Below are 57671 nucleotides of genomic sequence, written 5' to 3' on the forward strand. Positions count from 1 at the left end.
TCGCCAGCCCGCAGACCAACGTCGCTCCGGTGACGCAAGTCGATGCCTCGACGCACACGAACGTCGATCTGACGAACATCACGAAGTCGCTCACGTCCGTTGGCAGCGTGCTCGAAGGCGTGAAGCTGTGAAGCATCGCCCTCGAAGGGGAGAAGGAACCGCGCCGGTTCCTTCTCCCCTTTTTCCTCTTCTCTCTGCCGCAAATCCCCTCTCCTTTCGCTGTTCTTTTCCCCGCTGCGGTTCGGCGGAGCGTCCGCGTCATCTCTTAAACATTTTGGATGCCGAATTATTTTTCTGATTTCGTCGCGCTTTCGCACGATGAAGCGGTGTGCCACTTCGTCTTCCCCGCTTCGGACTGATCGCGCATGTTCGCCGTCAACCGACAACTCCCGGTTTTCTGTCTTCCTCCGGCCAACTACCGTTACGGAAACGGAAGGCTGAACAGGCTCCATAAATTGCACGTCGAAATTATATTTCGCGTGAAAATCAACGCACTAGATTAACCGAACAGACCTTCCACCCTTGCCTGGCACGCCCCTCGCATATGTAGCTGCGAGCGCAACGAATGATGCTCAACCAACCACCACACCAGATATTCCCAGGAGCTACATCATGTTGAAGATCGACAACCTCGCAGTCAGCAAAGAACTCGGCCGTGCAGAAATGGGCGCTATCGTCGGCGGCGCGAGCATCTTCCAGAACAACGGCATCAACTCCAACTACAACGGCGGCTTCTCGTTCGCCAGCCCGCAGACCAACGTCGCTCCGGTGACGCAGGTCGATGCCTCGCAACACACCGACGTCGACGTGAAGAACATCACCAAGTCGCTCGCTACGGTCGGCAGCCTGCTCGGCGGCGTGGCGCTCTGATACCTCACTCACTCATTCAAGTCTCAGGAGAATCATCATGTTGAAGATCGAAAACCTCGCAGTCAGCAAAGAACTCGGCCGTGCAGAAATGGGCGCCATCGTCGGCGGCGCGAGTATCTTCCAGAACAACGGCATCAACTCCAACTCGGTGTCCGGCTTCTCGTTCGCCAGCCCGCAAATCAACGTCGCACCGGTGACTCAGGTCGACGCATCGCAATACACGAAGGTCGATCTGACGAACGTCACGAAATCGATCGACGCTATCGGCAGTCTCCTGCATGGCGTGAAGGTCTGAAGCAGCACCGTCGACAGGAGAAGGAACAATTGCGCTTCCTTCTCCTCTCACGAATCACTTGTCTCGGGTCCAATCAATAACAAGCTGCTTGAAAGTCGATGTAAGAAGTGATATCGCTTTGCGGATATTCATTGTGTGACACTCCGCAGAGGTGATTCGATGCGCACTGCAACGCTAATAGCGGGATTCTGTCTGCTGGCGTCCGCCGCCGCTCCTCTCGATGCACTGGCTCAAGCGCCCAAAGGCGCGACGGCCGCGACCATACAAGCGAACGACAAACTTCGTAGTTACCTCGATTTCAGCGACCGGCGTGATTTCGATGATTCACGACGCGGCTTCATTGCGGATCTCCCTAGCCCCGTAATAAAGGGACCAGCGGGTAACGTTGTTATCGATCTTTCGCAGTATGATTTTCTGAAATCAACGGCCGAGACACCCGCGACCGTCAATCCCAGTCTCTGGCGTCAGTCGCAAATCCTTGCGTCGCATGGCCTGTTCAAGGTTGTCGACGGCATTTATCAAGTCCGCAATATCGACCTCGCGAATATCACCTTCATACGCGGAAAAACGGGCTGGGTCGTCGTCGACGTGCTGACTTCAGCTGAAACCGCAAAAGCCGCCTATGACCTGATCAACGACAAAGTCGAGCGGCTTCCGATCACGGGTGTCATCTTCACTCATAGTCACGTCGATCACTTTGCGGGCATTCGCGGTATCGTCGACGAAAAGGATGTGCGCTCCGGAAAGATTCCCGTGGTGGCGCCGGACGGCTTCATGGAAGAAGCCGTCAGTGAGAACGTGTTTGCCGGCAACGTCATGAGCCGGCGCGCATCGTACATGTACGGCAACCTTTTGCCGAAAGACCCGCGCGGCAATGTCGGCGGTGGTCTCGGCCTGACTACGGGCGCCGGGACGATCACCTTGTTCGAACCGAGCAATCTGATCAGGAAGACCGGCGATAAAATGTCGATCGACGGTGTCGATATCGTGTTTCAGATGGCCCCCGGCACCGAAGCGCCAGCGGAGATGATGTTTTATTTCCCTCAGTTCAAGGCAATCGATCTGGCCGAAGACGGCAATCACACCTTGCATAACATCCTGACGCTACGCGGCGCGAAAGTGCGAAGCGCGCAGAAATGGGCGTATTACCTCGATCAGACCATCGATCTCTGGGGCAGCGATGCGCAGGTCTCGTTCGGCAGTCACCATTGGCCACAGTGGGGTAATGATCGCGTGGTCGAGCATCTGAAAAAGCAGCGCGATCTCTACAAGTACATCAATGACCAGACGCTGCGCATGGCGAATCAAGGCCTCACCATGCACGAAGTCGCGGAGCAGTTCGTGTTGCCCGATTCGCTTGCAAAGGAATTCTATAACCGGGGCTATTACGGCAACCTGAAACACAACGTGCGCGCGACCTATCAGCTTTATCTCGGATGGTGGGACGGCAACCCGGCCGACTTCGATCCTTTGCCGCCAACTGACGAAGCAAAGAAATACGTCGAATTGATCGGGGCCGACAAGATACTCGCCAATGCGCGCGACGCATTCGCCAAGGGCGATTACCGTTGGGCGGCGACGATCACCAACAAGCTCGTATTCGCTCAGCCGAATAATCAGGCAGCGAGGCAGCTCGAAGCAGACGCGCTCGAACAACTCGGCTATCAGGCCGAATCAGGCCCGGCGCGCAACTTCTATTTGAGCGGCGCGCAGGAACTGCGCGGCGGCGTGAAAAAAATGGCGACGCCAAATACCTCGTCTCCCGACATCATTCGAGGCATGACCACTGAAATGTTCCTCGACTTCCTCGCGATCCACCTCAACGGACCGCGCGCCGGCGACAAACATTACGCCTTCAACGTCAATTTTCCGGACATCAAGGAAAACTATTCTCTGACCGTCGAAGACGGTGTGATGAATTATGGCAAGGGCAAGACGCTTCAGAATGCCGATGCGACGATCACGCTCGATCGAACGACGCTGGATGATATCGCCCTGGGCAAGCTGAAGCTCGGTAATCTCGCCGATAGCGGCCAGGTGAAGATCGACGGCGATCGTCAGAAGTTCAACGACATGCTGGCGCTGTTCGACAAGTTCGATTTCTGGTTCACGATCAGCGAACCCTGATCGATTGAGCGATTGATCGATTGCGCGCCGATTTCGCGCCGCGGTTATCATCGGCTTCGTCTCCCTTCCGAGCGTGACGCCATGAGCACTCTTCCTTACCGCAGCGCCCTCATCATCGGTGCCGGACCCGGCATCAGCGGCGCGCTCACGCGGCGTTTGCGCGCCGAAAACATTCCGGTCGTCATCGCCGCGCGCAACGTCGACAAGCTGTCGGCGCTGGTCGATGAAACCGGCGCCATCGCGCTGCCCGTCGATGCGTCGGATGCCGGCGAGATAGAAGCGCTCTTCGCCGAAACCGATGCCCGCATCGGCGCGCCCGAGATCGTGATCTACAACGCGAGCGGACGCGTGCGCGGCCCCATCGCCGAACTCGATGCGGCGGAAGTCGGCAAGGCGCTCGCCGTGACCGCGCTCGGCGCGTTCTACGCGGTCCAGCAGGCGGCCAGACGCATGATTCCCGCAGCGAAGGGCGCGATCCTGTTGACGGGCGCGACCGCGGGTGTGAAAGGCTTCGCGCTGTCCGCGCCGTTCGCGATGGGCAAGTTCGCTCTGCGCGGCCTCGCGCAGAGCGCCGCGCGCGAACTGATGCCGAAGGGTATTCATGTCGCGCACTTCGTCATCGACGGCGGCGTGCGCGCCGCGCATCGCGCCGATCCGGCGGACGCGCCCGACAGCACGCTCGACCCCGATGCGATCGCGCAGAGTTATATCGATGTGCTGCGTCAGCATCGCAGCGCGTGGACATCGGAAATCGAACTGCGGCCGTGGGTGGAGAAGTTCTGAGGCGTCACATCGCCTCAGCGCCGCCCGACCGTATCTCCTTCACGCCGCGCCCGAGCCGCCGACGCAACAGGGTGCGCAGCGTCGCGCCGTCGACATAACCCACTTCGGCGGCGATGGCTTCGATATCGAGCCGGCTCGTGCGCAGCAGATGCACGGCCCGCTCGACGCGCAGATCCTGGAAATACGACAGCGGCGACTTGCCGAGCACGGCCTCGATGCGGCGTTGCAGCGTGCGCGTGCTGGTGGCGAGCGCATGCGCGGCGGCATCGAGCGAAAAGCCCTGTGCCAGCCGCGCGCGCGCCCAGCGCTCGAAGCGCTCGACCATCGGGTCCGCGCGCGCCAGATGATCCGGAATCATGTACGGCGCCTGCGAAGGCCGCGCATCGACCAGCAGATAGCGCGCGACCGTCGCCGCGAGCGCGGGACTCGTCTGATTCATCAGCCAGAGCGCGAGATCGAGATGGCCCATCGCGGCGCCCGCCGTCGCGAACTCGCCCGACGGCACCAGCATGCGCGCGCTGTCCAGACGCACCGCCGGATAGCGCTGCCGAAACAACGGCGCGAGCCACCAGCTCGTGGTCGCCTCGTGATCGTCCAGCAGACCGGATTCCGCCAGCACGAAGGTGCCGATGCACGCCGCCGCGATCTTCACGCCGTCCGCGTGATGGTGCGCGAGCAGCTCCATCGCGTCGATCACATCGCGGCGCGCGAGCGCCGGCAGCAATTGCGCGGGCATCTTGGTGCCGGGCGCCGGCACGATCAGCCAGTCGGGGCGCGTCATCGCGCTCGCAGGTTTGACCGGGACGCGCATGCCGAGCGCGGTGCGCACGTCGCGCCGCATGCCGATCAGTTCGATCTCGAAGCGCGGACTGGTGTCGGGCTCCGACATCGCGGCCAGTTCGTTCGCGGTGGTGAACGCGTCGAGCACGGCGCAGAGCGCGGTGTCGAATACGCCGTCGAGGGCGAGAACCGTGAGTCGCATGGCGTAAATGATTCTAAAAATGTCATTTCCGACAATAGCCCCGACCGCGCCTTCTGTCTACAGTGACTCACATTCCCCGATCCAAGGAACCGTCAATGACTTCGCCACAACACGCCCTCGACCGTCCGATCTGGACCGCGCTCACCACGAAGCAGCGCCATCTCGGCCAGGGCGACACGCTCGCGCGGCGCTTTCATCCCGATGTCGCGCCGTTCGCGGCGATCGCGGCGGAAACGCCGGAGGCCTGGCGCGCGCTGCACACGCTGTTGCAGCCGCACGAGCAGGTCGCCATTCTGTCGTCGGATGCGCTCGAGAGCATCGATGCATTGCAGGCAAAGCGCGTCGGCACGATTCATCAGATGATCGCGACGCAGCCCTTCACGCACAGCACGGACGACAGCGACGTGATCCGTCTCGGCACGGCCGATGTGGACGACATGCTCGCGCTCGTGCAAAGAACGCGGCCCGGCCCGTTCGGCAAGCGCACTCACGAGATGGGCCGGTACATCGGGATTCGCGAGCACGGGCAGCTCATCGCGATGGCGGGCGAACGCATGTGTATCGACGGTTATGTGGAAATCAGCGCCGTATGCGTGAATGAACGCAGTCGCGGACGCGGGCTCTCCGGCAGGCTCATGAACATCCTGCGCAGGGAAATCGGGCTACGCGGCGCGACGCCGTTCCTGCACGTGTTCAGTCACAACGAAAGCGCGATCGGCGTGTACGAGCGGCTCGGCTTCGAACTGCGCCACGCGTTCGCGCTCACGCAGGTCATGCATGCCGATCCAGCCACGCCCGCCAGCCGCCATATCGCGTGATATCGACAGCGCCTTCGAGCGCATACGCCTCGCACACGAAGCCGGTTTCCCAGCGTCCATCCGCGAGCTCGACCTTGCCGAGCCCGAGCGGCGCGGAAATGCCCGCGAGGAACGAGCCGACCTCCGCGCCCGGCATCTCCCACACTTCGACCGCGATCTCTGCGCCGTTCGCTTCATCGCGCATCATGCCGGGCCGCGCGATCGCACCGCCCGCGAGCGCGTACAGCCGATAACGCGGCGCGCTCGCCGTCGCTTCGACGAGGCGCGCGCCACGCGCGGTCAACTGCCCGTTCAGCGGCAAACCCGCGAGATGCGCGCCGCACACGACGAGCTTCATGCGGTCGCCGCGCGCGGCGTGCGCGGGCGCATCGGTGTTCTGCGACGCACCGCCGACGAGCGGCACGGCGAGTCTGCGATGCAGCGCATCGGCGACGCTCAGAAGGTATTGATCGGTGAAGGCGCGGCCGAACAGCGTCACGCCCCACGGCAGGCCGTTGCGCATGAATCCCGCGGGCGTCGCGGCGGCGGCGTAATCGAGCAGGTTCATGAAATTCGTGTAATGCCCGAGCAATGAGTTCGCGCCGATCGGATCGCGCTCCAGTTCGGCGAGCGTGACCGGGCGCGGGATCGATGGCGTCAGCACGCAATCGAGATCCGCGAGACCCGCGTCGCAACGCTGCTTCAACGCCTGCAATCTGTACTGCGCGCGGAACGCATCGACGGCTGTCGTGCCGGGCGCTTTCGCGAGCACATCGCGGATCACGGGCAGCACGGCATCCGGCTGCGCTTCCAGCAGCGCGCCCGCGACGCTATACCGTTCGGCGACCCACGGCCCTTCGTAGAGCAAATGCGCCGCTTCGATGAACGGCGCGAAGTCGATGTCGACCGCCTCGCCGCCGATCGCTTCGAGCGCCGCGCGCGCACCGGCAAAGAGCGCGGGGCTTTCAGCGCAACCGGCGAATTCGAGCTGGCGCGGCACGCCGAAACGAAAGCGCGCGACCTTGCCGAACGCCGCACCATCGTTCCATTGCGGATTCGCGCGGCTGTAGGCGTCGGCGGGATCGTGGCCTGCCGTGAGCGCGAGCAGCGTGCTCGCCTCGCTCGCGGTCGCCGTGAAATACGTCACGCAATCGAGCGTGCGGCACGCGGGCACGACGCCCGCCGTCGAGAGCAGGCCCTTCGTCCCCTTCATGCCGAAGAGATTGTTCAACGCGGCGGGCACGCGGCCCGAGCCGGCCGTATCGGTGCCGAGCGCGAAGCTCGCGACACCGAGCGCGACAGCCAGCGACGATCCCGCGCTCGACCCGCCCGACGGATAGTCGGCCAGCACACTGTTGCGGCACTTGCCGTAAGGCGAGCGCGTGCCGTTCAGGCCGGTCGCGAACTGGTCCAGATTCGTCTTGCCGATGGGCACCGCGCCGAGCGCGATCAGGCGCGCGACGAGCGTCGCCGACTCGTTCGGCGTGTAGGCGAACGCGGGACACGCGGCGGTCGTCGGCACGCCCGCGAGATCGATGTTGTCCTTGATCGCGAACGGCACGCCGTAGAGCGGCAGCGAATCGATATCGCGTGCGTCGAGCGCGGCGAGCCAAGGTTCGATTTCGTCATCGCTCAGCAGATGAATGAAAAGCCGATAGTCGGGGTTGAGCATCGCGGCACGCGCGCGCAACGTGCCGATCAGCGCGCGCGGCGTCGCGCGGCCTTCGCGATACGCGGCGCGCAAGGCGGAAAGACGCAGGTCGAATGAATCCATGTCCGATGATTCCTTGTTGGTATGAAGTGCGTCACGCGCGCTGTTCGATCACGGCGACGCGCTGTCCCGCGCGCACCGACGCGCCCGGCGCGACATGAATCTCGCCGACAGTGCCCGCGCACGGCGCGATGACGGATATCTCCATCTTCATCGATTCGATGACGACGAGCACGTCGCCCGCTTCGACGCTCGCGCCACGTTCGACGCGCACCTGCCACAGATTGCCCGCGATCTCGCTGTCGACGGCGATCTGGCCATCGGCGAGCGGCGCGATGTCGGCTTCGGCGGCAACGGGCGCGTCGAGTGCGGTTTCATCGCTGCCCGCTTCGTGCCAGCGCTGGCGCTCCGCTTCGAACGCCTCTTGCTGATGCGCGCGAAACTGCGCGATGTCATTCGATTCGCGATCGAGAAACGCCTGATAGTCCGCGAGAGACAACTCCGTCTCCTCGATCTTCAACGGATAGCGTCCGAGCGGAAACGTCTCGCGGATGCGCAGCAGTTCATCGGCGGAGACTTCGTAGAAGCGGATCTGATCGAAGAAGCGCAACAGATACGGACGGCCCGCGAAATCCGCGACTTCGCGATAGCGGTTCCACATCTGCAACGTGCGTCCGACGAACTGATATCCTCCCGGCCCTTCCATGCCGTACACGCACAGATACGCGCCGCCGATGCCGACCGAGTTCTCCGCCGTCCACGTGCGCGCCGGGTTGTACTTCGTCGTCACCAGGCGATGGCGTGGATCGAGCGGCGTCGCGACCGGCGCGCCGAGATAGACATCGCCGAGGCCCATCACGAGATAGCTCGCATCGAAAACGACGCGCTTCACGTCATCGATCGAATCGAACCCGTTGATGCGGCGAATGAACTCCAGATTGCTCGGGCACCACGGCGCGTCCTTGCGCACGGTGGTCATGTATTTGTCGATGGCGAGCCGGCACGCGGGATCGTCCCACGACAGCGGCAGATGCACGACGCGCGAAGGCACGCGCAAATCCTTTTGCAGCAGCACGCTGCCCCAGGTCTTCGCGACATGGCCGAGCAAGCTATCGAGCGGCAATCGTTCCGGCTGATAGTGAATCTGCAGCGAACGGATGCCGGGCGTCAGATCGACGACGCCGGGCAACTGCAACGCTTCGAGCGATTGCATCAGCGCGTGTCCGCGAAAGCGCAGCACGAGATCGAGTTCGGGCGGTCCGATTTCGAGCAGCAGATGCGTGTCGCCCGAAAGACGCGCGACGAGCCGTTCGTCGCCTTCGCCGATGTTCAATACGATCGGCGATTGCAACGGCGCCACGCATGCAGCGGTCGCGCTCGCTGGCCACGCCACCGCCGACGCACGCGCGCTGGCGATATCGACGGGCACGAAGCGCACCTTGTCGCCCGCCTTCAACTGGCCGATGCGCCACAGGTCCGCTTCGATCACCGTGACGGGACAGACGAAACCGCCAAGGCTCGGCCCGTCCGGTCCGAGAATGACGGGCATGTCGCCGGTGAAATCGATCGCGCCGACGGCATACGGATTATCGTGAATGTTCGACGGATGCAGGCCCGCTTCGCCGCCATCGGCGCGCGCCCATTCCGGCTTCGGACCGATGAGGCGCACGCCCGTGCGGCTCGAATTGAAATGGACTTCCCAGTCGGTCTCGAAGAAGCGTTCGATATAGCTTTCGCTGAAGTATTCAGGTGCGCCGTGCGGGCCGTAGATCACCCGCAGCACGCGCACATCGTCCAGACGCTGCGCGAGCGAATCGGGCAAGCGCGCGCCCGCTTCGCGATCCGACAGCGCGTGAAGATGCAGCACATCGCCCGCACGCAATGCGCGGCCGCCGTGGCCGCCGAACTGGCCGAGCGTGAACGTGCTGCGGCTGCCGAGATAGCGCGCGACATCCAGCCCGTCGCGCACGCAAAGATACGCGCGCGCGCCCGCGCCGCGAATCGCGCCGAGCGCGAGCGTCGAGCCTGCAGCGACGAAGAGCGTCGCGTTCATCGGTTGCGCGATGTCGTCGAGCATGACGGACAGCGTCGCGCCGGTCACCGCGATCACGGCGTCGGTGTTGAAGCGCAGCGTCGGACCGCTCATGGTGATTTCGAGCGCGGCGGCATCGCAGGCGTTGTTGAGCAGGCGATTGCCGAGGCGCAGCGCGCGATCGTCCATCGGGCCCGAAGGCGGCACGCCCACGGCCCAGTAACCCTGGCGGCCCGGATAGTCCTGCACGGTCGTCTGCGTGCCGCCGCTCAGCACTTCGACTGTCGATGCGCGATAACGCAAGCCTTCGAGACAGCGCGTCCACGGATGGCCGCTTGCGAACGGCGTGTCCGCGAGTATCTGCCGCAGATAGCCGCAATTCGTTTCGACGCCGTAGATGCGCGTCGCGTCCAGCGCGGCGTCGAGCGCATGGCGCGCCGCATCGCGCGTCGGTTGCCACGCGATCAGCTTCGCGAGCATCGGATCGAACCACGGCGGCACTTCGCAGCCGGCGTCGATCCATGTATCGATGCGCAGCGCGCGGCCATCGGCGCCGGGAAACGACACGTCCGTCAGCAGCCCCGGGCAGGGCTTGAAATCGCGGCCCGGATCTTCTGCGTAAAGACGCGCCTGAATCGCGTGGCCTTGCGGCTTCAGATCGCGAGAAAGCAGATCGAGCGAGGGCAATGTGTCCGCTGCGAGTTCGATCATCCAGCGCACCAGATCCACGCCCCAGACCTGCTCCGTCACGCCGTGCTCGACCTGCAAACGCGTGTTCACTTCGAGGAAATAGAAGCGCGCGGCGTCGCTGTCGTAGACGAACTCGACCGTGCCCGCCGAGCGATACGACACCGCCTGCGCAAGGCGGATCGCGGCGTCGCAGAGCGCGGCCTCCATGCCTTCGGGCAGATTCGGCGCGGGCGTTTCTTCGAGCACTTTCTGGTTGCGCCGCTGCACGGAACAGTCGCGCACGCCGAGCGCGATGGCCACGCCCTTGCCATCGCCGAACATCTGCACTTCGAGATGGCGCGCGCGCTCGATGTACTTCTCGATGAACACGCCCGCATCGCTGAAATTGTTCTGCCCGAGACGCCTGACGATATCGAACTGCGCGGCGAGTTCATCGGCGGAGCGGCACACGCGCATGCCGATGCCGCCGCCGCCCGCCGTGCTTTTCAGCATCACCGGATAACCGATGTGCTGCGCCGCGTTCAGCGCGGCGTCGATGTCGTCGAGCAGGCCCGTGCCTTCGAGCATCGGCACGCCCTGTTCGGCGGCGATCGTGCGCGCCGTGTGCTTCAGGCCGAAGGCGCGCAATTGCGCGGGCGTCGGTCCGATGAACGCAATGCCGGCCGCGTCGCACGCTTCGGCGAACGCGGCATTCTCCGACAGAAAGCCGTAGCCCGGATGAATCGCCTGCACGCCTTGTTCGCGCGCGATGGCGAGAATCTTCGCGATGTCGAGATACGTGACGCTCGCGGCGCCGTCGCCGAGACTGCACGCGGTATCGGCGAGACTGACGTGGCGGCTCGCGCGATCCGCTTCGCTATAGACGGCGACGCCTTGAACGTCGACCGCGCGCAGCGTGCGCAGAATGCGGCAGGCGATCGCGCCGCGATTCGCGATAAGAACTTTGTCGAACATGAGTGGATGTTCAATGCGTGGGCGGGCCGTCCCGCCACGTGAGCATGCATGCCGGGGTCGTCCCCGGCAGGTCGGCGTTCAGTGTTTTAAACGACGATCCATTGAAAGCAGACGTTGCGCGCGTGCTTTCATCAGCGTGTAGAGCCAGCGGCGGAAAGTGTTCAGTTCCATATCGTCAGCTCCGCCGGAGTCGGGTTATACGCATTGCACGGATTGTTCAGTTGCGGACAGTTCGAGATCAGCACGATCACGTCCATCTCCGCGCGCAACTCCACGTATTTGCCCGCGCCGGAAATGCCGTCCTCGAACGTGAGACCGCCTTCGGACGTCACCGGCACGTTCATGAAGAAGTTGATGTTCGCGGCGATGTCGCGCTTGGAAAGCCGCCCGTCGTGCGCACAGGCGCGCAAATAGTTGTCCCTGCAACTGTGCATATAGCGCTTCTCCAGCGCGTAGCGGACCGTGTTGCTTTCCTGCGCGCACGCGCCGCCGAGCGTGTCGTGCCGCCCGCACGTATCCGCGACGATCGTCAGCAGCGGATTGCCGAGATTCGAATAGAGCACGGTGCCCGTCGTCAGATAGAGGCTTTGCTGGCGGCGCAGCGTGCGTTGCGCGTCGTAGCGCTCGCGCGGATCGGCTGCGCTATAGAAGAGCGTGTCGATAGCCTGATTGCCTTCGACGTCGCGAATGCGCAGCGTGTGGCCCGCCTTCAGCTCCTTGAGCCACGGTTCGCCTGCGGGCAAGGTCTCGCGAAAGATCGCGTCGGCTACGTCGCGCGAGCTGGCCGTGAGTGTGGATGTCGTCATGCGCGTCCCTCGCTCAGAGATAGAATCGTTCGGTGTTGATGAAGCCGCGCGTGTTTTCATCGCACGAGGTGCGGCAAATTTCCGCGACTGTCGCGCTCGCGTGGCTCAATGCGAGCTTCACCGGCTTCGGCGCGTATTCGGGATTCGGGTCGAGCGGATGCTGGATCGCGGTGAGCACGACAAGCGTGTTCATCGGCGCACACAGTTCGATGAAGTCGCCCGCTTGCGAATTGCCCTGAACGAAGTTCAACGCGCCCGCTTCCGTCACATCGACGCGGCTGAACAGATTCAGCGTCATCATCAAATCCGCGATGCCGAGTCCCCACTTGCCGAGTTCGACGAGCAGGTTATCCGTGCCGTTGCGATAGAACGCGTTGCGCAATTCCTGATAGCGACCCTCGCCGTACTTCTCGAACACTTCCGCCGCATTCGATACTCCGGCGAGGCTGTCATGCCATCCGCACGTATCCGCGACGATCGCGGCGAGCACGCGGCCCATGTCGGAATAGAGGCAATGTCCGCGCGTCAGCTTCGCGGTGTGCTGACACTTGAGCGTGTCGGGAAGGTTCAGGCGTTCGCTCTTTTCAGCGGCATTGAAAAGCAGCATGGCGACATTCGCGCCGCCGCGCACATCGGTGATGCGCAGCAACTGGCCGCGCTTCACGATCAGCGACGCATGGCCGCCGCCGGGAATCGTTTCTTCGAGCAGGGTTTCGTTCATGTGTGAGGGTCCTTTCAAACGGGCACGGCGAGCAATGGCGGAATCTCCGTCGCCGTATGCGATTCGCGCGCGCCGTTGCGTTCGAGGGGAATGTCGTAAGTGATGCGCGCGCCGTACGCCTGCGGCGCTTGCGGGTCGATACGTACCTTGTCGAACACGAGCACGCGGCTGCCGAGCGTGAAGCCTTCCTTCAGGTCGTGCGTGACCATGAAGACCGTCAGCTTCGCTTCACGCCAGAGGCCGGTCAGCAGTTCGTGCATGTCGCGGCGGATGCCCGGATCGAGCGCGCCGAAAGGTTCGTCCAGCAACAGCACGCGCGGCTTCATCACGAGCGCCTGCGCGAGTGCGAGGCGCTGCTGCATGCCGCCCGAGAGTTGATGCGGATACTTGTCGAGCGAATCGGCGAGGCCGACGCGCGCGAGCATCGCGACGGCTTCATCGCGTGCAAGCCGCCTGCGCGCGCCGAACAACCGTCCCGTAAAACGCGCATGCGGCAGTTCGAGCCCGAGCATCACGTTGCGCAGCACGGTCAGATGCGGGAACACCGAATAACGCTGGAACACGACGCCGCGATGCGCGTCGGGCTCGCCCGGCAACGGCTCGCCGTCGAGCAGGATCTCGCCGCGCGTCGGGCGTTCCTGACCGAGCAGCATGCGCAGAAAGGTCGACTTGCCGCAGCCCGATGCGCCGACCATCGAACAGAACTCGCCTTGCGCGATGCGTAGATTGAGCCGCTCCAGCACGACCTGATCGTCGTACTGCTTCCACAGGTTGCGGATCTCGATCATGCGCGGCCTCCGCGACCTTCCTGATACCAGGGGAACGCCCATTGCGTGAGACGGCGCAGCGCTTCGTCGATCAGCCACGCGAGCAGCGTGATCCACGCGACGTACGGCAGGATCACATCCATCGCGAGATAGCGGCGCACGAGAAAGATGCGATAGCCGAGACCGTCCGTCGAGGCGATCGCTTCCGCCGCGATCAGGAACAGCCACGCGGAACACAACGCGAGCCGCAGCGCGATCAGAAGACGCGGCAGCAATTGCGGCACGATCACGCGCAGAATCAGCGTCCAGCTCGATGCGCCGAGCGTTTGCGCCTTGACCCACAGTTCCTCGGGAATCTCACGCGTGCGCTGTTGCAGATCGCGGATCATCATCGGCGTGATGCCGATCACGATCAGCACGACCTTCGACAGTTCATCGAGACCGAACACGATGAAGAGAATCGGCAGAACGGCGAGCGGCGGGATCATCGATATGACCGTGATGAACGGCGACAGCGTCGCCCCCGCGAGCGGAATCGCGCCCGTCACGATGCCGAACACGAGCGCGATGGCCGCGCTCGCGGCGAGCCCGATGCCGAGCCGCTTCATGCTCGATAACGTGTCGCTCAGCATCAGGTATTCGCCGGTGCGCTTGTCTTCGGTGAACGCGTATTCGTCGAGCGCGCTCTTCATCTGCGCGGCGGACGGCAACAGCTTGTCGTCGGGGTTCGCCTGCAGGCGCAGCGACGAGCCGGTGAAGTACACCGCGACGAGCACGATGAACGGTAGCAGCAACAGCATCAGACTGCCGGTGCGGCCGGGATGACGGTTGATGAGCCGCATGGCGTTCACAGCTTGCCTTGCGCGGCCATGCGCACGTACGTCGGATCGAAGCGCAGCTTCAGATTGCTCTTGCTGCCGACGATCACGTTGTTGTCGAACGCCATGCCGACCGCGCCCGCGTTCGGCGCGCCCTTGCCGAGCAGGCCGTGATCGAACGAGAACTGCGCGACGCGCGTCATGATCTTCGGCATGTCCGGGCTCGTCGCGAAGTCGAGCGCCTGTTGCGGCGTGTAGAAGAGCGCGGTGGTCGAGAGCTGCGACTTGTAGCCGGAGAGGTCGGTGCCCGATGCCTTCGCCATCGAACTGAGCGCGGCTGCGCTTTCGGTGGAATTGCCGTGCATCGTCTGCATGATCTCGAACCATGCGCCGGTCAGTGCCTTGCCGAGCGCTGGGTTGTCGTGCAGCGTCTTCGTGTTGACGACCATCATGTCCATGATCTCGCCCGGAATGCGGCTCGAATCGAACACCTGCGTGACGTTGGGCTTCGCCTTCAGGTCGGCGAGCATCGGGTTCCAGGTGACGGCGTTGTGCACGGCGGGCGTCGCGAACGCGCCTGAAATATCGGCATCCGAAGTATTGACGGTCTTGATGTCGCGTTCGCTCATGCCCGCCGATTCGAGCGCGCGCGCCAGCAGATAGTGCGAAACCGAAAGCTCGACGAGATTGACGGACTGGCCCTTCAGATCGGCGACCTTCTTGCCCGCGCCCTTGACGAGCACGCCGTCGTTGCCGTTCGAGTAATCGCTGACGATCAACGCCGTGCTGTCCACGCCGCCTGTCGCCGGAATGGTGAGCGCGTCCATGTTGGTCATCGCGCAGCCGTCGAACTTGCCGGCGGTGTATTGATTGATCGATTCGATGTAGTCGTTGAGCTGCACGACATCGACATTGATGCCGTACTTCTTCGCCCATTTGGACATGATGCCCTGCGTCTTCGCGTAGCCCCACGGCATCCAGCCGGCGTAGATGGTCCAGCAGACCTTGAAGTCCTTGCGGGCCTGGGCGTACGAGGGTGCGGAAAAGCACAGGGAGAGAGCGACGGCGGCTGCGGCGAGAAAGCGGACGCGCATGAGGTTGACCTCGCAGTAAGCGGTTATCGACGGCAGGAGCGGCGCGACGCATCGCGTTCTCTCCCGGGCTTTTGTCCCGCCGTGTAACCTCGCTTGAGGTCGACAACTCTCGGACCAGCATCGCGCATCGGACATCGATGCGGACCGGAACCCTAGTCGTCCATTTCCAGATTGTGACTGCCACTCCTGAAAACGCTTAATGCGATAAGCGTGCCAAGCCTGTAATTACGCGGGTTCGCCGGCGTGGACGCGGATTCGTGCACAGATACGAAGCGCGCCGCGCGATGCGCCTACGCACGGCCGCACCAAACGGGTGCCCGCATTCCAGCGGAATGTCGCAATTCTTCTATCCGCGCGCGCCGGCTTTCGATGGAATACGGGACAGTCACGCGTTCCCGCAGCAATCCGCTTTCCTCTCACTTGGGTAACCATCATGTTCAGTCGCGCAGCCAGCACCGTTGAAAACGTCGATCCGGAACTCTGGGCCGCCATCACCGATGAAAACCGCCGTCAGGAAGATCACATCGAGCTGATCGCGTCGGAGAACTACACCAGCCCGGCGGTCATGGCCGCGCAAGGCTCGCAGCTCACCAACAAGTACGCAGAAGGCTATCCGGGCAAGCGTTACTACGGCGGTTGCGAATACGTCGATGTGGTCGAGCAACTCGCCATCGACCGCGTGAAGCAACTGTTCGGCGCCGAAGCCGCGAACGTGCAGCCGAATTCCGGCTCGCAGGCGAACCAGGGCGTGTTCTTCGCGATGCTCAAGCCCGGCGACACCATCATGGGCCTGAGCCTCGCGCACGGCGGTCACCTCACGCACGGCTCGCCGGTCAACATGTCGGGCAAGTGGTTCAACGTGGTGAGCTATGGCCTGACCGAAGCCGAGGATATCGATTACGACGCGGCCGAGCAGCTCGCGAACGAGCACAAGCCGAAGCTGATCGTCGCGGGCGCGTCGGCGTTTGCGTTGCGCATCGATTTCGAGCGGCTCGCGAAGATCGCGAAGAACGTCGGCGCGTATCTGATGGTCGACATGGCGCACTATGCGGGTCTCATCGCGGCGGGCGTGTATCCGAATCCGGTGCCGCATGCGGACTTCGTCACCACGACGACGCACAAGAGCCTGCGCGGCCCGCGCGGCGGCGTGATCCTGATGAAGGCGGAGTATGAGAAGCAGATCAATTCCGCGATCTTCCCCGGGATTCAGGGCGGCCCGCTGATGCATGTGATCGCGGCAAAGGCCGTTGCGTTCAAGGAAGCGTTGTCGCCGGAGTTCAAGACGTATCAGCAGCAAGTCGTCGATAACGCGCGCGTGCTTGCTGAAACGCTTGTGAAGCGCGGCTTGCGGATCGTGTCGGGTCATACCGAAAGCCATGTGATGCTCGTCGATCTGCGTGCGAAGAAGATCACCGGCAAGGCTGCTGAAGCCGCGCTCGGCGCCGCGCATATCACGGTCAACAAGAATGCGATTCCCAATGATCCGGAAAAGCCGTTCGTCACGAGTGGCATCCGTCTTGGCTCGCCCGCGATGACGACGCGCGGCTTCGGCGTGAAGGAAGCGGAGATCGTCGGTAATCTGATCGCCGATGTGCTGGAAAGCCCGGAAGATGCGGGGAATCTGGAACGTGTTCGCGAACAGGTCGCCGAGCTGACGAAGCGTTTTCCTGTGTACGGTTGAGGTTTCGCCGGATCCCGTTAGCGTGTAGGTTTGTTAGCGTTGCCCCTGTGCGGGGCAACGCTAATCGACCAACGCGAACACGGGATCCGGCGACAAGCTTGAAATCAACTCTCGCACCACCCAACTACATCCGCCTCATCGGCTGCAACGAAGCCGACCACGCGCCCGCCATTCGAGACCATGTCGACATGAGCGCCTCATGAACCGTCGTCCCGAGAACGTGACGGCTTTCATCGCCATCGCAGAGACGCTGTTCAGGTCGGAGAAGTTGCCGGAAGCCGGCCGCATCGTTGCGGCGCGCGTCTTCGAGCGGCTGCAAACGCCCTCCGACGACGGCGCGCGGCATCACACACGCTATCCCGCCTGCGACTGGCTCGACGCGGCGCTCGCCCCTTTCATCGACGAAGACACCGGTTTTGGCGCGGCCGCGCGCGCACTCAAGGCGCTCGAACCGGACCTCGGCTGGTCGCGCCGTTCATCGGGCGAAAACGGCAGCGAGAACTATATCGACGCCCACGTTCACGGCATGATCTGCGGTCCGGGCGGCGCCGAGAGCCGCTACGACGTGCAACTGGGCTTCTCGCTGATGTTGCCGCACGTTCGATACCCCGACCACAGCCATCCGCCCGAGGAGGCCTACGTGCTGTTCACGCCGGGCGAGTTCCGGCAGAACGGCGGCGCGTGGTTCGATCCGGGCATCGGCGGCGGCATTCATAACGTGCGAAACAATCCGCACGCGATGCGTTCCGGCGCGGTCCCTTTTCTGGCGATGTGGACACTGCTGACAAAAACGGACGACTAGCCCGGCTGACGAAGCGATCTTTCGATGCGTATGCCGTGCCGCTTCATCTTCGCGTAGAGCGCGGGTTTCGACACTTGCAGCAGCTTCGCGCAGTTCGTCACGTTGAAGTTGCACGCCTGCAAGGCGGACTCGATCGCGACGCGCTCCGCTTCCTTCAGTGACATCGGCTCGCGATGCTGTCCCGCTGACGCGTCGTTCGCCTGCGCGACGCTCGCGCCGCCGAGCAACGACGATATATCCGCGATACGCTCGCCTTCGTTGAAGTTGACGATCTTCTCGACGAGATTCTCGATCTCGCGCACGTTGCCGGGCCAGTCGTGCGCTTCGAGCTGCCGCAGCGCCTGCTCCGCGATTTCGGGCGTCGGCTTGTGCATGCGCGTGCAGTAGCGATCGAGAAAGAATGCGGCCATCGCGCGGATATCCTCGCGACGTTCGCGCAGAGGCGGGATCGTGATTTCGATCACGTTGCAGCGGTAGTACAGGTCCTCGCGGAAGGTCTTCGCGAGCACCATCGACGCGAGATCGCGATTGCTCGCGCAGACGATGCGCACGTCGACGGGAATGCCGCGTGTGTCGCCGATGCGCGTGACCTCGCGCTCCTGCAGCACGCGCAGGAGCTTCGCCTGAACGTCGATGGGCAGCTCCGAGATTTCATCGAGAAACACCGTGCCGCCATCGGCGGATTCGAACTTGCCGGGCCGGCCGTCGCGCGCCGCGCCCGTGAAACTGCCGGGCGCATGGCCGAAGAGTTCGCTTTCGATCAGCGCATGCGGCAGCGCCGCGCAGTTGATCGCGATGAACGGCTGCGCGGCACGCGCGCCGGCGTTATGAATCGCCTGCGCGAAGACTTCCTTGCCGACGCCGCTTTCGCCCGACAACAACACGTTCGACGCGCCGCGCGCCGCCTTCTTCGCGGCATCGACCGCGCGCTTCATGCCCGCGCTCGAACCGATCACGTTATCGAAGGTGAAGCGCGCGTGATTGCCCGCGTAGCGCCCGGCCAGCTTGCGCACGCGCCGCATCTCGCGGAACGTGTTGACGACCGACACGACTTCGCCGCAGCGGTTCTTGATCGGAATGGCGGTATCGAGCAGATGCAGATGCCGCGCGGGCGAATCGATGATCAGTTCGCGATCGACATATCCCACGCCCGTGGTAAAGATCGGCCCGACGATCGGCTCGAAGTCGATCACCTCGTTGAGCTTCCTGCCGATGCTCGCCTTCGGATCGATGCCGAGGATGCGTCCCGCGACCGAATTGACGTGCCGCAGCACCTGGCCCTGCCCGATCACCATCAGCCCGTCGCCGATATGGTCGATGATCGCGCGCTGCTCTTCGACAAGCGTGTCGTAGGCGGCGAGATCGAAGGCGCTTTGCAGGAGGACGTCGAGTGTCGCGCCGAGCAGCGCGATCCATGCGGCAGGCGTGGAATCGACGGGTAAAGGCGTTCGCAGCGCGACGAGGAAGACGCGGCGTCCGTGCGCATCGATGCGCAGCGCGAACGCTTGCTGAAGCGCTGCGGCCGGGCCGTGCAGCGCAAGCATCGCGCAGCGTCCGTCCGATGCCGCCGTGGCGGCTTCCGCGAGCTCGGCGAGTTGCCCGGAGGGGCACCGCGCGAAAAACGCGTCGAGCGGGCCATCGACGGTTTGTGCGACGCCGTCGAGCACATGGCCGCTGCGATCCAGCGTGAAGATGCACGCGTTCGCTTCACGCGCCGCGAGACGGCGCGCATCGCGCCAGCGGGAGGACGCGAGCGCGCTCTCCAGCGTGGCGGTGTCGGGATCGAGCGCGACGGTGGCCATGGCTTCCTGCGGACGGTCGGGCGATGGGGTTGAATATAGCAGGACAAAATCCCGTCGCCCGGCGTCGCACGGCATGGCGGCGAATCAGTCCTTCTGCGCAATCGCCGTAAGCGCGCCCCCATTCAGCCGATACACCGTCACGGGCGCGTCGATCCAGTCGCCATTCGAATCGAACTTCACGGGACCGAGAATGCTCGTGAACGACTGATCGCGCAACGCCTTCACGAACACTTCAGGCTTCGCCGATCCCGCTTTCTGCATCGCATCGGCAACGACGAGCGTGGCCGCATAAAACGCCGGCGCGTACGTATCGACATCTGCGCTGAACGCGCTCTTGAACCTCGCGCGGAACGTCTTGCCGTCGGGCAGCGTGTCGAGCGGCGCGCCGCCCTGCGCGCAGAACATGCGCTTGTCCGCGACGCCCGCCGAGAGCTTGTCGAACTCGGGCGAACAGATGCCGTCACCGCCGACGAGCGTCGCGTTCACGCCGAGCTCGCCCATCTGCCGCGCGAGCGTCGCGGCCTGCGCATAGTAGCCGCCATAGAACACGACCTGCGGATTGCGCGACTTGATCTGCGTGAGAATCGCCTTGAAGTCGGTCGACTTGTCGGTGCTGAATTCCCGCGCGACGATCTGCAAGCCCTCCTTCTGCGCGGTCTTGATGAACACATCGGCGACGCCCGTGCCGTATGCGGTGCGATCGTCGATCACGGCGGCGCGCTGCGCGCCGAGCACCTTCGACGCATAGACCGCCATGCGGCCGCCCATCACGTTGTCGTTGGTGGCGAGGCGAAACACGTACGGATAGCCGAGATGCGTGAGATCCGGATTCGACGATGCGCCCGTCATCATCACCACGTGCGCGTCGTTGTAGATGCGCGCCGCCGGAATGCTCACGCCCGAGTTGTAATGGCCGATGACCGCCGCGACGCCATCGTCGACGAGCTTCTGCGCAACGTTCACGCCGACTTTCGGGTCGCCCTGATCGTCCATCGAAATCAACTGGAACTTCACGGGCTTGCCGGCGATCGTGAAGCCTTTCGCGTTCAGCTCGTCGATGGCGAGGCGCACGCCGCGCTCGTCGTCCTTGCCGCTTTGCGCGGCGCTGCCCGTGAGTGGCCCCGCCACGCCGATCTTCACCACTTCCTGCGCGTTCGCCACGTTGCACAGCATCGCGGCGCATGCGACGAACGCCGTCGCCATCTTCATCGGTTTCATATCGTTTCCCCAGTCGCTGTGAATGACAGACTATCCAGAAGGTCCCGTACCGGCGACAACGTGTCGAACTCGAAATCCGGGCGCGGCTGCCACGTGCCGAGCGTATCGCCACCGCGATTGATCCACGCCACCGCCATGCCGAGCGGCTTCGCGCCGTCGATATCGGCCCAGCTCGCGAGCGAGCAATGCAGCACGTCCCGCGCGGGCTGCGCGAGGCGGTCGAGCGCGAGCGAGAAGATCGCCTGCGACGGCTTGTACGCCTGCGCCATCTCCGCCGTCGTGACGTGCTCGAAGTAGCGCGTGAGCCGCGTGCGCCGCCACAAGTCGCTGTCCATGTTGGTGATCGGCATCAGCGGATAGCGCGACGCGGCCCAGTCGAGGAACGGCACGGCGTCGGCGTGCGCGGGCGACGCTTCGACGAGATGCGTGAGGAACACATCGGTGAGCGCATCCATCGCGTGGCCACGGCGCGCACCGGGCCAGCGCGCATCGAGCACGGCTGTGAGCGCCTCTCGCGCGACATCGCGATACCGCGCGTACGCCTGCCCGCGATAAAGCCGCACATTGCGGATGTCCCAGTCGAGATAGATGTCGAAGGCGGAATCGCCGGTTTCGATGGACAGTCGACGCAGCACTTCCGCGATGCCGGTCGTGCCGCCGCGATCGACATCGACGAGCGTGCCGAAATAATCGAAGGTCAGGGCTTTCGGATTCATCGCGCGTGCTCCTTGCGGGTGGCGAAGGCCTTCACGCGTTCGGCGGCCTCGGGGTCCGCGAAGGCATCGATGGTCGCGGCGAATTCGAGGTCGAGGCTGCGTGACAGCGTGTTCGAGAGTTCCATCGTGACGAGCCGCTTCAGACGCGCGATCGACGATTGCGAACGGTGCGCGATGCGCGCTGCGAGCGTCATCGCCGTGTCGAGCATCGCTTCGCGCGGCACGACGCGATTCACGAGTCCCATCGACAGAAGCGATTGCGCGCTTTGCCGCTCGCCGAGCAGCCATAGTTCCATCGCGCGTTGATGGCCGAGCGCCTGCGGCAGCAGCTGCGTGACGCCGCCGGTGACGAACTGCCCCCACTCCATCTCCGGAAAGAACGCGACGAGATCGTCCGATGCGACGACGATGTCGCAATTGAGCATCCACTCGAAGCCGCCGCCGACAGCGAAGCCATGCACCGCGCCGACGACCGGCTTCGCGTTGAACATCAGATCGCGCGTGATGCGCTGAATGCGTTCGATATGACTGCGGATGCTGTCATCGCTCGCGCTCTGCTCGCCGAATTCCTTCAGATCGTCGCCCGCGCAGAACGCGCGGCCCGCGCCGGTCAGCACGATCACGCGGCACGCGGCGTCATCGTTCGCGCGTTGCAGCGCGTCGTGCAGGTCGTCGAGCAGCGGCCCGCTGATCGCGTTCATGCGCTCGGGGCGATCCAGCGTCACGATGCAGACGGGTCCATCCATGCTTGTCTTCACGTAGCTCATGCGGGCTCCTTGTCGATCCAGCGTGTCTTGCCTTCGGTGCGCGGAAAGTGCTCGAACGGGACCATCGTCACCGCCGCGCTCGCGCCGATGCGTTCGCGCACGGCAGCCTCGATGCGCGCCGCCGCGTCGTCCCATCGATCGGCGGGCAAGCCGTGCGCGGCCTCGACCGTCATCGCGATGCGGTCGTACGGACCCGGGCCTTTCAGCACGATGCGGAACATGCCCGACGCCCATTGCGGCAACGCCTCGACCGCGAGCCGCACCGCGCCCGGAAACACGTTGACGCCGCGCACGTTGAACATGTCGTCGGTGCGGCCCGTCACGCGAAAGCGCCACGCGCTGCGGCCGTCGGGCCCGGGATCGGTCGCGGTCACGGTGACGACATCGCGGGTGCGATAGCGCACGAGCGGCTGGCATTGCTTGCGCAAGTGCGTGCAGACGAGTTCGCCGGTCGTGCCCGCTTCGACCGGTAGACGTGCAAGCGTCTGCGGATCGATGATCTCGGCGAACACGACGTCGCCCGCGTGATACAGAAGATCGTTGGTCCAGCCGGTCTGTCCGCCGAGAATGCTCAGCACTTCCGAGAGACCGAAGTTCGCGTTGCGCACCTTGAAGCCCCACTTCTCTTCCATCGCGGCGCGCAACTCGGGATTGTCGAGACCCGCTTCGCCGCCGAACAGACCGAGCTTCAGTCCGAGATCGCGCGGCGCGGGGCCGCCGGTCTCGCGCAACACCTGCTCGATCAGCGCGGGATACGACGGCGTGCAGGAAATCGCGTTGATGCCGAGGTTCAGGATCGAATCGATGAGCAGCCGCGTGTTGCCGACGCCAAACGGCACGACCGTCGCGCCGGTCGCTTCGAGGATCGTGTGATCGGTGAAGCCGCCGGTCCACATGCAGTAGTTGAGGCAATGCACGACGCGATCGTCCGGGCGCAGGCCCGCCGCCCACATCGAGCGCGCGCCGACGCGGGCGATATCCGCCGCGTCGCGCGTGCTGTTGGCGAGGATCAGCGGCCGGCCCGTCGTGCCCGATGTGCGATGCAGCCGCGCGATGCCGCCTTCCGCGCACGCGACGTAATCGCCATACGGCGATGCGCCTTCCTGGCTCACGCGCAGTTCGTCCTTCTCGGTGAATGGCATGTCCTGCAGCGTGTCGAGCGTGATGTCGTCGCGGCCGATCCAGTGCGCGAGCCGGGTCCGGTAGAACGCGGACATTGCCCGCAGATACGGCCAGTGCGAGGCCCAGAGCGCGTCCTGATGACGGCGCACGTCGGCGGGCGAGAGCGTTTCGAACGCTTCGTCGAAGTAGACGCCGTGCGTCGGGGAATGTTCAGCCATGTGCTTTTCTCTCGTCGTGGGAATGCGTCATTCGGCGCGGCGGCGTTTCGCGGCGCGCGCTTCGATCACGGAGCGCTCGACGATCGCGCGCGCGTGGCTCGCCGTGCCGACCCGCCCGCCCGCGTCGGAGGCGACAATGTCGAACCAGTACAGCGCGCCTTCGAGGTCGCGGAAGGTCGCGGTCGCGGATACATCGGCGCCGAGCGGCGTCGGCGCGAGATGATTGAGATGCGTCGTCACGCCGACGGACAGTTGCCCGTCGCCGACGGCATCGCGCAACGCTTCGGCGCACGCGCGCTCGATCAGCGAAAGCAATGCGGGCGTGGACAGCACGTCGGGATAGCGCTCGCCCGCTCCTTGCGCGTGGGCGGACGCGAGATCGGCGGATGTGACGGTGTGGGTGAGCGTCGCGGCTCGGCCTCGTTCGATCATGTGCGGCTCCGGGTTGTCTGGAGCGTGATCAATGCAAGGGCCGGGCCATATGCGTCAAAGCCCCGTCTGGCGGGGCTTTGCGGGATTTATCGAGGTCGCGAATCTGTGAATCGGAAAGATTCTTGTCGTTAAGATTCGAAACGGTCGTCGGGTTGTTTTACGGTGATTGCCTCACTTCCCCGGCGTCAGCACCACCCGGAACCGCGCCTTCCCGCTCATCATCCGCTCGTACGCCTCGGCCGCGCGCGACAGCGGAAATTCCTCGATCATCGGCTTCACGCCCGACAGCGCGCTGAACGCCAGCGTTTCCTGCGAATCCGCCGCCGTGCCGGACGGCCAGCCCTGCACGGAGTTGCGGCCCATGATGAATTGCGTGATCGGCACCTCGACCGGTTCCTCCGAGATCCCGACCATGATCAGCTTGCCGTTGAGCCCGAGACCGCCGATCGTCGCGCTCATTGCACGGCCGCTCGTCGCGGTCGCGAGAATCACGCGCGCGCCGCCGAGCGCCTGCAGCGCTTCGGCCACGTTCTGCGATTCGCTGTCGATGTAGTGATGCGCGCCGAGCTGCTTCGCAAGCGGCGCCTTGTCCTGACCGCGCGCGATGGCCGCCGTGACGAATCCCATCTTGCGCGCGAACTGCACGCCCAGATGGCCGAGGCCGCCGATACCGAGAATCGCGACCACATCGCCCGCGCGCGCGCCACTGTTGCGCAGCGCATTGAAAGTGGTGATGCCCGCGCAAAGGAGCGGCGCGGCATCGACGTCGGAGAGATCGTCGGGCATGCGCGCGAGCGCTTCCTGCGGCGCGACCATGTAGTCCGCGTAGCCGCCGTCGTAGCTGATGCCCGGCACGAGCGCGCGCTGGCAAAGCACGAAGTCGCCGTGTCGGCAATGCTCGCAATGGCCGCAATGCCCGCCATGCCAGCCCACGCCGATGCGCTGCCCTTTCTCCCAGCCCTCGACGCCCGCGCCGAGCTTTTCGATCACGCCCGCGATCTCGTGCCCCGGCACGCGCGGGAACTGAAGGCCGGGCCACAGTCCTTCGACGGTGAGCGAGTCGCTATGGCAGATCCCGCAGGCCTGCACTTTGATCAAAACGTGTCCCTCGGACGGCTCCGGCACATCGCGCTCGACGACTTCCAGCGGACCGTTCGCTTTCGCTACCTGCACTGCCTGCATCGTTGGCATCGCTTGCTCCTTTCGATGGGAGAGAAACGCGCGGCGCGCCCAACGCACCGCATACGGATGACACGGCCCGGCAAATCGCACTCCCGACCGTATCGTCGAGAAACGTCGGAGATTGCGATTGTGACAGGTCTCGGCGCGATGCACTGGCCGCGTGGCTGGACGACCGGCAGCACTCAGAAACAAAATGGAACATCGAACACCGTCCGCGCCGGTTACCATCTTCGCGGTGGTGCAAAATTCGAGCATTGCGCCGCAAACCGGAATCGAGAGCGACCTTCAAGGGTGTCATGTCAAAGAACGAAGACGCAGCCGCAAACGAGCAGGTAATCGATCGCACCAACCAGGCCACCCGCGATCCCCACGAGACACAGGACGAGACGAGCGCGGAGCACGAAGCGCCCACCGTCGCGCGCACCGGGCCGCTGACCGAAGCGAAGCTGTTCGGCCGGCAGACGCCGCCCGCGGCCGGCGCGCCGGCCGATGCGCCGCCGCACGTGCACGGCGGCGCGGGCAGCAGTTACCGCGCGCTCGCCGGTCTGCTGTGCAGCTACGCGTTGTTGATCGTCGGCAACGGTCTCTTTCAGACGCTGATCCCGCTACGCATCCTGCAATCCGGCTATCCGACGATCGTGATCGGCCTGATCCAGTCGTGCTACTAGGCCGGGTTCATTCTCGGGGCCGTGTTCAATCGCAGGCTCATCGACCGGATCGGGCAGCATCGGACCTTCGTCGCGTTCTCGGCCGCGGCTTCGATACTCGCGCTGGCCTTCGGCGCGGCGCAGTCGCCCTGGACGCTCGGCGCCGTGCGTCTTCTGACCGGCTTCGCCTTCATGGGCCTCTATACGTCGATCGAAAGCTGGCTCAACGGCACGGTCGAGAACGAAAAGCGCGGACAGGTCTTCGGTTCCTATGCGGCCATCAACTATCTCGCGGTCGGCACCGGGCAGTTTCTGCTGAATGTCGGCGCGGGCTCGGGCGGGCAGCAATTTTCCATCGCCGCGGCGCTGTTCGCCGCCGCCGTGATGCCCGTGACCCTGCTCGAAGGCTGGCCCGTGAAGGTCGCGGACGAAACGCTGCATCGCGTGCCCGCGCGCACCTGGCGTGAAAGTGTGCGCGAGATGAGGGCTTCCGCGCCGCTGGCGGTGCCGGGCTGCATCCTCGCGGGCTTCATCTACAGCAGCTTCTACGCGATGATGCCGGTCTATCTCGAACGCGCGGGCTTCTCGACGAGCGAACTCGCGACCTTCATGGGTGTCGCGCTGATCGGCGCGCTGGTGCCGCAATGGCCGATGGGCCGGCTCTCCGACAGGGTCGACCGGCGGCGTCTCGTCTATTTCGCGGCGTCGACATCGGCGGCGCTGAGCCTCGTGCTCTTCTGCTTCGACGTGCGCGTGATCACCTGGGTCGCGACGCTCGTCTACGTGGCTGTCACGTTCACGCAATACGGACTGATCGTGTCGCACGTGCAGGATCGCACCGAGGCGCATCATCGGGTCGCCATCTCGGCGCTGCTGCTCGCGCTGTTCTCGTTCGGCGGCATGGCGGGCCCGGCGCTGGCCTCGGCGATGATGACCATCGTCGGGCCGAGCGGGCTGTTTCTCTTCAACGCGCTGTCGTGCGCGATGCTCGCGTTGAGCGCGCGGCGCGCGCTCGGCATTCACTTGCGATCGTCCGCTTCGTCAGGCTGACTCACGCGGACCGCAGCGGGCGGAAGCTCTCGCGAATCTCGACCGAGAAGGCTTGCGGCTGTTCCCACGCCGCGAAGTGCCCGCCCTTCGGCAGACGGTTGTAGTGGATCAGCTTCGGATATGCCTTCTCCGTCCAGCTTTTCGGCGCGGCGTAAATTTCATCGGGAAACACGCTCACCGCGACCGGAATCGCCAGGTGCTTCGGCGCGAAGAAGTTGAGCTTGTTCTCCCAGTACAGCCGCGCCGATGAAATCCCCGTGTTCGTGAACCAGTAGAGCGAGATGTTATCGAGGATATCGTCACGCGTGAGGCCTTCGCTTTGCCCATCGAACACCCGCGCGATGAGCGCCTGGCTCGCGGCGTCGTGATCGATCATCCACGCGGCGAGGCCGATCGGCGAATCCTCGATGCCGTACAGCGTCTGCGGGCGGTTAGCCATTTCCTGCGCGTAGCCGAGGCCGTGCCTGTAGAAGGTGTCGAGCTGATCGAACGCGCGTTGTTCGTCCGCCGAAAGACCCGCTGGCGCAGGCTCGCCCAGCTTGAGCGCGTTCGCGATATCGTCCGGCACGGTCGCGGGCATGTTGGTGTGGATGCCGACGAGTTCCGGCGGCGCGATGAGCGCCATCTGCTCGGTCACGGCATTGCCCCAGTCGCCGCCTTGCGCCGCATATCGCGTGTAACCGAGGCGCTTCATCAGCGCGATCCATGCACGCGCGATGCGTTGCGGGTCCCAGCCGGTGGCCGTCGGCTTGCCGGAGAAACCGTAGCCGGGCAGCGACGGAATCACGACATCGAAGGCGTCGGATGCATTCCCGCCGTATGCCGTCGGATCGGTCAGCGGACCGATGATCTTCAGTTGCTCGATGATCGATCCCGGCCAGCCATGCGTGACGATGACGGGCAACGCATTCGCGTGCTTCGAGCGAACGTGGATGAAGTGAATATCGAGCCCGTCGATCTCGGTGACGAAATTCGGCACCGCGTTCAGTTTCGCTTCGACCTTGCGCCAGTCGTAGCCGGTGGCCCAGTGGCGCGCGAGCCTTTGCATCGTCGCGAGTTGCACGCCTTGCGATGCATCGGCGACGGGTTCGCGCTCGGGCCATTTCGTCGCCTTCACGCGTCTGCGCAAATCGGCGATCTGCGCGTCCGGCACATGGACGCGCAGCGGGCGAATGGCGGTTTTATCGCCGCCTTTGATTTGCACGATTTCAGCCGTGTCCGGCGCCGGCTCGGCGAAGGCCAAACGGCTGAATGCGCCGGCAGCCAGCGTCGCGGCCGCGACACCGATGAAATGACGACGCGACGGCGTCTTGAGAGAGATATCGTTCGACATACAAGCCTCCTGAATACATGAGCGAGGAGGAGCGATGCGTGCCGCAGCGAATCTCTATCCCTGTAGCCGGGTTGCGGGCCGCCGTTCGGCAAGCCCTGGATCGTCACCGCCTCGATGCGCCGCGAAGGGTTTTCGCAGCAGGTGACGCGATTATGTGCATATGCACACTATGCGTAAATGCAGGCGCGGGTACAACACTATTGTCGGGCAGGAAAGAGTCCGGCCCGACCGTGTCTCATGCGTTCATCGCGCGGCGCCCGATGTTACCTGCGCGTTGTTCTGCCTGCGCCGATAAACCGTGTCCCGCGACGCGAGCCAGTAATACACCGGCGACGTCAGCAGCAACCCGACGACCCACGACAGATCCGCGCCATCGAGATACTTCGGCACGGGGCCGGCATACATCGGCGTATTCATGAACGGAATCTGCACGGCGATGCCGATCGCATAGGCAATCAACGCCTGCGGATTGAAGCGCCCGTAGATGCCGCCATCCACCTGAAAGATCGACCGGATGTCGTACTTGCCTTTGTGGATCACGTAGAAGTCGATGAGGTTGATCGCCGTCCACGGCACCAGCACGACGAGCAACGCCAGCACGAGATCGACGAGATTCGCGACGAAGTTCGTCGACGCGCCAATCGCGCCATAGCAGCACGCGATTAGAATCACGACCGACAGCACCGCGCGCGCCTTCGCCGTCGGAATCCAGCGATACGCGAAGGTCTGCAGCGAGGTGATCACGGCGAGCACCGCGCCATACAGATTCAACGCGTTGTGGCTGATGACGCTCAACAGGAACAGCACGAGCATCGGCAACCCGAGCGGTCCGGTGGCGAGCTTCACGGCGTCCATCGCATCGGCGCCGGGCGGCACCGCCAGCACCGCGACCGCGCCGAACACGAACGCGAGCGTCGAGCCGATCGTGCAGCCGAGATACGTCGCCCAGAACGTCGACGCAACGCGCACGCTCGCCGGCAGGTAGCGCGAATAGTCGGAGACGTAGGGCGCGAAAGCGATCTGCCACAGCGCGGAGAGCGAAACCGTCGCGAGCCAGCCGGCGAAGTTGAAGCCGCCGCGCGTGATGAAATCAGCCGTCGAGATATGCGTGAGGATGTACCCGAAGCCGACGAAAATGCCGATGCCGAGCACCCACGTCCCGATACGGTTCAGGATATGAATGAACTTGTAGCCGATGATGCCGATCAAGCCCGATCCCAGCGCGCCAATGACGATGCCGACCGGCACCGAAACCGACGCTTCGATCCCATGCAGGGACTTCCCCGCGAGCACGATATTCGACGCGAAGAAGCCCACGTACATCACGCCCGCGATCACGGTGACGAGCAGCGCGCCCCACGAACCAAACTGTGCGCGGCTCTGGATCATCTGCGGGATGCCCATTTGCGGCCCCTGCGCGGAATGCAGCGCCATCAACACGCCGCCGACCGCCTGGCCGACGATGATCGCGATGACGCCCCACAGCAGATTCAGATGAAAGATCTGCACGCCGAGCGCGCCCGTCACAATGGGCAAAGGCGCGATGTTTCCACCGAACCATAGCGTGAAGAGGTCGCGCACTTTGCCGTGACGATCCTCGGGCGGCACATAGCCGATCGTGTGCTTCTCGATCAATGGAGCAGCGTTGCGTTGCGCGGTAGTCAAAGTCGTCTCCTGTTTGTGCGCGGCAAAGCGATGCCCTGACGCGCAGGGCGTCGGGATCGCCAGCGGCGCTTGTGAAGTCAGGCTAGGGTCGAGAGATGCTCGGCGAGGCGCATCAGCATCGCGTCGCAGTCGCGGAGTTGTTCGAGGGTCACGAACTCGTCGGGTTTGTGGCCCTGATCCATGCTGCCGGGGCCGCATACGACAGTCGGAATGCCCGCCTGATCGAAGAGCCCGCCTTCCGTGCCGAACGCCACCGTGCCGAAATCGGACGAACCGCTCAACAACGCGAGCAGGCGCGCCGCTTCGCTATCGGGCGGCGTCGCGAGTCCGGGATACATCGAAAGCGGTTCGAGCCGGATATCGGTATCGGATTGAATGGCGCGCATCTTCGGGAGCAGTTCGGCCTGTGCGTAGGAATGCAGATCATCTGCTACGGTGCTGGCGTCGAAGCCCGGAAGCGCGCGCACTTCGAAATCGAATTCGCATTCCGCCGGCACGATGTTCAGCGCGCGGCCGCCCCGGATGACGCCTGTTTGCACGGTCGAATACGGCGGATCGAAACGCTCGTCGTGCTGATCGGGTCGCGCCAGCTTCTCGCCGATCTCTTCGAGCCGATTGATCAAACGCGCCGCGTACTGAATCGCATTGACGCCATACGGCGCGTAGGCGGAATGGCAAGGCGCGCCCTTCACCTGACAACGCATCGCGAGTTTGCCCTTGTGGCCGAGCACGGGTTGCAACGACGTCGGCTCGCCGATCAGGCACAACACGGGCTTATGCGCGCGCTTCTCGAGTTCAGCCAGCATCGGTCGCACGCCGAGGCATCCGACTTCTTCGTCGTAGGAGAAAGCGAGATGCACCGGCAAGCGCAGTTCGCGCTTCAGCAACATCGGCACGGCGGCCAGCACGGAGGCAAGAAAGCCCTTCATGTCGGCCGTGCCGCGGCCATACAGCCGCCCATCCTTTTCGGTAAGACGGAATGCATCGACGGTCCACGGCTGGCCATCGACGGGCACGACATCCGTATGCCCCGACAACACGATGCCGCCGCGATCGCGCGGTCCGATCGTCGCGAACAGATTCGCCTTCGTGCGCTCCGCGTTGTAGAACAGTTCGCATTCGACGTCCAGTTGCGCGAGGTAATCGCGAATGAATTCGATCAGCGCCAGGTTCGAATCGCGGCTGACCGTCGCGAAACCGATCAGCCGTTCGAGCAGCGCGCGGCTCGTCATCTCACTCATCGCCCGGCACTCCGTAGCTCGGCGCGGCAGTCGGATTCAGCGCGCGCGTCACGTAGTCCTGCATCTGCGGTTTGTACGCGTGCCAGAGACCGTCGAGTCTGCCGATAGGATCGTCGTCCGCCCAGTCGACGCGCAGATCGACGAGCGGCCAGCTCATCTCGCCCGCGATCTTCAACGCCGCCGAATGCACGGGGCCCGCTTCGCCGCCCGCTGCAATCGCGGCATGCATCGCAGCGAGAAGCCGATCCGCGAGATGACCGGTCGCGTTCTCGAACGCGGGAATCATCGCCTCGATCACGTGGGCGCCCGCGAGCATGTTGCCCGCCGCGACGCATTGCTTGCCCGCGACCGCGTGATAGGTTCCGAGCGCCTGGTTGCCGCTGAAGAACGCGGTGCGGCCTTGCGCATCGACCACCGTCACCTGCCGGTATTCGCTCCATTCGTTCGCGGCCAGCGCGCGCTCCAGCGCGGCAGCGGAATCGATCGCGCTTTCGAGCTGGTCGAGAATCTGCGGACCGAGCGCAGGCAGCGTGACGTTCTGCGTCGCGACCGCACCGACGCCCGCACGCACCCACGGACAACGCGCGCCCACCGCGATGCTCGACGAGCTGATCGCGATGCCGAGCTGCCCCGTCTGCTCACAACGTCCGACGATGGAAAAAGTCATGTGCCCTCCTTTTGCGTCTTCAGGCCTGAGGCGACGTCCAGCCATCGGGAATCACGGCGATCACGTCGATCTCCATCAGCCATTCCGGCTGACCGAGCGCGACGACGGTGAGTCCCCGTCGAAATGGGAAACACGCCTTTCAGCCATTTGCCGACTTCGCGATACACCGGCTCGCGATAACGCACATCGGTGAGATAGGTCGTTGTCTTGACGATATGCGATAGATCGCTGCCGGCCTCTTCGAGCAATTGCTTCACGTTCTTCATCGCCTGCTCGGCCTGCGCGCGCGGATCGCCGAGCCCGATGAGATTGCCATCGAAATCCGTGCCGATCTGACCGCGCACATAGACGGTATTGCCCGCGCGCACGGCCTGGCAAAGATCGTTGTCGAGGGTCTGATTCGGGTACGTATCCTTCGTGTTGAACATGCGGATACGGGTATGCGTTGGTTGGCTCATCGATAGCACCTTGATACGGAATGTGTTTGAAATCAGTTGACGCTTTCGACGCGCTTTTCTTCCACCTGGCTTTGCGGCGTGTCGTAGTACGCGAGATATTTGCGCTGCGTGACGATGTGATCGGCGATATGCTTCGCGTCGTGCCACACGCCCCAGATGAACGCCGAGCCACGGCGCGACAGCCACGGCAGGCCGAGAAAATAGATGCCCGGTTCCTTCGCGACGCCGCGTTGATGTTTCGGCTTGCCTTTGTCGTCGAATGCATCGACTTGCAGCCAGTTGAAATCGACGGCATAGCCGGTTGCCCAGATGATCGACGTCACGCCTTCTTTCGCCATATCGAGCGCGAGAAGTGGATGCGTCATGCAGTCCGGATCGGCGGGAATGGTGCGGGCTTCGGGCTCTTCAGGAAGATCGAGGCCGTTGCGTTGCGCATAGGCGTCGGCGGCATCGAGCAGCGACAGATAGTTCTCGTCGCCGCGCCGGATGTTATCGGCGAGATCGGCTTCGAACGTGACGACGGTATCGTCGAACGTTTTGGTCAGACCGACGAGCGTGATGCCCTGATGCGCGAGACGCCTGAAATCCACCGTATGGCCGCCGCGCGCGCCGCTCACCGCGATCGTCACATGTTCGCGGCCCGGCTTCATCACTTCAGCGTCCCATTCGCCGAGCACGCCGAGCCACCAGCAGAAATCGCGTCCGCGATAACCACGCGGCGGGCGATCGTGCGCGCCGACCGACAGATACACGCGCCGTCCCGCGCGCTGCAATTCATCGGCGATCTGCACGCCCGACGATCCCGCGCCGACAACGAGCACGCCGCCTTCGGGCAATTGCTGCGGATTGCGATAGTCGGCCGAATGAATCTGCGTGAGCGCGGCGCTTGTCGGCGCGATCGGCGGAATCACGGGGCGCTGGAACGGTCCGGTCGCAACGACCACGCGATTCGCTTCAATCGTTCCATCAGATGTATCGACGGTAAAGCCCGGCCGGCCGGCATTGCGCGCGACCTTCTTCACTTCGACGCCGGTGCGAATGGGCGCCTCGAACTTCCGTGCGTACTCGACGAAATAATCCGCGACCTGATCCTTCGACGCGAAGCCGTCAGGGTCGAAATTGGCGAACTCGAGATTAGGGAAACGATCGTGCCAGGCCGGGCCGTTGGCGACGAGCGAATCCCAGCGGCCCGTGCGCCAGCGCTCGGCAATACGGTCGCGCTCCAGCACGAGATGCGGCACGCCGAGCTTGCTCAGATGTTCGCTCATCGCAACGCCGGCCTGACCGGCGCCGACTACGAGCGTATCGATAGACGTTGTTTCCACTGTCATGGCTAATGTCCTTCTGAAAGGCCGTTGTATCCGTGATCCATTCGTGAAAATCTACGCGCCCCGACAGAATCCGAAAAATATATTTAAAAAATGCATAGCATCGGATTTGGCTATGCAATGAATTTTGCGGGCCGCGATCTGCTCGGGCAAGCGCGCAATCTGCTGAAGATCGCGGAAGAATTGCAGATGGCCGCGAAGGAAATGGATGGCGGCATGACCGGCTCCCGAATCGCACCGTGGACGGAGAAGACTTCGTGATTACGCGCTTCAAGGACAACGTCAACGCCACGACATTGGGCATCGCGCAATCACGCACCAGGCGGCCGCGGCAGGTCGTGCATCGCTTCGCGTCCTTTTGCGAGATCTATATCCGGCGGCTGCATATCGACATATGACGCCTGTTTCGTTGAATATGGAAGTTATCGACGCTGCATAGGCAATAGCTTTGCTTTGTATCCGAAAACAATATTTTGGCTGGCAATTTGGCTTGATAGATTGATGAGCATGTCGAGCGCAATGCCTTGAAACCTCGCGTTGGCGCGCTTCCACGGGCAGCAACATGGAGAGCCTCATGACCAGGACCATCGCGGTGCAAACGCTTATCGACCAGATGCAGTCGAATTGCGAACGATCATTCAGCGATGCGCACGCCATGCCGCCCGGCGTCTATACATCGCCCGAATTTCTGTCGCTCGAGTTATCACCTGCCGATGCTGCATCGCGCAACGGTAGGGCCGCATTCGAAGCTCGACGACATGGAATGCCCGCCGGGTTATCCCGCATTCAACTATCACTGGATCACGAAGGAAGCGAGTTTGCCGATCGGCAACGCGCATCCGGACAACACACGCCTGACGGGACACTGGCGCAAGACGACGGCGCTGCTGGCGATCTATCCGACTCATCTCGTCACGCTCACGCCTGGCTATTTCTGGTATCTCGCGCTGCAACCGCGCGGCGTCGGGCAGGTGCATATCCGTTTCGGCGGCGGGCTCGCGCCTGAATTCATCGCCGATCCGGAAGCGAACGCGCACATGTCGACGCTCAAGCAATTGCTCGACGAAGTGAATGCGGAGGACCGGCGCGGTGTGCAGGCAGTGTTTCGCGGCGTACATGCGCCGCTCGCGAAGCCCGGCAACCTGAGCCATCTCGAACGGCCCAATTACGACTTCGCGCGTTATATCGCGTCGAAGCTCGCACAGCACTGAAAGACAGGACGCGATCACGATGTCAGACCCTTCCTTCATCTCCTTCTCGGGCGTGAGCAAATCGTATGACGGCGCGCATTACGTCGTGGAGGACCTGAACCTCGACGTACGCAAAGGGGAGTTTCTTTCGCTGCTCGGGCCGTCGGGTTCGGGCAAGACGACCACGCTCATGATGCTCGCGGGCTTCGAAACGCCGACGCAAGGCGAAATCCGTCTCGACGGCAGACGTCTCGACGACAAGCCGCCGCATCAGCGCGATATCGGCATGGTGTTTCAGAACTACGCGCTCTTTCCGCATCTGACGATCGCGGAGAACGTCGCGTTTCCGCTTTCGGTGCGGCACGTGGGCCGTGCGGAGCAAAAGGCGCGTGTGAAGCGCGCGCTGGAGATGATCGAGTTGCCGCATCTCGCGAACCGCCGTCCTTCGCAGCTTTCCGGCGGTCAGCAGCAGCGCGTCGCGCTCGCGCGCGCACTCGTGTTCGAGCCGAGCGTCGTGCTGATGGACGAACCGCTCGGCGCACTCGACAAGCGCCTGCGCGAAACGATGCAATACGAAATCATGCGCCTGCATCGCGAGCTCGCGCTGACGATCGTCTATGTGACGCACGATCAGGCCGAAGCGCTGACGATGTCGGACCGCGTCGCCGTCTTCTCCGATGGCCGCATCCAGCAGGCCGCCACGCCGAGCGAACTCTACGAGAACGCGCAGAACGCGTTCGTCGCGAACTTCGTCGGCGAGAACAACGGGCTCATCGGGCGCGTCGTCAGTGTGAACGACGAATGGGCGACGCTCGCGCTGTCCGATGGCAGCGTCATTCGCGGACGCTGCGAACACGGCCTGCGCGCCGGCGACGAAGCGATGCTCGCGCTGCGCCCCGAACGCGCGCATATTCCGGGCGCGGAAGGCGCGCAGCCCGACGAGCACAGCAACGTCGTGCGCGCGTGTGTCGAGGAACTCGTGTATTGCGGCGATCATCATCGCGTGCATCTGAAGGTCGGCGCGCGCGATTCCATCGTCGTGAAGGTGCCCAATACGCAGCGTCATGCGTTGCCCGCAGCGGGCAGCACGATCGACATTGCATGGCGTCACGACGACTGCAAGATTCTCGCGATGATGGCGCCCAAAAGCGCGCCCGCGATTGCCCCTTCCACACCGCCGTCACCTTCCCTCATCTCGACCGCACCCGCAGGAGCCAACTGACATGCGCACTCATATCAAAGCACAATGCGCCGCACTCGCTGTATTTGCATTCGCAACCATCCCGACTCAGGCAGCGGAGACGCTTTCCGTCGTGACCTTCGGCGGCGCGTATGAAGCCGCTGCGAAGAAGGCGTGGTTCGAGCCGTTCACGCAAGCGACAGGCGTGAATTTCTCGACCGAATCGTACGATGGCGGCCTCGCCAAACTCTCCGCGATGGAGCAGGCGAAGAACACGACGTGGGATCTGATCGACCTCGAAACCAACGACGCGATCACCGCCTGCGATGAAGGCCTGCTGCAGAAGTTCGACAAGAAGTCGATCGGCAAGACGAGCGACTTCATCCCCGGTTCGATCAGCGATTGCGCGGTCGCGAGCATGGTCTGGTCCACCGTCTATGCCTACGACGCGAGCAAGCTGAAGACCGCGCCGACCACCGTCAACGACTTCTTCGACTTGCAGAAATACCCCGGCAAGCGCGGCTTGCGCAAGTCGCCGAAGGTGTCGATGGAATGGGCGCTGATCGCCGATGGCGTCGATCCGAAGGATGTGTACAAGGTGCTCGGCACGCCCGCCGGCGTCGATCGCGCGTTCAAGAAGCTCGACACGATCAAGCAGAACATCGTGTGGTGGGAGTCGGGCGCGCAGGCGCCGCAGCTGCTCGCCGATGGCGCGGTCGTGATGGTGCAGGCCTACAACGGCCGCATCGACGATGCCGCGAAGAAGGACAAGAAGCCCTTCAAGGCGGTCTGGGATGCGCAGGTCTACGACTTCGAATGGTGGGCCATTCCGACGGGCGCGAAGCACGCCGACACGGCCGCGAAGTTCATCGTGTCGCAAGCGCAGCCGAAGGCATCGGCGGATCTGTCGAAGTACATCGCCTATGCGCCGCCGCGCAAGGACGCGGTTGCGCTCGTCGACAAGCAGCGTCTCGCCGACATGCCGACCGCGCCGGACAACTTCAAGCGCGCCGTGCAGATCAACGCGAATTTCTGGGCCGATAACGCGGACCAGATCAACAAGCGCTTCCAGGTGTGGCTGACGCAGTAACGCTACACGGAACAAAGGAACGCCATGCCTGCATCGATCCACGCGCCCGCCTCCGGTTCTCCGACGAGAGCCGATGGCCGCGCCTCGTATCAAAGGGCGCGCCGCCGCGCATCGGTGCAGGCATTGTTGCTTGCATTGCCGCTGATCGTGTTTCTGTTGTCGACGTTCATCGCGCCGATCGCGCTGCTGCTTGCGCGCAGTGTCGAGAACAAGGAAGTGCCGGACAGCATGCCCGCGCTGACTCGCGCGCTCGATGCGTGGGATGGGCGCGGTGTGCCCGATGAACGCATGTTCGCGCTGCTCGCGTCCGGGCTCAAGGGCGCGCAGCAGAGCGGACAGCTCGGCACCGTCGCGCGCAGGCTCAACTTCGCGCAGCCCGAATTCCGCAGCCTGTTGATGCGTACCGCGCGCAGCGTGCGCGACGAGACGCCCGCCGCGTGGAAGCCTGCTTTGATCGAAATGGACGAACGCTGGAATTCGCCGGAAACCTGGCGTCTTCTGAAACGCGCCGCCGCGACGCCCACGCCCGACTATCTGCTCGCCGCCGTCGATGCGCAAGTGACGCCGCAGGGCAACCTCGCGTTCGTGCCGGATAACGCGTCGGTGTATCGGCAGGCGTTCTTGCGCACGATTTCGATCAGCGCATCCGTCACGCTCCTGTGCCTCGTGCTCGGCTATCCGGTCGCGTGGCTGCTCGCCAATCTGCCGGCGCAAAGCAGCAACCGCCTGATGCTCTTCGTGATCGTGCCGTTCTGGACGTCGTTGCTCGTACGCACGACCGCGTGGTACGTGCTGCTGCAACCGGGCGGCGTCATCAACGGCCTGTTGATGGGGCTCGGTCTCGCGACGCATCCCGTACCGCTCATCTTCAACCGCACGGGCGTGCTGATCGGCATGACGCACGTGCTTCTGCCGTACATGATTCTCGCGATCTACTCGGTGATGAAAGGCGTATCGCCCGTCTATGTGCGCGCGGCGCAGTCGCTCGGCGCGCATCCGTTCACCGCGTTCGTGCGCGTCTATATTCCGCAGACCCTGCCGGGCGTCGGCGCGGGATGCTTTCTCGTCTTCGTGCTCGCGCTCGGCTACTACATCACGCCCGCGCTGCTCGGCGGCGCAGGCGATGAAATGATCAGTCAGCTCATCGCGCTGCAGACGAACACGCAGCTCAACTGGGGACTCGCGGGCGCGCTCTCGGCGTATCTCGTGATCTTCACCGCGATCTTCTATTTTCTGTTCAATCGCATCGTCGGCATCGACCGGTTGCGCTTCGGTTAAGGAGCCTTTTCGTCATGACAGAGCAACGCAACAAGGTGCTGACCGAACGCATCGCATCACGCTGGGTGCGCGTGCATACCGCACTCGTGCTGTTCTTTCTCGTCGCGCCGATTGTCGCGATCATTCCGCTCTCGTTCAACTCGGGATCGTATTTCTCGTATCCGTTGCAGGGCTTTTCACTGCGCTGGTACGAGCAGGCGCTGACGAGCCCCGACTGGCAGCGCTCGCTGTTGAACAGCGTCGGCATCGGCGCGGCGTCGACCCTGATCGCCACGGGTCTCGGCACGCTCGCGGCGCTCGGCCTTTCGCGTGCGCAGTTTCCACTGCGCTCGGTGATCATGCCGATCATCATCTCGCCGATGATCGTGCCGATCGTCGTCGTCGCGGCGGGCTTCTATCTGATCTTCGCGCCGCTCGGGCTCGTGAACTCGTATCCGGGCGTGATTCTCGCGCACGCGGCGCTCGGCACGCCGTTCGTCGTGATCACCGTGACGGCTTCATTGTTGTCGTTCGATCAGAGCCTGCTGCGCGCGGCGTCCGGTCTCGGCGCGAAGCCGTGGACGGCGTTTCGCCGCGTGACCTTGCCGCTCATCACGCCCGCGGTCGCCACAGGCAGTGTGTTCGCGTTCGCGACATCGTTCGATGAAGTGATCGTGATCCTGTTCATCGGCGGGCCGGATCAGCGCACCGTGCCGCGTCAGATGTGGAGCGGCATCCGCGATTCGATCGATCCGTCGATTCTCGCGGTCGCGACGATGCTCATCGTATTTGCCGTGTTGCTCTTCGCCAGCATCAACTGGCTGCGTGGGCGGGCGGCTGCCGCCAGCCGCGCCCTCGTCTGATCATGCTCACACCATCGCTTCGATCTGGCGGCGCGGCAGCATGCGGTCGAATTCACGCTTGACGATGCCGTAGCATTCGCACGCGCGCTCTTCCAGTCCGGCGCGATCCAGGATCTTGATGCAGCCGCGGCTGTGATGGATCAGGCCCGCGTCATGCAGCTTGCCGGCCGCTTCGGTCACGCCTTCGCGACGCACGCCGAGCATGTCCGCGATCATCTGTTGCGTCACGCGCAGTTGATCCGACGGCGTGCGATCCGTTTGAATCAGCAGCCAGCGGCACAGTTGCTTCGACAGCGAGTGATGACGATTGCATGCCGCCGTCTGCGCGACTTGCGTGAGGAGGGCTTGCATGTACAGCAGCATCACGCGGCGCAGGAAGTCCGAGCGGCCGAAGTGCTCGCGCAATGCGCCCGCGCTCATGCGATACGCGAAGCCCGCGCATTGAACCTGTACGCGCGTGGGCATGGTATCGCCGCCCGTCAGCACCGGCACGCCCGACATCCCTTCGCGTCCCACTGCCGCGACTTCGACGGAGCCGCCGTCTTCCATCGTATGCAGCAGCGAGATGATTGCTGTGGTCGGGAAATAGACGTGATGGATGCGTTGTCCCGAATCGCACAGCAACTGCTCCGTGCGCAACTGGACGAGTTCGAGATGAGGTGCGAGCGCTTGCCATTCCTGCGCCGGAAGCGCGCCCAACAGATGATTGCCGTGAAGGTCTGATTGAAGAGTCAACATGTTCTTTTAGTCTCGTGCGAGTGCGCTTCGCGCTTTAGTTTCTTCTGGTCCGCAACTGGATTCGTGCACGCATCTGATGGTGTACATCGAACCCTGTTGCGACCAGCCCCGTAGCACGAATTCGCCGCTCTTATCTGTTGTTGGAAGATCGCAGTGAGCTTCGTGCCTGGTCATACATTAGCGAGAGGTGTGCCAGCGCACGCCAATCCTTATACCAACAGGGGTTTGCGCGGTTCCGCGCACAACGCGCCGCAACGTGCGCTCAAGTACGAAGAAAATTGATTCAATCGTGAAAAACGACCTTCATACGGAACGATGTTTGCCGATGGCCAGCGCCAAACGTTTTCCTCTGTCGAATGTCCCGTCAGCAGGGGGATGCGGCACTGCGGCGTTTGCCTGAGCAAGGCTGTCCGGGCGGCTGAAAGCCTTGTCGGAGCGGAATCGGGTCATGATCGAAAAACGTTGCAAAGGTGGTTAACGGCTGCTGCCGCTTTGTCTGAAGGCTTGGCTTCGTTGGAGCGTCGCGCCTTATGTGGCGGGGCTGAGCGGGATTCGTCGCAATTCGGGAAGCGTTGCGTACGTGATCGGGACGGGTTTCGCCGTGCGGAGAAAAATGTTGCATCGCCTATACGTGAGCGGTTTTTGCGGGCGGCCGCGAGGCGTTGCACCGCACGCATGAACACGATTCATATATCGTTGAACAACCTTCGTTTGTAGTCAGCCATCGCTCGCGGCACCATGCTTGCATACCCACTTTGATCCGCATGGAGCGAGAACATGAGCGACGTCATGGAGACATCCGCAAAAACCGCCGAACCGACCATCGACCTCAAGGGGCGCGTGTCGATCTATCAACCGGAGCAGCAAGGCCTGATCTTTCCCGAGCTGCCGACGTTTTCCAGCCACGCGGAGCATCGCCGGTATCTGAAGGAGCGCCTCGTCGCCGCGTGCCGGGCTTTCGCACAGCAAGGCTTCGATTACGGCTTCGCGGGTCATCTCACCGTGCGCGATCCGGAACATCCGTCGCGGTACTGGACCAATCCGATGGCCGTTCACTTCGCGCAAGTGAAGGTCTCGAACCTGATCTGCGCCGATCATCAGGGCAATGTGGTCGAAGGCAATTACGCGCTCAATCGCGCGGGCTTCGTGCTGCATGCCGCGGTGCATGAGCAGCATCAGGACATCGTCGCGATGTGCCATGCGCATACCGTTTATGGGACCGCGTTCGCGGCGCTCGGCAAGCCGCTCATCCCGATGTCGCAGGACGCCTGCGCGTTCTTCGAGGACCACGTCGTGATCGGCGATGAGGCGGGCAAGGTCGCCGTCGAGGTGAAGGGCGGCAACAAGGTCGCGAATGCGTTTCAGGGCGTGAAGGCCGCGATTCACCAGAATCACGGGCTGCTTACCGCGAGCCGGCACAGCATCGATTCGGCGGCGTTCTGGTTCATCGCGCTCGAGCGCTGCTGCCAGCAACAGTTGATGATCGAAGCGACCGGCATCACGCCGAAGCTCGTGCCGGAGGATCGCGCGCGCTATAGCCGCGAGCATGTGGGAAGCGACTACATCGGCTGGCTGCACTTTCAGACGATCTGGAATGATCTGGTCGCGACGCAGGCGGATATGTTTGATTGAGCCTGCTTTCCGGTCGACACGGGCGATGCGGTGGAAACCGCCTCGTCCTTTTTTGTATGATGGCGGACCACCCTCTTCCGACAACCCAAGGACCACCGTCATGACCGCCGCAACGCAATTCGACCAGGTTTCCGTCATCAAACGCGCCAACGTCTACTTCGACGGCAAGTGCGTATCGCACACCGTTCTCTTCGCGGACGGCACGAAAAAAACCCTCGGCGTGATCCTGCCCGGCACGCTCAACTTCGGCACCGACGCGCCCGAACTGATGGAAGTGCAAGCCGGCCAATGCCGCATCCGTCTCGACGGCAGCGACGAATGGAAGACGTACGGCGCTGGCGAATCGTTCTCCGTGCCGGGCAAGAGCCGCTTCGATATCGACGTGATCGAAACGCTCGACTACGTTTGCAGTTATCTCTGATCGGCGCGCGGTCTGTCCAATTTTAATCGCTGTCCACGTTTCGTGTACACTGCATTAAATTGGACATTCGGACCAGCGATGTCGACAGCCGATCACCTCAACGAGCAACTGGCCGAAGCCGCCGCCGCCGCCTTCAGCGAGTCGACCGGCCTCGCCGCGCGCCGCGTCGCGACGCCGAAGCGCCGCGATAGCAACGCCGCCATCGAATTCCGCATCGGTGGCGCGCGCGTCAGGCGTTCAGTACAGGTGCGGGAGAACATCGACCGCATCGGCGTGTTGTCCGCATTCAGCGCGGCCGTCAATCGCGACAGCGGCACGAAACCCACGCTCGTCACCATCTATCTCTCACCAGACATGATCCGCGCGTGCCGCGAACTCGACATCGATGCGCTCGATCTCGCCGGCAATGCGCGCCTCATCGAAGGCGACAGCATCGTGATCGTCTCGGGCCGTCCGCGCGTGGCGCAAGCCAAAGCGCCGCGCTCCAGAACCTGGACCCGCTCGACACTGCGCGTCACGCTCGCGCTGCTCGTCACGCCATCGCTCCTGGAGCGCGGTTATCGCGACATCGCGAAAGCCGCGGGCGTCAGCCACGGCACGGTGCAGAACGCCGTGCGCGCGCTCGTCGATCATCGCGATGTGTTCGAGCGTCCCGATGGCCGCGGCCTGCAATTCGCCGACCGGGAACGCCTGATCGACGAATGGGTCACGCTGTATCCACGGCAATTGCGCGAATCGCTCGTCATCGGGCGGTATCGCGCGGAGTCGAACGACTGGTGGCGCGATGCGCCCGATCTGCCCGGGCAATGCCAGTTCGGCGGCGAGCCCGCCGCGGCGATACTCACGCAATATCTGAAGCCGGCGACGGTCACCGCCTATTGCGCCGATGCCCCGCCGCGCGAGTGGATCATGGAGGCGCGGCTGCGGCCCGATCCGACCGGAAACGTGGAGTTCCTGCGCGCGCCCGTCGCGCTCGCGCCCATCGACGGCCTGCCGCCGAACGTCGTCGCGCCGCTGCTCGTGTACGCCGATCTCGTCGCGAGCGGCGACCCGCGCAATCTCGAAACCGCCAGGATGCTGCGTGAACGCTATCTTGCCACTTGAACGCCTGCCGCACCGGCCGCTCGGCGGCGCCATCTGCGCGATGCTGCGCGAAGTCGTCGCCGCGTCCGACGCGACGCGCATCGCGTGGTTCGTCGGCGGCGCGAGCGCACGCGACATCCTGCTCACGCACGTCCACGATATTCAGGCGACGCGCGCGACGGCCGATGTCGATATCGGCATTTCGATTCAAGGCTGGACGGGCCACGACGCGTTGCGCCGCGCGCTGCTCGCAGCGGGCAATTTCACGGCGCCGAAGGGTTCGGCGCATCGGCTGAATTACAGCGCGCCCTTCACCAAAGAACGGACGTGGCTCGACATCGTGCCGTTCGGTGGCGTGCAGGACGCGCGCGGCGAAATCGCGTGGCCGCCGGATGGATCGGTGCGCATGAACGTCGCGGGCTTCCGGCAGGCGCTCGACGCGGCGATTCCCGTGCGCATCGAACAGGATCTCGTCGTGCCGGTCGCGTCACTGCCCGCCCAGGCGATGCTGAAAATCCTCGCGTGGCAGGACCGGCACGCCGTCGATCGCAAGGACGCGATCGACCTGCTCTTTCTGATGGCGCATTACGAGCAAGCCGGAAATCGCGACCGTCTTTATTCCGACGCAGCCGATCTGCTCGAACGGCACGAATACGATCCGGACATCGCCGGGGCGGCGCTGCTCGGCCGCGACACCGCGGCGATCGCCCGCGATGACGACCTCCGCGCGCAGATTCTCGCGATCCTGCGCCCGGACGAACCCGCGCCGCCGATCCTCACGCACATGCTCGGCTCGCGCCTGCCCGTCTTCGAAACGGAGACGTCGGCACGCGTCGCCGCGCTGTTCCACGCATTCCGCGCGGCGTTTTAACGACTCAACCGTTGCGGAACAAATAGCTGTACGCGTTGAGCGCGGGCACGCCGCCGAGATGCGCGTACAGCACTTTCGAGCCTTCCGGGAATTCGCCATTGCGCACCATCTGGATCATGCCGTCCATCGACTTTCCTTCATAGACCGGATCGGTCAGCACGCCTTCGAGCCGCGCGCACAGACGGATCGCCTCCAGCGTGCCTTCGTTCGGCAGGCCGTATTCGGGGCCGCCGAAGCGCGTGTCGAGAATCACGTCCTCGCGCGTGATGTCCTGACCGAGATCGACGAGTTCCGCCGTGTGCTTCGCGATGCGCAAAATCTGATCGTGCGTCTGCTGCGGTTTCGCCGATGCATCGATGCCGATCACGCGGCGGGCGCGCCCATCCGCCGCGAAACCGACGACCATGCCCGCCTGCGTGCTGCCCGTCACCGAGCACACGACGATGTAATCGAACTTGAATCCCAGTTCCGCTTCCTGCGCGCGCACTTCCTCCGCGAAGCCGACGAAACCGAGCCCGCCCAGCGGATGCTCCGAGCAACCCGCCGGCACCGGAAACGGCTTGCCACCCGCCTCGCGCACGCTGTCCATCGCGTCCTGCCAGCTTTTGCGGATGCCGATATCGAAGCCATCGGCGACGAGGCGCACGTCCGCGCCCATCACCCGCGACATCTGGATATTGCCGACGCGGTCATAGACGGCATCGGAGTAATTGACCCAGTTTTCCTGTACGAGCACGCATTTCATGCCGAGATGCGCCGCCACCGCCGCGACCTGGCGCGTCTGGTTCGACTGCACGCCGCCGATCGACACGAGCGTGTCGCAGCCTTCGGCGAGCGCCTCGGGAATCAGATATTCGAGTTTGCGTGTCTTGTTGCCGCCGAAGGCGAGGCCGCTGTTGCAGTCTTCGCGTTTTGCGTAAAGCTCGACCTTGCCGCCGAGATGCGCGGAAAGGCGCTTGAGCGGCTGGATGGGTGTCGGTCCGAAAGTGAGCGGATAACGGGGAAAACGTTGCAGGTTCATGATTGGCATCCTCGTGAGGGTGGGACTGCGTGGACCCCATCGTAAAGATTTCGGACATTGACCGGGTTGCGAAAAAAGTCGCTTCCGCCTAACGTTTTCACATGTAGAAGTTAACAGGCAGACTTTTATTTCTCTCGATGATCTTTTGAAGCAATGAAAAAAACTGCATCCGCCCGAAACCCGCGCCCCGTGGACGTTCAGACCGATCGCGTCGATCGCGCGATCCTGCGTCAACTCCAGCGCGACGCGTCCATCTCGAATGTCGCGCTGGCGGAGAAGGTCAATCTGAGCCCGCCCGCGTGTCTGCGGCGCGTCGAGCGGCTGCGCGAAGCGGGGCTGATCCGCGCGACCGTCGCGCTGCTCAATCCGAAAGCGCTCGATGCCGGCATGCTCGTGCTGATCGGCGTGATCCTCGACCGCTCGACGCCCGATTCCTTCGACGCCTTCGAACAGGCCGCGCAAAAAGTGCCCGGCTGCATGGAATGCCATGTCGTGACGGGCGAATTCGACTTCTTCATGCTGATCCGCACGCGCGACAGCGAGAGCTTCAATCGCCTGCATGCCGAGAAGCTGCTGTATCTGCCCGGCGTGCGGCAAATCCGTACGTTCGTCGTGCTGCGCGAGGTGCTCTCGACGACCGCGTTTCCGATCGGCGAATCCGCCGGTGCGCGGCCGGCGTAGCCTCGAACACACATTTGCGAAAGACTTGCTGAAAAATTACGCTACGATTCAGGGTTTTCCATGTCTGGACATCCCGCTTCGTTGTGACCGCGTCTGAATTCAAAGCTTTGGCCCGGGCGACTCTGGCCCGTGTCGCGCCGTGGCTGCGCCCGCATCTGCGGCCCCGCTCGCTGCTGCTCCTGCCCGCGCTCTTTCTGCTTTACGTGCTGGTGCTGATTCCGTTTACGCCCGGCATCCGCGATATTCGCCGCGCCAAGGTCGACCAGCCCGCGCAGGTCTATTCCGCCGATGGCAAGCTGCTCGCCGAGTTCAAGCCGACGCATCGCGAATGGGTCAGCCTCAAGCAAGTCTCGCCGCAGGTGATCGACGCGCTCATCTCGACGGAAGACCGGCGTTTCCATCAGCATCACGGAATCGATTTCCGGCGCACGGCGGGCGCGGCGCTGCGCACGTTTTCGGGCGACCGGCAAGGCGGCTCGACGCTCACGCAACAGCTCGCGCGCAATCTGTATCCCGAGGAAATCGGCCGCTCGCAGACGCTCACGCGCAAGCTGAAGGAAGCGATCACCGCGTTCAAGATCGAAGCGGTCTATTCGAAGGACGAGATCCTCGAAACCTATCTGAACACGGTGCCGTTTCTCTATAACGCGTACGGCATCGAGATGGCCGCGCGCACCTACTTCGACAAATCCGCGGGCCAGCTCGACGTGCTCGAAAGCGCGACGCTCATCGGCATGTTGAAGGGCAACAGCTATTACAACCCGGTGATCAACCCCGAGCGCGCGCTCGACCGGCGCAACATCGTGCTCGGGCAGATGGTGAAGTACGGCCACCTGCCGGCCGCAAAGCTCGATGCGCTCAAAAAGCGCCCGCTGCGCATCGACTTCGAGCGGCAGACGGAAGAACCCGGCCGCGCGCCGCACTTCGCGCAGCAATTGCGCAAGTGGCTGATCGGCTGGGCCGACGACAACGATTACAACATCTATTCCGATGGCCTCGTCGTACGCACGACCATCGACTCGCGTCTGCAGACCATGGCGACGAACGCGCTCGCGCTTCAGGGCAATCAGTTGCAATCGATCGCGAATGCGGCGTGGGGCGGCCGTGGCGGCTGCGCGAACACGAACGCGGATCTCGCGCACGCGTTCATCCGCGAGACGAGCGAGTATCGCGCGGCGCGCGACGGCGGCGCGAGCGATGCCGACGCCATCAAGAAACTCGGCTCGGACCGCGCGTTCATGCAGGCGCTGTGCGAGAACAAGACGCGCGTGCAGGCGGCGTTCGTCGCACTCGATCCGCGCAGCGGCCAGATCAAGGCATGGGTCGGCAGCCGCGATTTCACGCAGGACCCGTTCGATCACGTCGCGCAGGCGCGTCGTCAGCCCGGCTCGACGTTCAAGCCTTTTGTCTACGGCGCGGCGTTCGATCGCGGCGCGAAGCCGACCGATACCTTCGTCGATCAGGCCGTCGAAATTCCGGTGCGCGGCGCCGAAACCTGGCGCCCGACCGACGACGCGCCGCCGTCGGGTCGCCCCGTGAGTCTGCGCGACGGCATCGCGTTTTCGAAGAACCGCATCACCGCGCAGGTGATGGAACAGGTCGGGCCGGCGCGCGTCGCACGGCTCGCGCGCGACATGGGCGTGCGCGAAAGCCATCTCGACGTGGTGCCGTCGCTCGCGCTCGGCACGAGCCCGGTGACGCTCAAGGAGATGGTGTCGTCGTACGGCACCATCGCGAATGACGGTAGTTATATAGAGCCGCTGCTCGTCACGCGCATCGAGAACAGGGACGGCGAGGTGCTCGCGCAGTTCGAGAGCACGCCCGAGCGGGCCTTGTCCGTCGATGCGACGCGCAAGCTCGTCGACGTGATGCGCGACGTGATCAATCGCGGCACGGGCACGGCGATCCGCACGCGCTTCGGCATCCGCGCGGACGTGGCGGGCAAGACCGGCACGACGCAGGACAACGCGGACGGCTGGTTCATCCTGATGCATCCGCAACTCGTCGCGGGCGCGTGGGTCGGCTTCAACGATAGCCGCGTCACGCTGCGCAGCGACTACTGGGGGCAAGGCGCGCACAGCGCGCTGCCGATCGTCGGTGATTTCATGCAGCGCTCGCTGCGTTCGCATCTGATCGACGCCCGCGCGCGCTTCGATACTCAGGAAACGCCGGGCCTGTGGCAGACGATGGTCACGCGCGCGCACACGTGGTTCGACGAGACATTCTCGAGCGCGCCGAAGCCGGGCAAGCCGAAAACCGCGCAGACGGCGGCGCAGCCTCCGGCGCGCGCCAAACGCGCGGCTTCGGAACCGCAGGCCGAAGTGACCGAAGCGCCGCCCGCCCCGCCGGTGTTCACGACGATGCCGCCGATCCTGCCAGCGGCGCCGGCCGACGGCGCGAGCAATACGGCGCCGACGCCGCCAGCGGCTACCGAACCGGCATCTGTCGCGCAGTAAATGCGATCCGCGCGTCCTGTGCATGCACACGGGCGTGTGGCGAATAGACAGTTAGTTGCTTTATACGTAACAGCGCATGGCCGTCGAACGAAATGCGCGCAAGCGCACATATCGAGCGCCAAAAGGGTGCTTCGATTCACCTAGGCGAAACGGGCTTACAAAGATTTCGCTGCACACACTGGCGCGCTGTGGCCACACACGCCTGTCAAACGGACGAAAACCGTCCTTTTCGAGCTTCCCCACCCAACGGACGTACGCGACCTGATGCGTAACGTCCACTAGATACCCGGCTGGTATCGGAGAACGAAGTGAATACGCGATTCCCTCGCATCGAACGCGCGGTCGTGGCCGCCGCGCTGATACTGCCCCTGTCGTCGCCCGGTTCTGCACAGACCATCAGCACGACCCTGCCATGGACCGGGACGTGGTCTACCGCGGCGATGAGCACCGGCGACCACGGCTTCAACAATCAGACGATCCGGCAGATCGTGCACACGAGCATCGGCGGCACGGCCGTCGGCGTGCAGTTTTCGAACCTGTACGGCTCCGAGCCGCTCGTGATCGGCGACGTGCACGTCGCGCTGCGCGCGAGCGGCCAGCGCACCGTGCCCGGCAGCGATCGGCCCGTCACCTTCAACGGTCAAACCTTCGTCACCATCGAACCGGGCCACATCGAGATGAGCGATCCGGTCGCGTTTCAGGTGCCGGCGTTCTCGGACATCGCCGTCAGCGCCTATCTGCCGCAACAGACGCCGATGGAAACGACCGGACACGTCGACGGCCTGCAGGACGTCTATGTCGCCGCCGGCGATGTCAGCCTCGACACGGAATTCACGGGCGGCGTCGCCAACGCACTCGGCGCGCAGTCGTACTACTTCCTCACCGACGTCGTCGTGCAGAACGCCAGTGCGACGGGCGCGGTGGTCGCGTTCGGCGCGTCGATCACGGACGGCCTCGCGTCGGCGCCGAACGTGAACGGCCGCTGGCCCAATCTGCTCGCGAAGCGCCTGCAACAGGCGGGCATGACGGTCGGCGTCCTGAACAAGGGCATCTCGGGCAACGACTTCTTCACGAACGGCTCGGGCGAAGCCGGCCTGTCACGCTTCCAGCGCGACGTGCTCGACCAGTGGAACGTGAAGTGGGTCATCATTTCCGACGACGCGGTCAACAACCTGATCGGCGGCTCGCCGCCGACGGCAGCGCGTCTGAACGCCGCGTTCACCGAGCTGACGCAACGCGCGCACGCCGCGGGCGTCAAGGCGATCTGCTCGACGCTCACGCCGTTTCAGGGCGTATCGTCTTGGACGCCGGACATCGAGGCGACGCGCGAAGCGGTCAACGCGTTCGTCGCGACGCCCGAAAGCGGCTGCGACGCCGTGCTCAACCAGGCGACTGCGATCGGCGATCCCGCCAACCCGGCCGCGATACTCGCCACCTACGACAGCGGCGACCACCTGCATCCGAATCAGGCGGGGCTGCAGGCCATCGCCAATTCGGTGAATCTCGACTGGTTCAAGTAAGCGTCGCGCCACGCAAAAAAACGCCATGCGGAAATGCTTCCCGCATGGCGTTTCTATTTGCGTCGCCGATTACGACTTGACGATCGTCGGGTTGGTGACGTTGATGCGCGGGCCACCGTTGTCCCACTGCTCGACGATCAGCGGGTACTTCCACTTCGGGTTCGAGCTGCTGATCTGGCCGTTCACGACGTAGCCGTCGAGCGACAGACCCTGAACCGCGAACGAACCGCCCGGGCTGGTCGTGTCGACGTGGTTGTTGATCGCGATGGTGACCGTCTTGCTGATCGGACCCGGCAGCGAGCCGAACCACACGTTGATGCCGCCGCCCTTGCAGTTCGCGGTCGTCGGGCTGTTGATCGTGATGGTCTTGAACACGGCCGAGTTGTCGTTCGGTTCGAAATCGAGACCGCACGCCGGCGCCGTGCCGTTGATGTTCTGCCACACCGGGCTGTTGAACGTGATCGTGTCGCCCGAGATGATCGACACGCCCTGACGGCGGCAGCCGTCGGCCTTGTGGTTGTCGACCACGAGGTTGTACGTCGGGGTGTTCTTCTTGGTCTGGCTATCGTTGATGTAGATGCCGTCGCCCCAGGTGTTGATGGTGGTCGGCGCGATCAGGTGCACGTTCGTCGCGCCCATGATCGTGAAGCCCATGCCGTGCTCGCCGCCCGACGCCGAGTTCAGTTCCTTGCTGCCGTCGAGGTACGCGTTTTCGACGATGACGTTGTTCACGTCGACGATACGCATCATCTGATAGATGTCGGCGTTGTGCGCGAGCAGCTTGATGGAAGCGCCCGACGCGAAACGGATGTGGCTGTTCGTACGCAGCGTGAGACCCGTCGTGTCGATACGGACCTGGCCCGAGATCAGCAGGATCTGGCCGACAGAACCGTCGATGGCGGCCTGCAGCGCGGCGCGGTCGTTGGTCTTGCCGTCGGCCTTCACGCCGAACGACGAAGCGGCGATGGTGCCCGCGGTGTTGTCGGCGGCGGCGGACGTCGAGCTGGCTGCGGCAGGCGCGCTTGCGGACGTCGTGGTGCTGGCCGACGAAGCCGGCGTCGCGGCGCTAGCGGCATCCGACGAAGATGCGCTGCCGGTGTTGCGCCTTCTCCAGCGATCCGCCACGGAATCAGGCGTTGCATCGCCGCCGCCGCCGCAAGCGGCGAGAACGAGCGCGCCGCCGCCTGCGAAGAGCGAGGTCAGCAGCTTGCGACGGGTTGCAATACGGTTGTCGACGACGAGGTTGTCTGCCTGGGTGTCTGCCTGAGTGTTGTTCGGAAGCATTATTCTTTCCAATGGGTCGTGCGTTATCGACGGGGCGAACCCGTTCCTGCGACATCGGCCGCACGCGACGTTTCTTGATGGGCAAAGAGATGACCAACGCAAATTGAGCAGGCGCAAACGATTGCGCCGCCCAGCGCTCGACAGCCGCACGCGGCGACTCCGAAAGGCATCTCGGCGAAAAACAGACGACTTCGGGAATAGGGAAACCGGACCACCGGAAAATCCATCCATCCCCGCGCCCGGTTTGCCCGCATACGGGCTCATCTGAGCGCTGAAGTCTGACGGAAGTTATTACCGTCTTTTATTAATACTACCGATTGTTACGGGGCGTTTCTACCCGTCACTTGTTACAGAATGTACGCTTGTAACTTTTTATTTTGCGTTTGGCGTGCTTTATTGCGGCGTATTTTCCGTTTTAATCGTCCGGGAGTGAATTTAATCTACCGCTTTGTTATTGTTAATATGGTTTTACGAGTGCGGCGTGATTCCGCATTCGATACGACGATTAATCATTCTTATGATGAATCGCGAATTGCAGTACGAACGTTCAAGCCTCGATATCGTGACGGATCGCCATCCTCCGCCCCGCAACGGCTTGAGCGGCGTGGCTGTCGTATGTGGGAACGGCACAAACGAAGCGATTGTTTCGCTTTTCACTCCGCTTTTAACGCACCTAATTCCTATTACGGTTCCGACTGCACCCGGATTCCGCACGGCCGTGCATGCACCGTTAAAAGGCGTCGGTGGTTTTTTTGATGCATTTCGCCAGACCGAACCGATTTTGTAAGTGCCGTCGCAAAACTTTTTTTAATCGATGAAGTAAAAACCCTACAGGGGATACCCCTATAGGGTTTATACCTTCTGACCTTTCATTAAGCTTGATCGCCTTATCCGGCGGGCGCTCGTCACCGCTTCTAATAATCTGATCAAACTAATAGAGATAATCCGCAGACAAATAGCGACCTGAATCGGTCATATGTTCCATTACGCACCGAAGGCGTCAGATTCAGGTAATAGTCTTAGGGTTGGCGCCGCTTCGCTGTGCTTCGGGACGAAGCGCGGGCTCGCCTGGCCGAGTCATAGAAAAGTCGAACGCAAACCAACAAGACGCGCGGCAATGAAAACCTTCGATCTGATCAAAAGCGATCTCTATCGCTACACCGGCGAATACAGCTTCATGATCCTCATGGAGCAACTGATGTTGAACGAGGGGTTCAACTACATGTTCTGGCTGCGGCTGGCGGGCGCGGCGTCGAGCCGGCCCGTGCGCCTCGTGCTCAACCACATCATCCGGCTGAAGCAACGCCGATACGGGTTCGTGATCAGTCCGCGCACGAAGATCGGGCCTGGCTTCTATATCAGTCATATCGGCACGCTGGCCGTGAACCCGACGACCGTCATCGGCGCGAACTGCAACATCTCGCAGGGCGTGACGATCGGATCGAACCACGGCAAGGCGGCGACGATCGGCGACAACGTGTATATCGGGCCGAATGTCTGCATCGTCGAGGATGTGACCATCGGCGACAACGTGACGATCGGCGCGGGCAGCGTCGTGACGCGCAGCATTCCGCCGAACGTGACGGTGGCCGGCTGCCCTGCGCGCATTTTGTCTGACGATGAGTCGCTCGACCGCGCGGCGCGCTACATCCTGCGTCCCTGGACCGGAACCGCGTCATGACGGAGGCAGTGCCCGCGCTTGCCGGACGGCGGCGCGCCGGCATCGCTGCCGCCGGGTGCCGTAACGAACAGTCGCGCTGCGCATTCTGGTGCACGCTCCTTCACTTGCGCAGAGGAGCGGCCAGCCTTCGCGATTTTCAATTGCATGACGAATTCGTCCTGGCGCCGGGCCGCGCGACGACATGCTCCCACGCAGGAGGGGTACTACAGTGCTGAGCGCAGCGGTGCAATCGGTAAGACGACGCCTCGGCGGAGTGCATCAGGATCACAAGCGGATCGCCAGAAGCGCGGTCGTCCTCCTGATATTCGTGATCGCCGGGAAGTGCATAGGCGCGTCGAAGGAAATGGCGATCGCGTATCGCTACGGCATCAGCGGGACCGTCGACGCCTATCAGTTCGCGCTCACGCTCGTCACCTGGCTGCCGACGATGGTCACGAACGTGCTGAGCGTGCTGCTCGTCCCCGCGCTCGTCTCGCTCAAGGAAGACAAGTCGCAGCGCAACGGCTTTCTAGGCGAACTCGAAGGTGTGGGGCTCGTCATCGGCCTCGCGTCCTGTCTTCTGCTTTGGTCCGTCTGGCCGTATCTGGCCGAAGTCATCGCGGGCAGTCTCGCCGAATCGACGCGCGACATGTGCCGGGAAATGATCATCAGCATGCTGCCCGTCGGCGTGCTGACCTTCTCGATCTGCATCTCGTCGTCGCGGTTGCAGGCGTCGGGCAAGCACATCAACACCTTGCTGGAATGCGTGCCGGCGATCGGCCTGCTCGTCTTCGTGCTCGCCGCGCGCAACAACACGTCGATTTTTCCGCTCGTGGTGGGCACGTCGCTCGGCTTCGTGGTTCAGGCCGCGTGGCTGCGCGTGCTCGCCAAACGCGCCGATTCGATGCCCGCGCTGCCGCGCGTCTCGATGCGCGCGAAGCAGTGGCCGGCCGCGATCCGCTCGATGGGCACGCTTACGATCGGCTCGGTCGTTGCGAGCCTGTGGATTCCCGTCGATCAGTATTTCATGGCGCAGCAGGGCGATGGCGCGATTGCGACGCTCGGTTATGCGAACCGGCTGCTTTCGCTCGTGCTCAGCATGGGCGCGCTCGCCATCACGCGCGCGACTTTGCCGATTCTCGCTGAGATTCTGCATCGCGGCGATCACGCGCGGGCGCGCAGCACTGCGCTGAAATGGTCGGGGATCATGACGGCGCTCGGCCTCGCCGGCGGCTGCATCGCGTATGCGCTCGCGCCTTACGTGGTCAAGTTGCTGTTTCAGAAGGGCGCCTTTACGGCTGAGGACACGCTTGCCGTCACTACACTGTTCCGCTTCGGATTGCTGCAGGTGCCTTTTTACTTCGGCATGTGTGTGCTGGTGCAGTTGTTTGCCAGCGAGACGCGGTATCGGGCGATTTCGGTCATTTCGCTCGTCGGCTTCGGGACCAAGATCATCGGCAATATTGTTCTTGTTCGTATCTTTGGTGCGCAGGGTGTGCTGCTCGCTACGGGCATCGGCGCGATTGCTGTGCTCGTGTGCTATATCTTCTGGACGCGCTTTGCGCCGCCTTTCGTGGGCAAGGATGCGGCTGCTTCGGAATGAAGCCATGCTGCTTGTTCTGTTGACGCGCGGAATCGCGTGATATTCCTGCGGAAGGTATGGATTTTTTGTTGAGGGATGCAAAGTTGCCTGGTGAAAGCGCCTGATTCGTTTCGGGCCTTCGCCGGATCCCGTTAGCGTGTCGGTCTATTCGCGTTGCCCCTGTGCGGGGCGCCCTCCGCTAAAATCTGCCCCGCCGACAAACTTTGACACGCTGGACGCGGGATTGTCGCACCTTCGCGACCGGCTCTAGACCTCCCGAACCAGGCGCGGTCCGTCGCGCGATCCCGCCTCGAATCGCGGGGTGATTCGGAATGAACTCCGCTCTCTCAAAGGTAGCCATGCGCCTGATGCACGCGCTCAACGATGTCCGATTGTTCGCTCATGCTGACTCCGGCCCGAAGCTACGCACGCGCATCATGAGATGAATTGCGCGCCTCACGAATTCCGCACGCAACACCTCAATGGCGTTGATATGCGGGCGCAACGCGCGCGCGTCATATTCCATGAGCGAGTGAGTTCAGCGCTATTTTTGCGTCAGCGAGTGGTGCGATTCGCAGCCGATGCATAGGCTTTTCATGCTCTCGTAGCGCGTCGACCGTTTGCTGCAGCGTTGCGAAGAGCACGCGCTTAGACGCGGCGCGCGCGTGGGAAAAGACGGCCCGCTGTTGGAATGCTGGGGGAAACTGTCGATTCTTGTTCTTGCAATTGCACCGGTCTAGCTCCTGTGTCGGTCCGACACCGCCACCTTGGTCTCTCAGGCAAGGGGGCGGGCGGGAGCAATGGCAGGTTGACAGACCGGGACGCATAACCATTACCGGCGAGCCTTGCGGCTCCCCCGCCAAGTCCCGTCCATAGAGTAGACGTACCGAAGCACCATGCGCCGATGGTCTAGATCGGCGCGCGGGGTCTAACGCTTCGCTCGCGTTGCGCGAGCGTTGCGGGTTAATTGCGTCTGCAAGCTGTCAAACCTGCGGCCGACACAACCACGCGTCGGTTGGCATAAGCGGAGCGCACGAGCAGCGCGACGTGGTCGCATCGATCAAGCGCGCCAACGATGCGATACGCGGCAGCGGTTCGGTCGACGCAAGCAGCGGGACGTTTCCGGCACGCGAATCTCTGCATTGCCTTGATTCTCGCCTATGTGAACAGTCGCACTCGCACGCAGAAACGATAGCAGGCGCGTGGACCGCCTTCGTATCGTCCGGCGCGGCTACCGCCGTCGCAGGTGGCGCGGCTACAGCGGTAATTCTGAGCGTGCCCGGCGATACCGCGAAGGATAAGGACAAAGCGAAAACGGACACGGACGTAATGACACGCACGCGAGAGCGCGATTGCAAATGTCCGGCGGATAGGGGGACGATGGGTCCTGTAAACCATTCCATGCCCCAACTTTCTGCGCAATATCAGCAGTATGTAACTGGCTTTCCGCGCGGCATGGAATGGATTTATATGAATAAAGACTTTGATGGCTTTCAGTCTTCGCAATGCTTATTGCAAGAGGCAAAAGCAAACTATGAGTTCTTTTTCGAAAATAATGGAAAGCCTAACTTCATGTTTCTTCGAGGCAAGGGGCCAAAAAATCATGGAAAAGTCAAAAACAGACCCGCTTACGAGCGGACACGAGATCAGGCCAGGGGGCAAAGCGATATCGTGCGATCGAGTCCGCCGGCCAAGCTGAACTGGTATTTCATGCAATTGAAGTTCTACACATGGGCTACTGCCGAATTCGCGGAAAATGGGTACGCCATCACCATGCAGTTTAAACCTATGAATATCAATCAGAGGGTTCTGAGATGAAGAATGCCGAGACGATTATTGACGTTGAGTTGCGGCTTGTACTACGCCTGTCGGAGAAGATGCTGCCCACGACAAAGAAGCAGTGTGATGAAGTTTGGGAGTTCGCTAAATTGTTAGAACGCGCTGGACTCGAAATTAATCAGTGGTATGTGATGGGCGACTCAACTATCCCTGCGTTCAATGGATTTGGCCCAACCGAGCCGTTGATTAAATCCGCAGAAACAGAATTTGACTCGGTTTATCAGTCAACGCATATCTGGAACGGGCGGGACGGTCGAAACGGCGCCGGATTCGGGTCTGAATTTACCATCGGTGAGCGGTCAAAGTTCGAATTCAGGGGCGACGGAATTAATAGTCTGTACTCGTATCATCGAGTCGCCGATCTAATCAAGGGTTCGCTGACAATTTGGCCCGGTTTGTTGGTACAAGCAGGCCCATATGAATATCGCGTCACAAAAAAGGTCTTTCCCGATCGTCCCGGCGTGGGCTGGATGCTCTATCTGCCGCGTCGGATCGAGCATGAGCAGGTGCCGGAAGCCCCGATGCTGCGCTACGTGAAAGACATCAACGGCACTGAGGGAACTATCATCATCAGCGTGATCGACGAAGCGTTCAACGTCGATAACCCTGAGCATGTGCGAGTTGCGAATGCCATTGAAATTCGACTCGCGGACCAAGGATTGTTACCGCGATATGCTGACCTTTAACCGCTAATACTTCAGGCCGCCTCGCGCGGGCCTTGTCTTATGGCCGTTCGTCTTCCTCGTTGGCGTCTTCCGGCACGCGAATTTCTGCATTGCCTTGATTCTCGCTTATGCAAACAGTCGCACGCACACGCAGAAACTTCGCGCGATGCAGAGAACGCGTGGAAATGACTTGTCGCGGACAGCGGCGGCGTCGGTCCGCACCGGGGGAAGAGTGTTAGATTAGCGCGACACGACAAGTAACATTGTGTCGAGATTCGCGTCGGCCGTCGGGCGCATCAGGGGCCTACACCCAAGCAAACAGCAGATAGAAAAATCTCTCAAAATCTATGATGTAGAGCCGAATACCTACTTTCTCTGCAGCAGCAAAGAAAGTAGGTGCCGCCCCGGACAGGGGCAACGCTAATAAACCGACACGAATACGGGATGATCCAGCGACGAAAGCCCGCATTCACCCCTGCTCGAACACACGCTTGAACATCGGCACCAGAAAGCGATTCCCATATTCGCTCATATGATGGTAGTCCGAATAAAGCGGCCGGCCTTCATGCGAACCCATACACTTTCCATTCGGGCAAAGATAAGGCCGCGGATCGAGCAGATGGATGCCGCATTGATCATGCGCCTGCCGCATCGCCTGCAATAACGCGCCGTTGCGCTCCACGTAGTCGGACATCGTGATCGACAAATCCGGCGCCTTCGGATCCTTCATCTTCTCGCGCGCGAGCGTCAGCGGCACATTGAAGTCGAATTCGGGAATCGGCTCGACCAGATAGACCGGACGGATCTGCGCGATACGACAAACCGTCGAGAGAAAGTGCTCGCGATACTGCGCGGTCGAGAA

50 protein-coding genes, 3 pseudogenes and 1 riboswitch (1 of these 54 running past the window's edge) are annotated in these 57671 nt (G+C 63.1%); of the genes and pseudogenes, 28 read left to right on the forward strand and 25 right to left on the reverse strand.

What is annotated here, in order from left to right:
- Window positions 1-612 precede the first annotated feature (612 nt).
- The 4 genes from AWB80_RS33060 (at window position 613) to AWB80_RS33075 (ending at window position 4075) form a co-directional block, all read left to right on the forward strand.
- The gene (locus AWB80_RS33060; protein ID WP_061178885.1) at window positions 613-870 is read left to right on the forward strand and encodes a hypothetical protein; all 258 of its coding nucleotides are present in this window, start codon (window positions 613-615) and stop codon (window positions 868-870) included.
- 37 nt (window positions 871-907) lie between these two features.
- A complete protein-coding gene (locus AWB80_RS33065; RefSeq protein WP_061178886.1) occupies window positions 908-1165 on the forward strand; it encodes a hypothetical protein in 258 nt (85 codons plus the stop codon).
- 159 nt (window positions 1166-1324) lie between these two features.
- Complete coding sequence (locus tag AWB80_RS33070; RefSeq protein ID WP_061178887.1) at window positions 1325-3292, forward strand: alkyl/aryl-sulfatase; 1968 nt, start codon at window positions 1325-1327, stop codon at window positions 3290-3292.
- Between the two features lie 81 nt (window positions 3293-3373).
- On the forward strand, window positions 3374-4075 hold the full coding sequence (locus tag AWB80_RS33075; RefSeq protein WP_061178939.1) for an SDR family NAD(P)-dependent oxidoreductase: 702 nt from the start codon (window positions 3374-3376) through the stop codon (window positions 4073-4075).
- Window positions 4076-4079: 4 nt separating this feature from the next.
- Here the strand turns inward: AWB80_RS33075 and AWB80_RS33080 are convergent, their stop codons facing one another.
- Window positions 4080-5057 (reverse strand): GlxA family transcriptional regulator, encoded by a 978-nt coding sequence (locus AWB80_RS33080; protein WP_061178888.1) that lies wholly within the window; start codon window positions 5055-5057, stop codon window positions 4080-4082.
- 95 nt (window positions 5058-5152) lie between these two features.
- On the opposite strand from AWB80_RS33080, the gene AWB80_RS33085 reads away from it, so the two are divergent.
- Window positions 5153-5875 carry a GNAT family N-acetyltransferase gene (locus AWB80_RS33085; protein ID WP_061178889.1) on the forward strand — a complete coding sequence of 241 codons (723 nt, stop codon included), beginning with the start codon at window positions 5153-5155 and terminating at the stop codon, window positions 5873-5875.
- Here the strand turns inward: AWB80_RS33085 and atzF are convergent.
- The 7 genes from atzF to AWB80_RS33120 all read right to left on the reverse strand — a co-directional run bounded on the left by atzF (window position 5829) and on the right by AWB80_RS33120 (window position 15447).
- Window positions 5829-7628, reverse strand: coding sequence for an allophanate hydrolase (gene atzF, locus AWB80_RS33090; RefSeq protein ID WP_061178890.1), 1800 nt, complete (start codon window positions 7626-7628; stop codon window positions 5829-5831). The genes AWB80_RS33085 and atzF overlap by 47 nt on opposite strands.
- Window positions 7629-7659: 31 nt before the next feature.
- Complete coding sequence (uca, locus tag AWB80_RS33095) at window positions 7660-11241, reverse strand: urea carboxylase (protein ID WP_061178891.1); 3582 nt, start codon at window positions 11239-11241, stop codon at window positions 7660-7662.
- Window positions 11242-11402: 161 nt separating this feature from the next.
- The gene (locus AWB80_RS33100; RefSeq protein ID WP_061178892.1) at window positions 11403-12047 is read right to left on the reverse strand and encodes an urea amidolyase associated protein UAAP2; all 645 of its coding nucleotides are present in this window, start codon (window positions 12045-12047) and stop codon (window positions 11403-11405) included.
- A 13-nt stretch (window positions 12048-12060) separates the two neighbouring features.
- Window positions 12061-12768 carry an urea amidolyase associated protein UAAP1 gene (locus AWB80_RS33105; protein ID WP_061178893.1) on the reverse strand — a complete coding sequence of 236 codons (708 nt, stop codon included), beginning with the start codon at window positions 12766-12768 and terminating at the stop codon, window positions 12061-12063.
- Window positions 12769-12782: 14 nt separating this feature from the next.
- Entirely contained in the window at window positions 12783-13556 is a 774-nt protein-coding gene (locus tag AWB80_RS33110; protein ID WP_061178894.1) for an ABC transporter ATP-binding protein, read from the reverse strand.
- Window positions 13553-14377, reverse strand: coding sequence for an ABC transporter permease (locus AWB80_RS33115; protein ID WP_061178940.1), 825 nt, complete (start codon window positions 14375-14377; stop codon window positions 13553-13555). The genes AWB80_RS33110 and AWB80_RS33115 overlap by 4 nt, the downstream gene beginning before the upstream one ends.
- Before the next feature lie 5 nt (window positions 14378-14382).
- Window positions 14383-15447: a putative urea ABC transporter substrate-binding protein gene (locus AWB80_RS33120; RefSeq protein ID WP_061178895.1), complete on the reverse strand. Its 1065-nt coding sequence runs from the start codon at window positions 15445-15447 to the stop codon at window positions 14383-14385.
- 58 nt (window positions 15448-15505) lie between these two features.
- Window positions 15506-15614, reverse strand: a riboswitch (guanidine-I (ykkC/yxkD leader).
- 266 nt (window positions 15615-15880) lie between these two features.
- Between AWB80_RS33120 and glyA the strand changes: the two genes are divergently transcribed.
- A complete protein-coding gene (glyA, locus tag AWB80_RS33125; protein ID WP_061178896.1) occupies window positions 15881-17128 on the forward strand; it encodes a serine hydroxymethyltransferase in 1248 nt (415 codons plus the stop codon).
- Between the two features lie 199 nt (window positions 17129-17327).
- On the forward strand, window positions 17328-17930 hold the full coding sequence (locus AWB80_RS33130; RefSeq protein WP_061178897.1) for a dimethylsulfoniopropionate lyase: 603 nt from the start codon (window positions 17328-17330) through the stop codon (window positions 17928-17930).
- On the opposite strand, the gene AWB80_RS33135 is transcribed toward AWB80_RS33130, so the two are convergent.
- The 7 genes from AWB80_RS33135 to AWB80_RS33165 form a co-directional block, all read right to left on the reverse strand.
- Window positions 17927-19732, reverse strand: coding sequence for a sigma-54 interaction domain-containing protein (locus tag AWB80_RS33135; RefSeq protein WP_061178898.1), 1806 nt, complete (start codon window positions 19730-19732; stop codon window positions 17927-17929). The genes AWB80_RS33130 and AWB80_RS33135 overlap by 4 nt on opposite strands.
- A gap of 84 nt (window positions 19733-19816) precedes the next feature.
- Window positions 19817-20950 (reverse strand): branched-chain amino acid ABC transporter substrate-binding protein, encoded by a 1134-nt coding sequence (locus AWB80_RS33140; RefSeq protein ID WP_061178899.1) that lies wholly within the window; start codon window positions 20948-20950, stop codon window positions 19817-19819.
- On the reverse strand, window positions 20947-21666 hold the full coding sequence (locus tag AWB80_RS33145) for an HAD family hydrolase (protein WP_061178900.1): 720 nt from the start codon (window positions 21664-21666) through the stop codon (window positions 20947-20949). Before AWB80_RS33145 ends, AWB80_RS33140 begins: the two co-directional genes overlap by 4 nt.
- Window positions 21663-22433, reverse strand: a complete 771-nt coding sequence (locus tag AWB80_RS33150; protein WP_061178901.1) for an enoyl-CoA hydratase/isomerase family protein — start codon at window positions 22431-22433, stop codon at window positions 21663-21665. The genes AWB80_RS33145 and AWB80_RS33150 overlap by 4 nt, the downstream gene beginning before the upstream one ends.
- Complete coding sequence (locus AWB80_RS33155; RefSeq protein WP_061178902.1) at window positions 22430-23773, reverse strand: phenylacetate--CoA ligase family protein; 1344 nt, start codon at window positions 23771-23773, stop codon at window positions 22430-22432. Before AWB80_RS33155 ends, AWB80_RS33150 begins: the two co-directional genes overlap by 4 nt.
- A 27-nt stretch (window positions 23774-23800) precedes the next feature.
- Window positions 23801-24205 carry a thioesterase family protein gene (locus tag AWB80_RS33160; RefSeq protein ID WP_061178903.1) on the reverse strand — a complete coding sequence of 135 codons (405 nt, stop codon included), beginning with the start codon at window positions 24203-24205 and terminating at the stop codon, window positions 23801-23803.
- A 171-nt stretch (window positions 24206-24376) separates the two neighbouring features.
- Window positions 24377-25396 carry an alcohol dehydrogenase gene (locus tag AWB80_RS33165; protein WP_061178904.1) on the reverse strand — a complete coding sequence of 340 codons (1020 nt, stop codon included), beginning with the start codon at window positions 25394-25396 and terminating at the stop codon, window positions 24377-24379.
- 287 nt (window positions 25397-25683) lie between these two features.
- On the opposite strand from AWB80_RS33165, the gene AWB80_RS45085 reads away from it, so the two are divergent.
- Complete coding sequence (locus AWB80_RS45085) at window positions 25684-26055, forward strand: hypothetical protein (RefSeq protein ID WP_244206866.1); 372 nt, start codon at window positions 25684-25686, stop codon at window positions 26053-26055.
- Window positions 26056-26064: 9 nt separating this feature from the next.
- Window positions 26065-27084, forward strand: coding sequence for an MFS transporter (locus AWB80_RS33170; protein WP_279628681.1), 1020 nt, complete (start codon window positions 26065-26067; stop codon window positions 27082-27084).
- Window position 27085: 1 nt separating this feature from the next.
- On the opposite strand, the gene AWB80_RS33175 is transcribed toward AWB80_RS33170, so the two are convergent.
- The 6 genes and pseudogenes from AWB80_RS33175 to AWB80_RS33200 form a co-directional block, all read right to left on the reverse strand.
- Window positions 27086-28417 carry an epoxide hydrolase family protein gene (locus tag AWB80_RS33175; RefSeq protein WP_061178905.1) on the reverse strand — a complete coding sequence of 444 codons (1332 nt, stop codon included), beginning with the start codon at window positions 28415-28417 and terminating at the stop codon, window positions 27086-27088.
- Window positions 28418-28660: 243 nt separating this feature from the next.
- On the reverse strand, window positions 28661-30082 hold the full coding sequence (locus tag AWB80_RS33180) for a purine-cytosine permease family protein (protein ID WP_061178906.1): 1422 nt from the start codon (window positions 30080-30082) through the stop codon (window positions 28661-28663).
- A 77-nt stretch (window positions 30083-30159) separates the two neighbouring features.
- Window positions 30160-31323 (reverse strand): acetylornithine deacetylase, encoded by a 1164-nt coding sequence (argE, locus tag AWB80_RS33185; protein ID WP_061178907.1) that lies wholly within the window; start codon window positions 31321-31323, stop codon window positions 30160-30162.
- Window positions 31316-31990 (reverse strand): DUF1028 domain-containing protein, encoded by a 675-nt coding sequence (locus AWB80_RS33190; RefSeq protein WP_061178908.1) that lies wholly within the window; start codon window positions 31988-31990, stop codon window positions 31316-31318. The genes argE and AWB80_RS33190 overlap by 8 nt, the downstream gene beginning before the upstream one ends.
- 19 nt (window positions 31991-32009) lie before the next feature.
- A pseudogene (locus tag AWB80_RS33195) lies at window positions 32010-32448 on the reverse strand (RidA family protein).
- Window positions 32449-32480: 32 nt separating this feature from the next.
- Entirely contained in the window at window positions 32481-33779 is a 1299-nt protein-coding gene (locus AWB80_RS33200) for a flavin-containing monooxygenase (RefSeq protein ID WP_061178909.1), read from the reverse strand.
- A gap of 117 nt (window positions 33780-33896) precedes the next feature.
- On the opposite strand from AWB80_RS33200, the gene AWB80_RS44140 reads away from it, so the two are divergent.
- The 7 genes and pseudogenes from AWB80_RS44140 (at window position 33897) to AWB80_RS33225 (ending at window position 39356) form a co-directional block, all read left to right on the forward strand.
- Window positions 33897-34037: a hypothetical protein gene (locus tag AWB80_RS44140; RefSeq protein ID WP_160147494.1), complete on the forward strand. Its 141-nt coding sequence runs from the start codon at window positions 33897-33899 to the stop codon at window positions 34035-34037.
- A pseudogene (locus AWB80_RS42960) lies at window positions 34004-34174 on the forward strand (LysR family transcriptional regulator); the annotation flags it as partial. The gene AWB80_RS44140 and the pseudogene AWB80_RS42960, both read left to right, overlap by 34 nt.
- 300 nt (window positions 34175-34474) lie before the next feature.
- Window positions 34475-34987: pseudogene (locus AWB80_RS33205) on the forward strand (SRPBCC family protein); the annotation flags it as partial.
- Window positions 34988-35006: 19 nt separating this feature from the next.
- Entirely contained in the window at window positions 35007-36188 is a 1182-nt protein-coding gene (locus AWB80_RS33210) for an ABC transporter ATP-binding protein (RefSeq protein ID WP_061178910.1), read from the forward strand.
- A 1-nt stretch (window position 36189) separates the two neighbouring features.
- Window positions 36190-37236 carry an ABC transporter substrate-binding protein gene (locus AWB80_RS33215; protein ID WP_061178911.1) on the forward strand — a complete coding sequence of 349 codons (1047 nt, stop codon included), beginning with the start codon at window positions 36190-36192 and terminating at the stop codon, window positions 37234-37236.
- A 24-nt stretch (window positions 37237-37260) separates the two neighbouring features.
- Window positions 37261-38514 (forward strand): ABC transporter permease, encoded by a 1254-nt coding sequence (locus AWB80_RS33220; protein ID WP_061178912.1) that lies wholly within the window; start codon window positions 37261-37263, stop codon window positions 38512-38514.
- A gap of 14 nt (window positions 38515-38528) precedes the next feature.
- Window positions 38529-39356: an ABC transporter permease gene (locus AWB80_RS33225; RefSeq protein ID WP_061178913.1), complete on the forward strand. Its 828-nt coding sequence runs from the start codon at window positions 38529-38531 to the stop codon at window positions 39354-39356.
- Between the two features lie 6 nt (window positions 39357-39362).
- Here the strand turns inward: AWB80_RS33225 and AWB80_RS33230 are convergent, their stop codons facing one another.
- Window positions 39363-40094, reverse strand: coding sequence for a Crp/Fnr family transcriptional regulator (locus AWB80_RS33230; RefSeq protein ID WP_061178914.1), 732 nt, complete (start codon window positions 40092-40094; stop codon window positions 39363-39365).
- A 777-nt stretch (window positions 40095-40871) separates the two neighbouring features.
- On the opposite strand from AWB80_RS33230, the gene AWB80_RS33235 reads away from it, so the two are divergent.
- The 4 genes from AWB80_RS33235 (at window position 40872) to AWB80_RS33250 (ending at window position 44101) form a co-directional block, all read left to right on the forward strand.
- On the forward strand, window positions 40872-41726 hold the full coding sequence (locus AWB80_RS33235) for a class II aldolase/adducin family protein (protein ID WP_061178915.1): 855 nt from the start codon (window positions 40872-40874) through the stop codon (window positions 41724-41726).
- A gap of 100 nt (window positions 41727-41826) precedes the next feature.
- Window positions 41827-42147, forward strand: a complete 321-nt coding sequence (gene ppnP / locus AWB80_RS33240; protein WP_061178916.1) for a pyrimidine/purine nucleoside phosphorylase — start codon at window positions 41827-41829, stop codon at window positions 42145-42147.
- 78 nt (window positions 42148-42225) lie between these two features.
- A complete protein-coding gene (locus tag AWB80_RS33245; RefSeq protein WP_061178917.1) occupies window positions 42226-43251 on the forward strand; it encodes a type IV toxin-antitoxin system AbiEi family antitoxin in 1026 nt (341 codons plus the stop codon).
- Window positions 43229-44101 (forward strand): nucleotidyl transferase AbiEii/AbiGii toxin family protein, encoded by an 873-nt coding sequence (locus AWB80_RS33250; protein WP_244206870.1) that lies wholly within the window; start codon window positions 43229-43231, stop codon window positions 44099-44101. Before AWB80_RS33245 ends, AWB80_RS33250 begins: the two co-directional genes overlap by 23 nt.
- Window positions 44102-44105: 4 nt before the next feature.
- Here the strand turns inward: AWB80_RS33250 and AWB80_RS33255 are convergent, their stop codons facing one another.
- A complete protein-coding gene (locus tag AWB80_RS33255) occupies window positions 44106-45122 on the reverse strand; it encodes a 1-aminocyclopropane-1-carboxylate deaminase (protein ID WP_061178941.1) in 1017 nt (338 codons plus the stop codon).
- A gap of 153 nt (window positions 45123-45275) precedes the next feature.
- Here AWB80_RS33255 and AWB80_RS33260 point away from each other — a divergent pair, with 153 nt between their 5' ends.
- From AWB80_RS33260 to AWB80_RS33270, 3 genes are all read left to right on the forward strand, one after another.
- A complete protein-coding gene (locus tag AWB80_RS33260) occupies window positions 45276-45803 on the forward strand; it encodes an Lrp/AsnC family transcriptional regulator (RefSeq protein ID WP_061178918.1) in 528 nt (175 codons plus the stop codon).
- A gap of 83 nt (window positions 45804-45886) precedes the next feature.
- Complete coding sequence (locus AWB80_RS33265) at window positions 45887-48259, forward strand: penicillin-binding protein 1A (protein ID WP_061178919.1); 2373 nt, start codon at window positions 45887-45889, stop codon at window positions 48257-48259.
- 308 nt (window positions 48260-48567) lie between these two features.
- Window positions 48568-49779 (forward strand): GDSL-type esterase/lipase family protein, encoded by a 1212-nt coding sequence (locus AWB80_RS33270; protein ID WP_244206872.1) that lies wholly within the window; start codon window positions 48568-48570, stop codon window positions 49777-49779.
- A 69-nt stretch (window positions 49780-49848) separates the two neighbouring features.
- Here AWB80_RS33270 and AWB80_RS33275 read toward each other — a convergent pair whose 3' ends face one another.
- The gene (locus tag AWB80_RS33275) at window positions 49849-51063 is read right to left on the reverse strand and encodes a hypothetical protein (protein WP_061178920.1); all 1215 of its coding nucleotides are present in this window, start codon (window positions 51061-51063) and stop codon (window positions 49849-49851) included.
- A 481-nt stretch (window positions 51064-51544) separates the two neighbouring features.
- Between AWB80_RS33275 and AWB80_RS43585 the strand changes: the two genes are divergently transcribed.
- The 5 genes from AWB80_RS43585 to AWB80_RS33295 all read left to right on the forward strand — a co-directional run bounded on the left by AWB80_RS43585 (window position 51545) and on the right by AWB80_RS33295 (window position 56830).
- Window positions 51545-51850: a hypothetical protein gene (locus AWB80_RS43585; protein WP_143328185.1), complete on the forward strand. Its 306-nt coding sequence runs from the start codon at window positions 51545-51547 to the stop codon at window positions 51848-51850.
- A 330-nt stretch (window positions 51851-52180) separates the two neighbouring features.
- Window positions 52181-52744 carry a serine O-acetyltransferase gene (locus AWB80_RS33280; RefSeq protein ID WP_061178921.1) on the forward strand — a complete coding sequence of 188 codons (564 nt, stop codon included), beginning with the start codon at window positions 52181-52183 and terminating at the stop codon, window positions 52742-52744.
- A 208-nt stretch (window positions 52745-52952) separates the two neighbouring features.
- Complete coding sequence (gene murJ, locus AWB80_RS33285; protein WP_061178922.1) at window positions 52953-54326, forward strand: murein biosynthesis integral membrane protein MurJ; 1374 nt, start codon at window positions 52953-52955, stop codon at window positions 54324-54326.
- 1026 nt (window positions 54327-55352) lie between these two features.
- Window positions 55353-56123 (forward strand): Tox-REase-5 domain-containing protein, encoded by a 771-nt coding sequence (locus tag AWB80_RS33290; RefSeq protein WP_143328186.1) that lies wholly within the window; start codon window positions 55353-55355, stop codon window positions 56121-56123.
- The gene (locus AWB80_RS33295; RefSeq protein WP_061178924.1) at window positions 56120-56830 is read left to right on the forward strand and encodes an Imm52 family immunity protein; all 711 of its coding nucleotides are present in this window, start codon (window positions 56120-56122) and stop codon (window positions 56828-56830) included. The genes AWB80_RS33290 and AWB80_RS33295 overlap by 4 nt, the downstream gene beginning before the upstream one ends.
- A 448-nt stretch (window positions 56831-57278) precedes the next feature.
- Here AWB80_RS33295 and AWB80_RS33300 read toward each other — a convergent pair whose 3' ends face one another.
- On the reverse strand, window positions 57279-57671 hold the 3' end of the coding sequence (locus AWB80_RS33300; RefSeq protein WP_061178944.1) for an acyltransferase family protein. The gene runs 1545 nt beyond the window's last position; 393 of the gene's 1938 nt are visible here — the last part of the coding sequence; its start codon lies off the right edge, out of view; it ends in the stop codon at window positions 57279-57281.

This window comes from Caballeronia pedi, assembly GCF_001544915.2.
Lineage (GTDB): Bacteria > Pseudomonadota > Gammaproteobacteria > Burkholderiales > Burkholderiaceae > Caballeronia > Caballeronia pedi.

Coding starts and splice junctions, on each gene's coding strand:
- AWB80_RS33060 (WP_061178885.1), top strand. CDS start 613: ATGTTGAAGATCGACAACCTCGCAGTCAGCAAAGAACTCGGCCGTGCA.
- AWB80_RS33065 (WP_061178886.1), top strand. CDS start 908: ATGTTGAAGATCGAAAACCTCGCAGTCAGCAAAGAACTCGGCCGTGCA.
- AWB80_RS33070 (WP_061178887.1), top strand. CDS start 1,325: ATGCGCACTGCAACGCTAATAGCGGGATTCTGTCTGCTGGCGTCCGCC.
- AWB80_RS33075 (WP_061178939.1), top strand. CDS start 3,374: ATGAGCACTCTTCCTTACCGCAGCGCCCTCATCATCGGTGCCGGACCC.
- AWB80_RS33080 (WP_061178888.1), bottom strand. CDS start 5,057: ATGCGACTCACGGTTCTCGCCCTCGACGGCGTATTCGACACCGCGCTC.
- AWB80_RS33085 (WP_061178889.1), top strand. CDS start 5,153: ATGACTTCGCCACAACACGCCCTCGACCGTCCGATCTGGACCGCGCTC.
- atzF (WP_061178890.1), bottom strand. CDS start 7,628: ATGGATTCATTCGACCTGCGTCTTTCCGCCTTGCGCGCCGCGTATCGC.
- uca (WP_061178891.1), bottom strand. CDS start 11,241: ATGTTCGACAAAGTTCTTATCGCGAATCGCGGCGCGATCGCCTGCCGC.
- AWB80_RS33100 (WP_061178892.1), bottom strand. CDS start 12,047: ATGACGACATCCACACTCACGGCCAGCTCGCGCGACGTAGCCGACGCG.
- AWB80_RS33105 (WP_061178893.1), bottom strand. CDS start 12,768: ATGAACGAAACCCTGCTCGAAGAAACGATTCCCGGCGGCGGCCATGCG.
- AWB80_RS33110 (WP_061178894.1), bottom strand. CDS start 13,556: ATGATCGAGATCCGCAACCTGTGGAAGCAGTACGACGATCAGGTCGTG.
- AWB80_RS33115 (WP_061178940.1), bottom strand. CDS start 14,377: ATGCGGCTCATCAACCGTCATCCCGGCCGCACCGGCAGTCTGATGCTG.
- AWB80_RS33120 (WP_061178895.1), bottom strand. CDS start 15,447: ATGCGCGTCCGCTTTCTCGCCGCAGCCGCCGTCGCTCTCTCCCTGTGC.
- glyA (WP_061178896.1), top strand. CDS start 15,881: ATGTTCAGTCGCGCAGCCAGCACCGTTGAAAACGTCGATCCGGAACTC.
- AWB80_RS33130 (WP_061178897.1), top strand. CDS start 17,328: ATGAACCGTCGTCCCGAGAACGTGACGGCTTTCATCGCCATCGCAGAG.
- AWB80_RS33135 (WP_061178898.1), bottom strand. CDS start 19,732: ATGGCCACCGTCGCGCTCGATCCCGACACCGCCACGCTGGAGAGCGCG.
- AWB80_RS33140 (WP_061178899.1), bottom strand. CDS start 20,950: ATGAAACCGATGAAGATGGCGACGGCGTTCGTCGCATGCGCCGCGATG.
- AWB80_RS33145 (WP_061178900.1), bottom strand. CDS start 21,666: ATGAATCCGAAAGCCCTGACCTTCGATTATTTCGGCACGCTCGTCGAT.
- AWB80_RS33150 (WP_061178901.1), bottom strand. CDS start 22,433: ATGAGCTACGTGAAGACAAGCATGGATGGACCCGTCTGCATCGTGACG.
- AWB80_RS33155 (WP_061178902.1), bottom strand. CDS start 23,773: ATGGCTGAACATTCCCCGACGCACGGCGTCTACTTCGACGAAGCGTTC.
- AWB80_RS33160 (WP_061178903.1), bottom strand. CDS start 24,205: ATGATCGAACGAGGCCGAGCCGCGACGCTCACCCACACCGTCACATCC.
- AWB80_RS33165 (WP_061178904.1), bottom strand. CDS start 25,396: ATGCCAACGATGCAGGCAGTGCAGGTAGCGAAAGCGAACGGTCCGCTG.
- AWB80_RS45085 (WP_244206866.1), top strand. CDS start 25,684: ATGTCAAAGAACGAAGACGCAGCCGCAAACGAGCAGGTAATCGATCGC.
- AWB80_RS33175 (WP_061178905.1), bottom strand. CDS start 28,417: ATGTCGAACGATATCTCTCTCAAGACGCCGTCGCGTCGTCATTTCATC.
- argE (WP_061178907.1), bottom strand. CDS start 31,323: ATGAGTGAGATGACGAGCCGCGCGCTGCTCGAACGGCTGATCGGTTTC.
- AWB80_RS33190 (WP_061178908.1), bottom strand. CDS start 31,990: ATGACTTTTTCCATCGTCGGACGTTGTGAGCAGACGGGGCAGCTCGGC.
- AWB80_RS33200 (WP_061178909.1), bottom strand. CDS start 33,779: ATGACAGTGGAAACAACGTCTATCGATACGCTCGTAGTCGGCGCCGGT.
- AWB80_RS44140 (WP_160147494.1), top strand. CDS start 33,897: ATGAATTTTGCGGGCCGCGATCTGCTCGGGCAAGCGCGCAATCTGCTG.
- AWB80_RS33210 (WP_061178910.1), top strand. CDS start 35,007: ATGTCAGACCCTTCCTTCATCTCCTTCTCGGGCGTGAGCAAATCGTAT.
- AWB80_RS33215 (WP_061178911.1), top strand. CDS start 36,190: ATGCGCACTCATATCAAAGCACAATGCGCCGCACTCGCTGTATTTGCA.
- AWB80_RS33220 (WP_061178912.1), top strand. CDS start 37,261: ATGCCTGCATCGATCCACGCGCCCGCCTCCGGTTCTCCGACGAGAGCC.
- AWB80_RS33225 (WP_061178913.1), top strand. CDS start 38,529: ATGACAGAGCAACGCAACAAGGTGCTGACCGAACGCATCGCATCACGC.
- AWB80_RS33230 (WP_061178914.1), bottom strand. CDS start 40,094: ATGTTGACTCTTCAATCAGACCTTCACGGCAATCATCTGTTGGGCGCG.
- AWB80_RS33235 (WP_061178915.1), top strand. CDS start 40,872: ATGAGCGACGTCATGGAGACATCCGCAAAAACCGCCGAACCGACCATC.
- ppnP (WP_061178916.1), top strand. CDS start 41,827: ATGACCGCCGCAACGCAATTCGACCAGGTTTCCGTCATCAAACGCGCC.
- AWB80_RS33245 (WP_061178917.1), top strand. CDS start 42,226: ATGTCGACAGCCGATCACCTCAACGAGCAACTGGCCGAAGCCGCCGCC.
- AWB80_RS33255 (WP_061178941.1), bottom strand. CDS start 45,122: ATGAACCTGCAACGTTTTCCCCGTTATCCGCTCACTTTCGGACCGACA.
- AWB80_RS33260 (WP_061178918.1), top strand. CDS start 45,276: ATGAAAAAAACTGCATCCGCCCGAAACCCGCGCCCCGTGGACGTTCAG.
- AWB80_RS33275 (WP_061178920.1), bottom strand. CDS start 51,063: ATGCTTCCGAACAACACTCAGGCAGACACCCAGGCAGACAACCTCGTC.
- AWB80_RS33280 (WP_061178921.1), top strand. CDS start 52,181: ATGAAAACCTTCGATCTGATCAAAAGCGATCTCTATCGCTACACCGGC.
- AWB80_RS33295 (WP_061178924.1), top strand. CDS start 56,120: ATGAAGAATGCCGAGACGATTATTGACGTTGAGTTGCGGCTTGTACTA.